59 protein-coding genes, 1 rRNA gene and 1 riboswitch (1 of these 61 only partly in view) are annotated in these 55,800 nt (G+C 46.5%); of the genes, 24 read left to right on the top strand and 36 right to left on the bottom strand.

The features are described from left to right. A protein-coding gene (locus tag R7E47_RS00300) for a GGDEF domain-containing protein (protein WP_053308037.1) crosses the window boundary here: on the bottom strand, positions 1-20 show its 5' end (the start). It extends 1,129 nt beyond the left edge of the window; the window shows 20 of its 1,149 coding nt (coding positions 1-20); the start codon lies at positions 18-20; the stop codon falls past the left edge of the window. A gap of 507 nt (positions 21-527) precedes the next feature. On the opposite strand from R7E47_RS00300, the gene R7E47_RS00295 reads away from it, so the two are divergent. Next, the gene (locus R7E47_RS00295) at positions 528-1,868 is read left to right on the top strand and encodes an MATE family efflux transporter (protein WP_258487762.1); all 1,341 of its coding nucleotides are present in this window, start codon (positions 528-530) and stop codon (positions 1,866-1,868) included. A gap of 97 nt (positions 1,869-1,965) precedes the next feature. On the opposite strand, the gene R7E47_RS00290 is transcribed toward R7E47_RS00295, so the two are convergent. The 3 genes from R7E47_RS00290 to R7E47_RS00280 form a co-directional block, all read right to left on the bottom strand. Then, positions 1,966-3,645, bottom strand: coding sequence for an RluA family pseudouridine synthase (locus R7E47_RS00290; RefSeq protein ID WP_318083499.1), 1,680 nt, complete (start codon positions 3,643-3,645; stop codon positions 1,966-1,968). A gap of 117 nt (positions 3,646-3,762) precedes the next feature. Further along, positions 3,763-4,383 carry a DsbA family protein gene (locus R7E47_RS00285; RefSeq protein WP_318083497.1) on the bottom strand — a complete coding sequence of 207 codons (621 nt, stop codon included), beginning with the start codon at positions 4,381-4,383 and terminating at the stop codon, positions 3,763-3,765. Next, a complete protein-coding gene (locus R7E47_RS00280; RefSeq protein WP_318083496.1) occupies positions 4,377-5,243 on the bottom strand; it encodes an MBL fold metallo-hydrolase in 867 nt (288 codons plus the stop codon). Before R7E47_RS00280 ends, R7E47_RS00285 begins: the two co-directional genes overlap by 7 nt. Positions 5,244-5,369: 126 nt before the next feature. Here R7E47_RS00280 and R7E47_RS00275 point away from each other — a divergent pair, with 126 nt between their 5' ends. Both R7E47_RS00275 and R7E47_RS00270 read left to right on the top strand, forming a co-directional pair. Further along, positions 5,370-6,257: a LysR family transcriptional regulator gene (locus R7E47_RS00275; protein WP_005383264.1), complete on the top strand. Its 888-nt coding sequence runs from the start codon at positions 5,370-5,372 to the stop codon at positions 6,255-6,257. Between the two features lie 95 nt (positions 6,258-6,352). Next, positions 6,353-7,156 carry a Cof-type HAD-IIB family hydrolase gene (locus tag R7E47_RS00270; protein ID WP_017633831.1) on the top strand — a complete coding sequence of 268 codons (804 nt, stop codon included), beginning with the start codon at positions 6,353-6,355 and terminating at the stop codon, positions 7,154-7,156. A gap of 109 nt (positions 7,157-7,265) precedes the next feature. Here R7E47_RS00270 and R7E47_RS00265 read toward each other — a convergent pair whose 3' ends face one another. The 5 genes from R7E47_RS00265 to R7E47_RS00245 form a co-directional block, all read right to left on the bottom strand. Next, positions 7,266-7,655 carry a hypothetical protein gene (locus tag R7E47_RS00265; protein WP_017633832.1) on the bottom strand — a complete coding sequence of 130 codons (390 nt, stop codon included), beginning with the start codon at positions 7,653-7,655 and terminating at the stop codon, positions 7,266-7,268. Between the two features lie 24 nt (positions 7,656-7,679). After that, on the bottom strand, positions 7,680-8,777 hold the full coding sequence (locus R7E47_RS00260) for a GGDEF domain-containing protein (RefSeq protein ID WP_005383270.1): 1,098 nt from the start codon (positions 8,775-8,777) through the stop codon (positions 7,680-7,682). 5 nt (positions 8,778-8,782) lie between these two features. Further along, on the bottom strand, positions 8,783-9,238 hold the full coding sequence (locus R7E47_RS00255) for a hypothetical protein (protein WP_005374384.1): 456 nt from the start codon (positions 9,236-9,238) through the stop codon (positions 8,783-8,785). A gap of 444 nt (positions 9,239-9,682) precedes the next feature. Beyond that, complete coding sequence (gene fghA, locus R7E47_RS00250) at positions 9,683-10,522, bottom strand: S-formylglutathione hydrolase (RefSeq protein ID WP_005374382.1); 840 nt, start codon at positions 10,520-10,522, stop codon at positions 9,683-9,685. Between the two features lie 62 nt (positions 10,523-10,584). Beyond that, positions 10,585-11,733: an S-(hydroxymethyl)glutathione dehydrogenase/class III alcohol dehydrogenase gene (locus tag R7E47_RS00245; protein WP_017821027.1), complete on the bottom strand. Its 1,149-nt coding sequence runs from the start codon at positions 11,731-11,733 to the stop codon at positions 10,585-10,587. 293 nt (positions 11,734-12,026) lie between these two features. Here R7E47_RS00245 and R7E47_RS00240 point away from each other — a divergent pair, with 293 nt between their 5' ends. After that, complete coding sequence (locus R7E47_RS00240) at positions 12,027-12,833, top strand: arylamine N-acetyltransferase family protein (protein WP_256901222.1); 807 nt, start codon at positions 12,027-12,029, stop codon at positions 12,831-12,833. 80 nt (positions 12,834-12,913) lie between these two features. Continuing rightward, on the top strand, positions 12,914-13,786 hold the full coding sequence (locus R7E47_RS00235) for a LysR family transcriptional regulator (RefSeq protein WP_017633836.1): 873 nt from the start codon (positions 12,914-12,916) through the stop codon (positions 13,784-13,786). 99 nt (positions 13,787-13,885) lie between these two features. On the opposite strand, the gene R7E47_RS00230 is transcribed toward R7E47_RS00235, so the two are convergent. Both R7E47_RS00230 and R7E47_RS00225 read right to left on the bottom strand, forming a co-directional pair. Then, positions 13,886-14,659: a siderophore-interacting protein gene (locus R7E47_RS00230; RefSeq protein ID WP_206970539.1), complete on the bottom strand. Its 774-nt coding sequence runs from the start codon at positions 14,657-14,659 to the stop codon at positions 13,886-13,888. A 178-nt stretch (positions 14,660-14,837) separates the two neighbouring features. Beyond that, positions 14,838-15,422, bottom strand: a complete 585-nt coding sequence (locus R7E47_RS00225) for a LysE family translocator (RefSeq protein ID WP_054578560.1) — start codon at positions 15,420-15,422, stop codon at positions 14,838-14,840. 114 nt (positions 15,423-15,536) lie between these two features. On the opposite strand from R7E47_RS00225, the gene R7E47_RS00220 reads away from it, so the two are divergent. Then, positions 15,537-15,977, top strand: coding sequence for an Lrp/AsnC family transcriptional regulator (locus tag R7E47_RS00220; RefSeq protein ID WP_005374369.1), 441 nt, complete (start codon positions 15,537-15,539; stop codon positions 15,975-15,977). A 214-nt stretch (positions 15,978-16,191) separates the two neighbouring features. Further along, the gene (locus R7E47_RS00215; RefSeq protein ID WP_053308042.1) at positions 16,192-17,370 is read left to right on the top strand and encodes a lytic polysaccharide monooxygenase; all 1,179 of its coding nucleotides are present in this window, start codon (positions 16,192-16,194) and stop codon (positions 17,368-17,370) included. A 116-nt stretch (positions 17,371-17,486) separates the two neighbouring features. On the opposite strand, the gene R7E47_RS00210 is transcribed toward R7E47_RS00215, so the two are convergent. Genes R7E47_RS00210 through R7E47_RS00200 form a run of 3 tightly spaced genes read right to left on the bottom strand, consistent with a single transcriptional unit; the run spans position 17,487 to position 19,117 of the window. Beyond that, a complete protein-coding gene (locus R7E47_RS00210) occupies positions 17,487-18,107 on the bottom strand; it encodes an HAD-IB family hydrolase (protein ID WP_033907205.1) in 621 nt (206 codons plus the stop codon). A 38-nt stretch (positions 18,108-18,145) separates the two neighbouring features. Beyond that, complete coding sequence (locus R7E47_RS00205; protein ID WP_005383281.1) at positions 18,146-18,457, bottom strand: cupin domain-containing protein; 312 nt, start codon at positions 18,455-18,457, stop codon at positions 18,146-18,148. A gap of 9 nt (positions 18,458-18,466) precedes the next feature. Next, complete coding sequence (locus tag R7E47_RS00200; RefSeq protein WP_005383283.1) at positions 18,467-19,117, bottom strand: Qnr family pentapeptide repeat protein; 651 nt, start codon at positions 19,115-19,117, stop codon at positions 18,467-18,469. 495 nt (positions 19,118-19,612) lie between these two features. Between R7E47_RS00200 and ompW the strand changes: the two genes are divergently transcribed. The 3 genes from ompW (at position 19,613) to R7E47_RS00185 (ending at position 22,984) form a co-directional block, all read left to right on the top strand. Continuing rightward, on the top strand, positions 19,613-20,257 hold the full coding sequence (gene ompW, locus R7E47_RS00195; protein WP_064354457.1) for an outer membrane protein OmpW: 645 nt from the start codon (positions 19,613-19,615) through the stop codon (positions 20,255-20,257). Between the two features lie 214 nt (positions 20,258-20,471). Beyond that, positions 20,472-21,497 (top strand): HlyD family secretion protein, encoded by a 1,026-nt coding sequence (locus tag R7E47_RS00190; protein WP_054575254.1) that lies wholly within the window; start codon positions 20,472-20,474, stop codon positions 21,495-21,497. Next, the gene (locus tag R7E47_RS00185) at positions 21,494-22,984 is read left to right on the top strand and encodes an MDR family MFS transporter (RefSeq protein ID WP_017634371.1); all 1,491 of its coding nucleotides are present in this window, start codon (positions 21,494-21,496) and stop codon (positions 22,982-22,984) included. Before R7E47_RS00190 ends, R7E47_RS00185 begins: the two co-directional genes overlap by 4 nt. 96 nt (positions 22,985-23,080) lie before the next feature. Here the strand turns inward: R7E47_RS00185 and R7E47_RS00180 are convergent, their stop codons facing one another. After that, positions 23,081-23,326 (bottom strand): Rho-binding antiterminator, encoded by a 246-nt coding sequence (locus tag R7E47_RS00180; RefSeq protein ID WP_005374351.1) that lies wholly within the window; start codon positions 23,324-23,326, stop codon positions 23,081-23,083. A 181-nt stretch (positions 23,327-23,507) separates the two neighbouring features. Between R7E47_RS00180 and R7E47_RS00175 the strand changes: the two genes are divergently transcribed. Further along, complete coding sequence (locus tag R7E47_RS00175) at positions 23,508-24,644, top strand: MBL fold metallo-hydrolase (protein WP_318083491.1); 1,137 nt, start codon at positions 23,508-23,510, stop codon at positions 24,642-24,644. A 76-nt stretch (positions 24,645-24,720) separates the two neighbouring features. Here the strand turns inward: R7E47_RS00175 and R7E47_RS00170 are convergent, their stop codons facing one another. The 5 genes from R7E47_RS00170 to R7E47_RS00150 all read right to left on the bottom strand — a co-directional run bounded on the left by R7E47_RS00170 (position 24,721) and on the right by R7E47_RS00150 (position 28,752). Then, on the bottom strand, positions 24,721-25,146 hold the full coding sequence (locus R7E47_RS00170; RefSeq protein ID WP_017634369.1) for a VOC family protein: 426 nt from the start codon (positions 25,144-25,146) through the stop codon (positions 24,721-24,723). A 173-nt stretch (positions 25,147-25,319) separates the two neighbouring features. Then, positions 25,320-25,805 (bottom strand): VOC family protein, encoded by a 486-nt coding sequence (locus R7E47_RS00165; protein WP_005374344.1) that lies wholly within the window; start codon positions 25,803-25,805, stop codon positions 25,320-25,322. Between the two features lie 139 nt (positions 25,806-25,944). Further along, a complete protein-coding gene (locus R7E47_RS00160) occupies positions 25,945-26,274 on the bottom strand; it encodes a DUF4144 domain-containing protein (RefSeq protein ID WP_033907198.1) in 330 nt (109 codons plus the stop codon). Positions 26,275-26,298: 24 nt separating this feature from the next. Continuing rightward, the gene (locus R7E47_RS00155; protein WP_017821016.1) at positions 26,299-26,835 is read right to left on the bottom strand and encodes a DUF924 family protein; all 537 of its coding nucleotides are present in this window, start codon (positions 26,833-26,835) and stop codon (positions 26,299-26,301) included. Between the two features lie 69 nt (positions 26,836-26,904). Continuing rightward, positions 26,905-28,752: a M3 family metallopeptidase gene (locus R7E47_RS00150; protein ID WP_318083489.1), complete on the bottom strand. Its 1,848-nt coding sequence runs from the start codon at positions 28,750-28,752 to the stop codon at positions 26,905-26,907. Positions 28,753-29,028: 276 nt separating this feature from the next. Here R7E47_RS00150 and R7E47_RS00145 point away from each other — a divergent pair, with 276 nt between their 5' ends. Continuing rightward, on the top strand, positions 29,029-29,391 hold the full coding sequence (locus R7E47_RS00145; protein ID WP_017634365.1) for a hypothetical protein: 363 nt from the start codon (positions 29,029-29,031) through the stop codon (positions 29,389-29,391). Positions 29,392-29,461: 70 nt separating this feature from the next. Here R7E47_RS00145 and R7E47_RS00140 read toward each other — a convergent pair whose 3' ends face one another. Continuing rightward, a complete protein-coding gene (locus R7E47_RS00140) occupies positions 29,462-29,635 on the bottom strand; it encodes a hypothetical protein (RefSeq protein WP_005374332.1) in 174 nt (57 codons plus the stop codon). A gap of 234 nt (positions 29,636-29,869) precedes the next feature. On the opposite strand from R7E47_RS00140, the gene R7E47_RS00135 reads away from it, so the two are divergent. The 3 genes from R7E47_RS00135 (at position 29,870) to R7E47_RS00125 (ending at position 33,676) form a co-directional block, all read left to right on the top strand. Then, positions 29,870-31,012: a sugar diacid recognition domain-containing protein gene (locus R7E47_RS00135; protein ID WP_081107476.1), complete on the top strand. Its 1,143-nt coding sequence runs from the start codon at positions 29,870-29,872 to the stop codon at positions 31,010-31,012. A 158-nt stretch (positions 31,013-31,170) separates the two neighbouring features. Next, positions 31,171-32,523: a GntP family permease gene (locus R7E47_RS00130; protein WP_318083488.1), complete on the top strand. Its 1,353-nt coding sequence runs from the start codon at positions 31,171-31,173 to the stop codon at positions 32,521-32,523. A 16-nt stretch (positions 32,524-32,539) separates the two neighbouring features. Continuing rightward, positions 32,540-33,676, top strand: a complete 1,137-nt coding sequence (locus R7E47_RS00125; RefSeq protein ID WP_318083486.1) for a glycerate kinase — start codon at positions 32,540-32,542, stop codon at positions 33,674-33,676. Between the two features lie 96 nt (positions 33,677-33,772). Here R7E47_RS00125 and R7E47_RS00120 read toward each other — a convergent pair whose 3' ends face one another. Beyond that, on the bottom strand, positions 33,773-35,209 hold the full coding sequence (locus R7E47_RS00120) for a PLP-dependent aminotransferase family protein (protein ID WP_318083484.1): 1,437 nt from the start codon (positions 35,207-35,209) through the stop codon (positions 33,773-33,775). Between the two features lie 92 nt (positions 35,210-35,301). Between R7E47_RS00120 and R7E47_RS00115 the strand changes: the two genes are divergently transcribed. The 3 genes from R7E47_RS00115 (at position 35,302) to R7E47_RS00105 (ending at position 37,299) form a co-directional block, all read left to right on the top strand. Beyond that, positions 35,302-36,201, top strand: a complete 900-nt coding sequence (locus R7E47_RS00115; protein WP_017634359.1) for a DMT family transporter — start codon at positions 35,302-35,304, stop codon at positions 36,199-36,201. A gap of 66 nt (positions 36,202-36,267) precedes the next feature. Then, positions 36,268-36,555, top strand: a complete 288-nt coding sequence (locus R7E47_RS00110; protein ID WP_005374318.1) for a hypothetical protein — start codon at positions 36,268-36,270, stop codon at positions 36,553-36,555. 153 nt (positions 36,556-36,708) lie between these two features. Further along, positions 36,709-37,299 carry a type II secretion system protein gene (locus R7E47_RS00105; RefSeq protein ID WP_318221163.1) on the top strand — a complete coding sequence of 197 codons (591 nt, stop codon included), beginning with the start codon at positions 36,709-36,711 and terminating at the stop codon, positions 37,297-37,299. A 37-nt stretch (positions 37,300-37,336) separates the two neighbouring features. Here the strand turns inward: R7E47_RS00105 and R7E47_RS00100 are convergent, their stop codons facing one another. The 5 genes from R7E47_RS00100 to R7E47_RS00080 form a co-directional block, all read right to left on the bottom strand. Then, positions 37,337-37,864 carry a GNAT family N-acetyltransferase gene (locus R7E47_RS00100; RefSeq protein ID WP_025768768.1) on the bottom strand — a complete coding sequence of 176 codons (528 nt, stop codon included), beginning with the start codon at positions 37,862-37,864 and terminating at the stop codon, positions 37,337-37,339. A gap of 33 nt (positions 37,865-37,897) precedes the next feature. Next, positions 37,898-38,365 (bottom strand): HAD family hydrolase, encoded by a 468-nt coding sequence (locus R7E47_RS00095; protein ID WP_005374312.1) that lies wholly within the window; start codon positions 38,363-38,365, stop codon positions 37,898-37,900. Positions 38,366-38,483: 118 nt separating this feature from the next. Beyond that, complete coding sequence (locus tag R7E47_RS00090; protein ID WP_025768770.1) at positions 38,484-38,954, bottom strand: GNAT family N-acetyltransferase; 471 nt, start codon at positions 38,952-38,954, stop codon at positions 38,484-38,486. A 1-nt stretch (position 38,955) separates the two neighbouring features. Continuing rightward, the gene (locus tag R7E47_RS00085; protein ID WP_104976337.1) at positions 38,956-39,687 is read right to left on the bottom strand and encodes a glucose 1-dehydrogenase; all 732 of its coding nucleotides are present in this window, start codon (positions 39,685-39,687) and stop codon (positions 38,956-38,958) included. 9 nt (positions 39,688-39,696) lie between these two features. Then, on the bottom strand, positions 39,697-40,212 hold the full coding sequence (locus tag R7E47_RS00080; RefSeq protein WP_005374306.1) for a GNAT family N-acetyltransferase: 516 nt from the start codon (positions 40,210-40,212) through the stop codon (positions 39,697-39,699). Between the two features lie 270 nt (positions 40,213-40,482). Here R7E47_RS00080 and R7E47_RS00075 point away from each other — a divergent pair, with 270 nt between their 5' ends. Both R7E47_RS00075 and R7E47_RS00070 read left to right on the top strand, forming a co-directional pair. Further along, on the top strand, positions 40,483-41,577 hold the full coding sequence (locus tag R7E47_RS00075) for a NapC/NirT family cytochrome c (RefSeq protein WP_017634357.1): 1,095 nt from the start codon (positions 40,483-40,485) through the stop codon (positions 41,575-41,577). Positions 41,578-41,599: 22 nt separating this feature from the next. Beyond that, positions 41,600-44,047, top strand: coding sequence for a trimethylamine-N-oxide reductase 2 (locus R7E47_RS00070; protein ID WP_205461197.1), 2,448 nt, complete (start codon positions 41,600-41,602; stop codon positions 44,045-44,047). Positions 44,048-44,116: 69 nt separating this feature from the next. On the opposite strand, the gene R7E47_RS00065 is transcribed toward R7E47_RS00070, so the two are convergent. From R7E47_RS00065 to thiD, 8 genes are all read right to left on the bottom strand, one after another. Next, complete coding sequence (locus R7E47_RS00065; RefSeq protein WP_025768774.1) at positions 44,117-44,842, bottom strand: phosphatase PAP2 family protein; 726 nt, start codon at positions 44,840-44,842, stop codon at positions 44,117-44,119. A gap of 210 nt (positions 44,843-45,052) precedes the next feature. Then, a complete protein-coding gene (gene thiE / locus R7E47_RS00060) occupies positions 45,053-45,667 on the bottom strand; it encodes a thiamine phosphate synthase (protein ID WP_025768775.1) in 615 nt (204 codons plus the stop codon). A gap of 64 nt (positions 45,668-45,731) precedes the next feature. Then, the gene (gene thiM / locus R7E47_RS00055; protein ID WP_104976334.1) at positions 45,732-46,523 is read right to left on the bottom strand and encodes a hydroxyethylthiazole kinase; all 792 of its coding nucleotides are present in this window, start codon (positions 46,521-46,523) and stop codon (positions 45,732-45,734) included. Positions 46,524-46,535: 12 nt separating this feature from the next. Further along, a complete protein-coding gene (tenA, locus tag R7E47_RS00050) occupies positions 46,536-47,204 on the bottom strand; it encodes a thiaminase II (RefSeq protein ID WP_318083477.1) in 669 nt (222 codons plus the stop codon). Positions 47,205-47,258: 54 nt separating this feature from the next. Further along, positions 47,259-48,209, bottom strand: coding sequence for an ABC transporter substrate-binding protein (locus R7E47_RS00045; RefSeq protein ID WP_104976332.1), 951 nt, complete (start codon positions 48,207-48,209; stop codon positions 47,259-47,261). A 47-nt stretch (positions 48,210-48,256) separates the two neighbouring features. After that, positions 48,257-49,057, bottom strand: coding sequence for an ABC transporter permease (locus tag R7E47_RS00040; RefSeq protein WP_318083474.1), 801 nt, complete (start codon positions 49,055-49,057; stop codon positions 48,257-48,259). Then, complete coding sequence (locus R7E47_RS00035) at positions 49,050-49,805, bottom strand: ABC transporter ATP-binding protein (RefSeq protein ID WP_318083473.1); 756 nt, start codon at positions 49,803-49,805, stop codon at positions 49,050-49,052. Before R7E47_RS00035 ends, R7E47_RS00040 begins: the two co-directional genes overlap by 8 nt. Further along, on the bottom strand, positions 49,795-50,652 hold the full coding sequence (gene thiD, locus R7E47_RS00030; protein WP_318083472.1) for a bifunctional hydroxymethylpyrimidine kinase/phosphomethylpyrimidine kinase: 858 nt from the start codon (positions 50,650-50,652) through the stop codon (positions 49,795-49,797). The genes R7E47_RS00035 and thiD overlap by 11 nt, the downstream gene beginning before the upstream one ends. A 97-nt stretch (positions 50,653-50,749) precedes the next feature. Next, positions 50,750-50,857: riboswitch (TPP riboswitch) on the bottom strand. A gap of 311 nt (positions 50,858-51,168) precedes the next feature. Between thiD and R7E47_RS00025 the strand changes: the two genes are divergently transcribed. Together R7E47_RS00025 and R7E47_RS00020 are read left to right on the top strand one after the other, a co-directional pair. After that, the gene (locus R7E47_RS00025; RefSeq protein WP_104976329.1) at positions 51,169-52,554 is read left to right on the top strand and encodes a TldD/PmbA family protein; all 1,386 of its coding nucleotides are present in this window, start codon (positions 51,169-51,171) and stop codon (positions 52,552-52,554) included. After that, the gene (locus R7E47_RS00020; RefSeq protein WP_065275602.1) at positions 52,554-53,897 is read left to right on the top strand and encodes a TldD/PmbA family protein; all 1,344 of its coding nucleotides are present in this window, start codon (positions 52,554-52,556) and stop codon (positions 53,895-53,897) included. Before R7E47_RS00025 ends, R7E47_RS00020 begins: the two co-directional genes overlap by 1 nt. 77 nt (positions 53,898-53,974) lie before the next feature. Here R7E47_RS00020 and trmY read toward each other — a convergent pair whose 3' ends face one another. Next, on the bottom strand, positions 53,975-54,574 hold the full coding sequence (trmY, locus tag R7E47_RS00015; RefSeq protein ID WP_017634347.1) for a tRNA (pseudouridine(54)-N(1))-methyltransferase TrmY: 600 nt from the start codon (positions 54,572-54,574) through the stop codon (positions 53,975-53,977). 158 nt (positions 54,575-54,732) lie between these two features. Between trmY and R7E47_RS00010 the strand changes: the two genes are divergently transcribed. Together R7E47_RS00010 and R7E47_RS00005 are read left to right on the top strand one after the other, a co-directional pair. Then, positions 54,733-55,257: a DUF3087 domain-containing protein gene (locus R7E47_RS00010; RefSeq protein ID WP_065275603.1), complete on the top strand. Its 525-nt coding sequence runs from the start codon at positions 54,733-54,735 to the stop codon at positions 55,255-55,257. A gap of 468 nt (positions 55,258-55,725) precedes the next feature. Next, a 16S ribosomal RNA gene (locus R7E47_RS00005) occupies positions 55,726-55,800 on the top strand; the annotation flags it as partial.

The raw sequence follows: 55,800 nt of genomic DNA, 5'->3' as shown, positions 1-55,800 counted from the left end.
GCCCCAGCCAATGTCGACATTACGTATCCTTGCTTAATTAACGTGTACGCTTATTCTAGGCGGTATTTTCGCGATAAATAGAACAACAAAGTTTCCAAATGTGATATCAGTCATTTTTAGTGCAAAGCCATCAGTGTGATTTGGTGCGAGTGTTCAAAGAGGAATGGTGGCGCATGCAGGTTTTCATGACGGTTCTTCATGGCTCTATATGGTTGGACTGATAATTCAAAGTAATGCATTTAGTTAGACATATTTCTATTGATTATCCTGATTCTGTTCGGTGCTCGTTGATTGAGAGTATTGTTCACCAATCTCTGCTCTACGTATCGTCAAGGCATATGTCGTTTCGAAAATGCATTAGAAATATTTTTCCGAAACAGGGCGAAATATTGTTGTCGTTATGACCAATATGCGACTAGAATCCGCGCTAAATCACAACCTCATATCGAGCTTCGTTCGAGTCACTATTTTTAAACTGCTTCACAAATATTGTGAGGCAGTTTTTAGTTGTAGGAAAGGTTACAAGCATGCCTAAAAGCCAAAACATCAACCAACGAATGTCCATCGTGGCATTAGCTTGGCCAATTCTTGTCGAAATTTTGCTACGGACGGCTTTAGGAACCAGTGACGTGTTCATGCTGAGTGGCTACTCAGACAAAGCCGTATCCGCTGTTGGTGTGATCACGCAGATTACCTTCTTTTTAATCATCGTTTCGACCTTTGTCAGTAGCGGTACGGGGATTTTGATTGCCCAATACAATGGCGCTGGGCGCGAGCAAGAGTCAGTGAGCGTTGGTGTAGCGAGTATTGCGTTGTCTGTGCTCGTCGGTGTGCTATTGAGTGTGATTGCCGTGCTTGGTGCGATATATCTACTCCCGTATTACGGCTTGGAAGCGCAAGTCGAGCAGTACGCTCATGAATATCTGCTGATAAGCGGTGCGATGACGTTTAACGTTACGATTGGCGTTGTTTTTACAACTATTCTGCGTAGTCATGGTTATTCACGTTCCCCAATGGTGGTGAATTTGATCTCGGGTGTGTTCAACATCATTGGTAACTATATTGCGCTTTACCAGCCATTCGGTTTACCTGTGTATGGTGTGCAAGGTGTAGCAATAGCAACCGTCGTCAGCCAAGTCATCGGTACGTTAATGTTATGGTTTATTCTCGCTCGCAGTAGCATTGAACTACCAATGTCGACCATGAAACAAGTGCCCGTAGAGATTTACAAAAAGATCTTAAAAATCGGCGGCATGAACGCGGGTGAAGTGCTGTCTTACAACGTGGCGCAAATCTGCATTGTGTATTTTGTGGTGCAAATGGGGACGGCATCGTTAGCGGCTTTCACTTATGCGCAAAACATTGCCCGTTTCTCGTTTGCTTTCGCGCTGGCAATTGGTCAGGCAGCGCAAATTCAGACCGGTTACTACATCGGTAAAGGTTGGGTGAGTAGCATTTTAAAACGCGTACAAATCTACTTCTTAGTGGGGTTTGTGGCATCAACGGCGGCAACCACACTGATTTACCTGTTTAGAGAAGAGATTCTAAGCGTGTTTACCGATCAACCGGAAATACTCGCATTGGCAAGTTCGTTAGTCATGGGCTCAATTTTGCTCGAAGCTGGACGTGTGTTTAACCTGATTTTTATCGCGGGGCTCAAAGGCGCGGGTGACATCAAGTTCCCAGTGCAAATGGGGATTTTGAGTATGTGGGGATTAGGCGTGCTTTTCTCTTACATCTTTGGCATCCACTTGGGTTATGGCGTTTTAGGGGCTTGGATGGCAATCGCACTCGATGAATGGGTACGTGGTATCATCATGGCAAGACGTTGGCGCTCTCAGGTGTGGACCAAGTTTAAGGTGAGCTAACGGTTTTCGGTATTGCGCATCACGCTTATTCTGTTGTTAGAAAACAAAAAAGGCACTGTTAGTCAGTGCCTTTTTGTTATTTAAAATCGGGAAGACGTTAGAATTCGCACTCAGCTTGGAACACCATACGCTCTTTGCTGTATGGATGATCCAGCTCTAGCATCTCAGCATGCAGGTGTAAGCGATTCGATTTTTCGCCGTATAAACCATCACCAACCATCGGCATGTTTAACCCCATGTGATGAGCACTGTGTACACGTAGTTGGTGAGTTCGGCCGGTTTTCGGATACATATATACCTTGCTGCGTCCATCTTTGACTTCAATCAGTTGCCAGTAGGTTTCTGCATGTTTCCCGTGTTCAAAACACACCAGTTGACGTGGGCGGTCGTCTGGGTCACCACGCATTGGCAGTGAAATTTCCCCTTCAGGCTCGTTTAATACGCCTTCGAGCAGTGCCATATAACGTTTTTGTACGCCGCGAGCCATAAACTGTTTTTGCAGACTTTTGTTCGCGCGCTTAGTTAAGGCAAACACCAAAATGCCAGAGGTCGCCATGTCGAGACGATGAATCACAAACGGCCCTTCCACATCAGGGTACATCGCTTGTAGGCGCGTATAAGCAGAGTCCTTGATAGTTTTACCAGGCACTGAAAGTAAGCCCGAGGGCTTGTTGACGACGACCATAGCGTCGTCTTGGTAGATTATCTCTAGTTCTTTGTCTTCTGCCCAATTCTCCGCCAATGGGTTAGGTTCGACATCCAGCCCTTGCATCATATGGCCCAAAATCGGCTGACATTTGCTGTTGCACGATGGGTAGAATTTTTTGTGTTGGCGAACTTCAGACTTTGGCGACACACCCCACCAAAATTCTGCCAGCGCCAGCGGTTTGAATCCGTGTTTAAACGCGTATTGAAGCAGTTTTGGCGCAGCACATTCCCCCGCACCTGCTGGTGGGATTGGGTTTGTGGTGTCCGCAAAAATGTCCACCAAGTCGCGTGCTTCGCCATGGTTGTTTAGGAAGCGGTATTGTTTATGCAATTTGTGCTGCAAAGCGTTGGAGAGTGTCTTGCGCTGCTCTTTCAGATGAGCAAGTTGCTGCTCTAACTCGGCCAATCGCGCTTCTTTGATTGCAAGCTTTTCATCCCACGCTTGCTTTAAGTATTTGAGAACGTTTTTCTCGGCGACACTTTGCTTACCCAACTCATCCAACAAGATTTTGAGATCATCGGCATTGAGTGTTTGCTCGCCCTGTTGACGCTGTCGTTTGCGAGCGGCGCGGCCGTCAATCATCACTTGGCGCTGTGTTTGCTCTTCTTGTTGATAAGCGGCTCGGTCGGCTTGTATTTGCGCTTTAAGATCTGCCAATTCCGGATTCGCGGCACAGGTTTTGTACTCCGCATTGGCGGCGTTGATGGCATCCGTTTCTGCGCGGAAGAAGCCTTCATCGGTCAGCATGTCGTACACAGGAGGGACAAATCCTGGAATCAAGTTTTGGTCAGCAATTTTGCCAGAAAACGCACTTAAAAAGCCGAGCTCGCCTTGAGGGCTTTTTACCAGCAATACGCCAAACATTTTGCCTCGCCCCGTTTCTTCATTAACCAAACCAAAATCGTGTTCGAAGTCGGTTTGCGCTAATAAATGCTGTTGCAATTGCTTTGCGGCTATAACGCAAAGAGGATGCGGCGTGTAGTAGAACGGAAACGTAAACTGCGTTGGTAATTCATAATCAGAAGTATCAGCAGTAAAACGAGTAAAACAATGTTCAGGCGAGTGCATGGTGGGTATCCGCGCGAGTAAAAATTCGAGCGAGGATTGTACCTGTTTGAGTCAGGATTGCCATGTCGGTGTTGGCACTCGCTCTTGGATTAAGGACAAGAGCGAGTGGGGAAGAGTTTATTGCAGTTTTCGTAATGCAAGCTTCCACTGTGCCGGTTTGTCGTAGTAGGTCGAGTGCGGCAAGGTCAAGTACTCGCCATTTACTTCTGCAATCAGGGTTGGATAACCACCAACGTGTAACTGTCGCATCAATTGTCGGCTAGAGCGAATTCTCTCATCTAGTTCGGCTTCGCTTAACGCCATGTTTTGCTCCCACGCATCACTTGTTAAACCTAGCGATTCTGCAATGGCTTTGAGCGTCGATGCTTCATTCACTTTTAACCCGAGCTGATAATGCGCAGATTGGATGGCCTTTAGCATGTGCCATGGATTCAGCCCCATTTTCTCCGCACTCAAGATCGCTTGTGTGGGTAGATAAGAATCAAGAACAAACGCATCTTCGCTTTTCACGCGTTGCAGATATGCTTCACCAAACGTTGCTCCGGTTTCGGTTGCGATACGAGCGTCACTGTTGATGATGTGCTGACGAAATTCAGATTCAATCGCGCGTTTCTCAATCATACCGCCGGGATGAAGCTCTACCTTAAATTGAGAGGTGTCCATCAAGGCTTCGATGAGTGGTGATGCCCCGTAGCACCAACCACACATGGGATCGAAGAAGTAATGCACGGTTACCATGACATTTCACCAGTATGCACTTTCGCACCGATTTCTAGCGCGATTGGCAATTGAGCTTCTGGGTATTTCGCAGACATGGTGTCAATGAGTTGAACGCTGTTATTGCTGTGTTTTTTCGCTTGCTGAAAATCCTGCAAGTATTGTTGCGAGTAGCGAATGGTGTCTGCGTTCAGCTTTGTGCCTGCTTTCATGTGACCAGGAATGACTACTTGAGGTTTAAGCGCAAGCATCTCGCTAAGTTGCTGCTCCCAAGCATTGATGGCGGTTTGGTCAGCGGCATCTGCCATCCACAAATGTACGTTTGAGTACACGGCTACGTTACCTAGAATCGCTTTGTTATCTGGAATCCATAGGTAAGGGCGGTGTGCTGATGTGCCATGGTTACCACGAATTTCAATCTTATGACCTTCTAGCTCCAATGATGCTTTATCGTACGCGACAGGGATCACTGGTTTTACCGGTGCGTTTGCGCCAAGCTTTGGTCCCCAGTACGCCAGCTTTCCAGCCAACTTCTCTTTAATAATTTTTTGAACCGCAGGCGTTGTGATGATCTGCGCATCAGGGAACTGTTGGTGTAAGGCCTCTGCGCCAAAGTAGTAGTCTGGGTCCGCTTGGCTGATAAAAATGGTTTTAAGCGTTTTGCCTGAGTCCAGCACTTTAGCGGCAATGCGCATCGCGTCAGCTTTGGTGAAGCCAGTGTCGATAACCATGGCGTCAGTCTCACCGTATACCAAGGTTGAGTTTACGTGGAAGCTGTTACCGTCGGCGTTGTAAACCTCAAGAGTAAGGGGAGAGTGGTTTGCCGCTAGAACAGGGCTTGCCATTAAAATGGATGTAGCAATCAAAGTTAATTTTTTCATAATAAGCTCCTAAAGAGTTTGGGGCCAAGCGACCATGGCTTGGGAACGGGAGCTATATTAGGAAATTGATACGCTCGGAAAAATACACAATAATGTGCATCACTATTTCTTATTTCGATCAAATGTATGGATAGAGTAACGGCAGCAAAAGTATTTGTGGATGTGGTGTATTCTGGCAGTTTTACCGCGACCGCAGAACGGTTAGACATGTCTCGGCCAATGGTGACTCGTTACGTAGAGGCGATGGAGAACTGGTTGCAAACTCGTTTGTTGCACCGCACTACGCGCAAGGTGTCGCTCACCACCGCAGGGGAGCGCAGCTTGCCTCAGATTGAGCGCTGGTTAAAACAGGCCGATACATTAACGTCGAACATTGCCGCTGATGGTGAGCTGTCCGGAAAAATCCGTCTTGCGTCTAGTACTTCATTTGGATTCTCACAGTTGATCCCCGTAGTAAACAGTTTTATGCAAAAGCACCCCAAAGTGCATATCGACATAGATCTGCAAGATTCAGTGAGTGATCTAACCGAACAGCGTATCGATCTGGCGATCCGAATTGCGTCAGATCCCGATCCTTCTTTGATTGGTAAGCCGATTGCGGTGTGCGAATCGGTGTTGGTAGCATCACCGCAATATTTACAAACTCACCACGCGATCGCGCATCCGCGAGATTTATCTTCACACGACTGTTTGGGATACAAAAACTTTGAGCGTCACGTGTGGCATTTGTCTCAGGGCGACCAGTTCGAATCGGTGGGAATTGAGTGTCGCCTAACCAGCAATGAGGCCACGGCGTTATTGCATGGCGCTTTACAAGGCATGGGTATTTCGATGTTGCCAACTTACTTGAGCAATATCTATCTCAAATCGGGTCAGCTTGAGTCGGTGTTGCCGGATTGGAAGCCAAATGATCTCAACATTTACGCGCTGTATTCATCACGTAAACACTTGTCTCCTGCGGTGAGAGCTTTCATCGATCACAGTGAAGATTACTTTAAACAGCATCCTTGGTAATAGCGAAAGGCGTCGTCATCCCGACTTGAGATTCATACAAGATCCTGTACCTTACATGGATATATTTTTCGCAGCGTCATTTAGAGTTTTAGTTAATGTCACAAGTTCGCATCAAATTTATTGCTTCCGATATGGATGGCACATTGCTTGACCAATACGGTCGTTTGGATCCGGAGTTTTTCGATCTGTTTTTGCAACTGGAAGAGCAAGGTATTTTGTTCTCCGCTGCGTCTGGTCGTCAGTATTACAGTCTGCGAGACACGTTCGCGCCAATCAAAGACAGACTGTTGTATGTGGCTGAAAACGGCACCTTAGTGATGTACCAAGACAATGAGCTCTACAGTTGTACCATTCCTAAAGCGGAAGTGTTGGAGATTGTGAAAGCGGCTCGTGAGATTGACGGGGCGAACATCGTATTGTGTGGCAAGCGCTCGGCGTACATCGAAACGCATGATCAGCAATCGCTGGAAGAATTTCAAAAGTACTACCACCGCTGTGAATATGTGCCGGATTTGCTTGAGGTCGAAGACGAGTTTATTAAGGTAGCAATTTGTCACTTTGACGGTTCGGAAGAGCTCCTGTTCCCGACCATGAACGCAAAGTTTGGCGCAACGCATAAAGTCGTGGTGAGTGCAAAAATCTGGCTGGATGTGATGAATGCCGAGGCCTCTAAAGGTGCGGCCATTCAGCACCTTCAAGAGACGATGAATTTTACTCCGGCAGAAACAATGACGTTTGGTGATTACCTCAATGACCTCGAAATGCTGCAAGTCAGTGAGCATTCGTACGCGGTTGCCAACGCGCACGAAGAGATTAAGAAAATTGCTCGTTATTCTGCGCCAAGCAACCAAGAGGCTGGGGTACTCAAAGTGATTAAAGAGAAAGTGTTAGCGAAGTAACGCTCATTTTTTCGATGTTATTTTCTTCTTCACGTAAAAAGCCCCGCAGTGTATGCGGGGCTTTGTTTTTTTTGTGTGTGTGGTGGGAGGGGGTAGTAATGTTCCCGTTTTAGCGTACGTACTTGGCGGTTGCGCTGACTAAAAAGTGTTGCAATTTCCCGTCTGATTTTGGCACCCACAAGTCGTTATGATAATGGTAAATACGGCCATTGATGGTCACAGACAAGGTATTATCACCCGTTTGCTCCATGCGAATAAACTGATCCGAAGTGACCAAAAACGGCTCTTGCTCTTCAATGCTCTGGCCCGTTGCCAATACGAAGTAGCCGAATCGGTTGCCAGCATCCGGATCGGTTGAGTAGATTCGATGTCCAACGAGGCTGTAGTCGTCGTTGAGTGCCTGCTCAAGCGTTTTTTGCCCGATGGTTTCGTGCGATGGAATAAATACCCAAGCCAACACACCTGCCGCAATGACTGCCAGTAGAAGCAGTACTTGCATGAACTTTCTCATCATATATACCGTTTAACGTTGAAATTTCATTTTGTACATGCGCTTATCCGCTATGCTGATAAGAAAGTCAACATTGTCACTGTCTTTAGGGTATTGCGCTAAGCCCATGCTTGTTGAAAGTGTTGAGACTTTATCGGAGTTTAATATTTGTGCATCAAAGACGGTATTTATCTGCTCACGTACGTTCTCTTCATTGAGATGTTCACCTTCAAGGATAACCGCGAACTCATCTCCTCCCATGCGATAAACAGTAAAATCATTGAGTGCCATAGAATTAAGCCGCCTAGCGATTTCCCGCAGTACAGTGTCGCCAACTTGGTGTCCGTGTGTGTCGTTGACTTCTTTAAAACCATTTAAATCTAGAATCCAGAGAGAAAAGGGCCTTTTTTCTTGAGTAAATTTGTTTAGGGTAATGAATAGTGCATTGCGGTTCCCTAGGTTCGTCAAAGGGTCGCTGAGCGCCAATTTTCTATGAAAATGGGATTCACGATAAAAGAAATAAGTTAGAGAGATAATCGACAAAACGAACGTCGCAAACAACATATATTGTGCTTGCATTAAGCGCTGGGTTTGACCTTTTTGTGCTTCATAAGCTTTACTGCTTAGACGGAAGTTTTGATTAACGAAGTCTATTAAGCCTAAATATAGTGTTTGAGTTGAACGATAAAATGCAGCAGCAGCTTGGCTATCACCTGTTCTAGCTTCTACTAGTTGTTTTTCTAGCTCTTTGAACTCTTCAAAAAGGTTAATGAAGTAAAGGTGCATGTTGTTCCGAGAAAAGAACTTATTGGCTTTCGTGCTACTGGTCAATAAGTCAAAGCGACTCCACGCTAACTCGTATTGAAGCTCTGCACCATCAATATTCAATACGTTTTCATCTAACCGTCTGGCCTCGCCGACAAGTTCTGATAGTTCTTTGGAGAGTTGGAATAAAAACCAAGTCGCTTGTTTTTGTTCGTTATTAAAATTTTGTGAGAGTGAACGTGTTTGCTGTAAAAGCACGACATTCGCGAGAAGCAAAGAAACGGCAAACACCACCAGCAGCATTTTGCTGGTGGTAGAATATTGCAATATTCTTTGTTTCTTAGAATAGGGTTCTGATAACTTCATTCTTATTATTTTTCTTTTATTTCATTTACTTGCCATACCATTTGCGCATGATATTTATTGTAGTTTAGCTCTGGATAGAGATTGAGTGGATATATCACCCAGAAAGGGCCTTTATTCCTGACTTTTATGTAATTCTGATCTTGTTGATAAGCCAGTATTGGTTGATATCGAAGAATATCTTGTCGGGACAATGTCGAGTGATAGTCGTTTAAGCTGCTGATATCAACCTGCTCTGGTACCTTTCCATAGACGTGTGTAAGAAGCGTGCTGAGTTTAACGCCTAAAAACTCTGACGAGGCAGGAAGCCAAGGCAATGTCATCGTGTAGCTAGTGGTAGGTAAAGCTTGGATCTCTTCCAGTTCCAGTATGACACTAGGCTGCTGGCTACTACTAAATACGATCGTATTTGCAGACAAGAATGGCGCAACAAAAAACAGACCTAGCGCGACTATCTTTTTCATCATATGCCCTTTTGAGTTTTATTCTTTTTTCTTAGCTAGGACAAAGGTGCTAGCGGTAATTTATTTATAATTATAGAGCCAACCGGATGAGATTTTATAATACGTTATGTTTCAAAAATAACTGTCGGTTTACGTCACGTCAAGGTTATTAAGTTGCTTCTTAATTAAAAGCTCAGAGTATTGGGATGATGGTAGAGTTTCGTAATGATTTCGCGGTATTTAATTGGTTTTTAGTGCAACTTTGTTTCATTTTTAATAAAGATACTGTGTCGGAAATGAGAATTTAATAAGGCGAGAAATGGACGTCGAATTTGTTCTTAAGTTACATTATTTTACATATTTAAATCATCGATATTCAGATATGTATTTGTTAGTACGTAAAGAAAATAAAGTCACCTAGTTTTGGTGACTTTATTTTTTATTTCATGAGCTTACTTAAATTAACTATGCAAACAAATATTTTGCATGGAAGTTGAGGTGCTCTTCAATAAAGCTTGAGATGAAGTAATAGCTATGGTCATAGCCTGGTTGCATTCTCAAGGTTAGGTTTGAATCGTGTATTTTTGCCGCAGCAATCAGCGCTTCCGGTCTAAGCTGCTCATTTAAGAAGCCATCAGCATCACCTTGATCAACCAAAATTGGTAATGGTGATTGTTGTTGTTTTAGAAGTTCACTTGCATCGTATTGCTTCCAGCTTTCAAGCTCCTTGCCTAAGTAAGCAGTAAAGGCTTTTTGTCCCCAAGGGCATTGCATTGGGTTACTGATTGGACTGAACGCTGAAATAGAACGGTACTGTTCTGAATTTTTCAGACCAATGGTGAGCGCTCCGTGGCCGCCCATACTGTGACCGGAAATTGACTTCACGTCAGAGACTGGGAAGTTACTTTCGATGATCGCAGGCAACTCCTCAGTCACATAGTCGTACATACAGTAATGCAGTGACCAAGGTGCTTGCGTCGCATTAAGGTAAAAGCCAGCTCCTTTTCCTAGGTCATAGCTTTCGTCGTCAGCGATACCTTCGCCTCTCGGACTTGTGTCTGGTGCAATGATCGCAATGCCAAGCTCGGCCGCCATACGAAATGCGCCCGCTTTCTGCATAAAGTTCTCATCGGTACACGTTAAACCAGAGAGCCAGTATAGCGCGGGTACGGGATTTGATTTCGTTGCGTTAGGTGGCAAGAATATTGCGAAGCGCATGGTGCAGTTTAGGGCATTGGATTCGTGTGTATATTGCTTGTGCCAACCGCCAAACACTTTGGCTTGGCTTACATTTTCAATGGTCATGAATAAACTCTCTAATTAGCAGAAGGAATTCAGGCTCCCCAAAAGGAGAGCCTGAGGCAGCATTATTGATCCATATGGATAACTGTTCGGATGCTCTTACCTTCATGCATCAGATCAAACGCTTTGTTGACGTCTGCTAATCCCATTGTGTGGGTAATGAACTCCTGTAAGCCGAATTCACCAGCCATGTAACGGTTTACGATTTCTGGAAGCTCAGAGCGACCTTTAACGCCACCGAAAGCGCTGCCACGCCATACACGACCAGTTACCAGTTGGAATGGACGAGTTGAGATCTCTTGACCTGCACCAGCAACACCAATGATGACTGACTCACCCCAACCTTTGTGACAGCACTCAAGTGCTTGGCGCATCACGTTTACGTTACCGATACATTCGAATGAGTAGTCAACACCACCGTCTGTCATTTCAACAATCACTTCTTGAATTGGCTTGTCGAATTTTTGTGGGTTGATGCAATCAGTTGCACCAAGTTGTTTCGCTAGGTCGAATTTGCTTTCGTTGATGTCTACACCGATGATGCGGCTGGCACCAGCCATGCGAGCACCGATGATTGCAGAAAGACCGATACCGCCGAGACCAAAGATTGCCACTGTGTCGCCTTTTTCAACTTTAGCTGTGTTTAATACCGCACCCATACCAGTGGTTACGCCACAACCTAGAAGACAAACTTCTTCAAGTGGTGCTTCTTTGTTTACTTTCGCTAGTGAGATTTCTGGAAGAACCGTGTACTCAGAGAAAGTAGAACAACCCATGTAGTGGAAGATAGTTTCGCCGTTGATAGAGAATCGGCTTGTGCCATCTGGCATTAGGCCTTTACCTTGCGTTTCACGAACGGCCTGACATAGGTTCGTTTTGCCAGATTTACAGAACTTACACTCACCACATTCAGCAGTGTAAAGTGGGATAACGTGGTCGCCAACTTCAACGCTTGTTACGCCTTCGCCAACCATTTCAACGATGCCGCCACCTTCGTGACCAAGGATTGAAGGGAAGATACCTTCTGGATCGTCACCTGATAGTGTGAATGCGTCAGTGTGACAAACACCAGTTGCTACGATGCGTACTAGCACTTCGCCGGCTTTTGGAAGTTGTACATCCACTTCTTCCATTTTAAGCGGCTCACCTGCAGCCCAAGCGACCATTGCTTTTGATTTTATGTGAGTTTGACCAGGTTTGATTTCAAGCGACATTGGATGTTTCCTTTATATTTTCAGTATATGGAGTGACGTAATAAGCGTAGTTAAGGTTTGCTTACCGCGCTTCGTCGTTTTGTTGGTGCTCATTTTAGGTGTTTCAGTAAAAATGATAATCCGTCCATTTTGAAAATGATTTTTACATATGCGTAATAATGATAAGGTGAGCGTGTAAAAAGAGTGCGATGCCTCCTTAAAGCGGAAGGGAAATGGAAAAGGTGATTGACCTGAAGTTAGATAGAGGGGCTAAAGTAGAAAACTGTCAAACCATCAGCTAAGTAAGAGTGATTATGAATAAGACGGATCTGAGTGCCTATTTAACCAAGCTAGGCTTGCCTAGTGAATTGCCCGCCGATTTGGAGTCATTGCACAGAGTTCACGTGGCGCAGCATCGTTGCCTGCCGTTTGAGAATTTTGACATCGCATTGCAGCGAGGCGTCTCTGTTGAGATTGAAGATATTATTCAAAAAACCGTGTACCACTCTCGCGGTGGTTACTGCTTTGAATTAAATGGTTTAATGCTTGATGTGCTCAACACTCTTGGGTTTGAAGCGCGAAGTTTGCTAGGGCGTGTACATGTGTCTGGTACACCAACAGGTCGTAGTCATCAAATCACGTTAGTGACGTTAGAGGAACAAACATGGATTGTCGATGTGGGTTTTGGCTCCAATACCCCTCGAGCGCCATTGCCATTTATCCTTGACCAAGTGATTCAGACGGATTTACAAACCTTCCGTTTTGTCAAAGATGCTCAGTTTGGTTATTTCCTCCAAGTGCTTTCAACCGATGGAACAGACGTGTGGAACAATCTATACAGCTTTGACCTAGAGTTTGTGTTTGCTGGTGACATTGCATGTAGCAACTTCTTTACCTCGACTTCGCCTAATTCGCGTTTTACTAGCGCAAGAGTCGCTGCTAGAGCGACAGAAAGTGGGTTGGTGACGCTGCTTAACTACACACTCAGATGCACCAATCATGAAGAGCTAACAGAAATAGAGCTAGAGCCAGGTCAAGCCTACCTGGATGCGTTGAAAGAATATTTTGGTATTGAGCTTGATGCGCAATACGACGATCTTCGTCCGTTACCTGACGCGTAAAGTTTTCCCGTTTTCAAAGCGTAGCTCGACGAGAACAATGTAATCACTATTTGTCTAGAAGAGGTCGACAGGAATACAGCATGGCGAATTGGGAAGGAGTCAGCGAGTTTGTTGCCGTAGCGGAAACTAACAGCTTTACAGCTGCCGCGGCTAAACTGAAAACGTCAGTGGCACAAATCAGTCGCCGTGTATCGGCACTTGAAGAGCGTCTTGCGGTTAAGTTACTGCATCGCACGACGCGAAAAGTTTCTCTGTCTGAAGCTGGACAGCTTTATTATCAGCAGTGCAAACACTTGGTCGAAGGGCTAGAATTAGCTGAGCTTGCTGTAACGCAAATGCAAACCGAACCGCGAGGTTTGCTGCGTGTGACAGCGCCTGTGACCTATGGGGAAATGAACCTCGCACCGCTCTTGCATCAGTTTTTGGAGAAGTACCCGCGTGTGGACCTCGATTTAGTTCTGACCAATCAAAAACTGGATTTGATAGAGCAAGGGGTAGACGTGGCGATTCGTCTTGGCCGCCTGCAAGATTCCAGCATGATCGCAAAGCGTCTTTCGTCGCGTCAAAATTACGTGTGTGCTAGCCCTATGTATTTGGAGCGATTTGGCGAGCCTCACACATTATCCGAACTGGCTCGACATCAGTGCTTGGTTGGTTCGGTCGATTATTGGCATTTTAAGGAAAATAAACGTGATAAGTCTTTGCGTGTGTCGGGGAGGATTAAATGCAATAGTGGTTTTGCGCTAATGGGCGCCGCCAAACGTGGTTTGGGTTTAGTGCAGTTGCCGGACTATTACGTTCAAGAAGCCCTAGATAACGGTGAGCTAGTCGAGGTGCTGACCGATTACCGAGACGACCGTGAAGGCATTTGGGCACTGTATCCACAAAGCCGAAATTTATCGCCCAAAGTGAGGTTGTTGATCGACTTTTTAGCGCAGGAACTAGCGGATTAGAGTTTTCATGAACTTTAATACAACTGAAGTCGCTAAAACGCCCGGTGATGCCGGGCGTTTTTATTGGGATAAGCGCTTGAACTGGAAATAAATGAACCACTATTGGTTGGATTCCGCGTCTTCACGTTTAATCACTTTGTGCCCATCTTCAGACACGCCTTGCTTCCAATAGCTGCTGATGTAGATATTCTCGCGATCGACTTCTTTTTCGTTGCGGAAATATTGGCGCAGCGCACGCATTGAATCGAACTCACACGCACACCATACCGAAGCGTTACCATCTAACCACTCGAGTTCGCGAACGCTATCAGCCAAGGTTTGCTGTTCAGTTAGCCAAATCAACTCCATACCGGCGGGCGCGTTTAGGGGTTGAATGTCGGCTGGAGAAATCACGCTGATCACTGCATAGCCTTTGGCCTCTTCTGGCAACGTACGAATTTTCGCAGAAAGCGCTGGAAGTGCCGTCATATCGGCAGCCATGAAGAACCAATCCGCCTCAGTATTTAAGTTGGAGATGCTACCTGGCCCAACAATGCTGATCGTGTCGCCTTTTTGCGCGGCCATTGCCCAACGCGCTGCAAATCCGCATTGCAGATCTTGCGTTACGTGTCGGACGAAATCCACTTCGATTGAACTGGTTTCTGGATGAAAGCGTCGGATAGTGTAGGTGCGCATGATTGGTCGGTCGTCTTCTGGCAGGATGCTCAGATCCGCGCCGCCCATATCGTTAAACAGTAATTTGATGTAACTGCCTTCGCAGTCACGAGGAAAGTGGCTCAGCGCCTCACCTTGCAAGGTAATGCGCTGCATGTTTGGAGTGATGGTTTCTGTGTCTGTGACAACAAGCGTTTTAGGTTGAGGCTTCTTTTTCATTGTTACTTTACTCGATAATTATTCTCTTTCTCATTTAAAGATTATCAAGTTCCCTAACAAGAGGGTAGCGTCTTTAAACAAATTTACACTGTGAATTAACGCCAAAGCCTCGAGCAAAATGCAGTATCTGTCCTTTCCCAATTACGTAAAGTGAGTCGTTTTTTAACCATAAATGGACTTATATCATTGGAATCGTAGACAAAAGCAACAGCGCAGCCATGCTGTAGTTGAACCCCTTAACGCGTTTATCGGTGGTCAACCAACGCTGCAATTGCATACCTGCCGCCGTCCAAAATGTTACCGATGGCAAGTTAGCTAAGCAGAAGATACCGGCGATAAAAGTCAGTTCGAGCCATGCACCGCCACTGCTGTATACCGTAATGGCCGTCAACGCCATCGACCAACCTTTTGGGTTCACCCATTGGAATGCGACAGCCCCTAAAAAAGACATCGGGCGAAAATCGTGTTTTGCTTCTGTTTTGTCGCTGGTGGCGATTTTGTACGTCAAGTACAGCAAATAACTCAAGCTCAATACTTTCAAAATGGAGTGGGTGAGCGGGTAGGCATGGAACAGGCTCATCAAGCCAATGCCCACCAAAATTAACATGGCACCAAAGCCGAAGGTAATGCCCAACATGTGTGGGATAGTGCGTTTAAAGCCGACATTTGCCCCTGAGGTCATCAACATAATGTTATTGGGACCCGGCGTAAAAGTAGAGACAAAAGCGAACAACGCCAAAGCGCCCAGTTGATGATATTCCATAGATTGTTCCTTGAATCAGTTCTCGATAAGTTGAGAACAACTATAAGTAGAACTGAGGTCAATATTGTGCTTTTATTTGATGATTAGAAACTAAATAAGCAATGAAACATCATGATGGATAGATTTGACGAAAGAATATTGCAAGTGCTCAAACGAGACGGAAGAATCTCCAATGTGGAGCTGTCGGAACGCGTTGGTTTATCTCCATCTGCAACCTTACGCCGAGTGCAAGATTTAGAGCGTAAAGGCGTGATCAAAGGCTACCGAGCAGTACTGGATAATCAGCAACTTGGCGTGGGTTTTGTTGCTTATGTGTCGATTGGTTTGGCCTCGCACTCTAAGCAGGCACAGCTGGGTTTCGAAGAGCATGTGCGTTTTGTAAACGAGGTGGTGGAATGTCACAACATTACGGGATCTAACGAATATCTCATACGCGTAGAGACGCAAGATCTCGCCGCTTATAAAGCGTTCCATGCTGATGTGTTGGGTGAGTGCGAACACGTCAAGTCGATCACAACGATGGTGGTGATGGACACACCAAAAGACGAGCGATAGCCAAACGAGAGTGACAGTTTTTGTGGCACATGAATTTGAAGTGACTCGAAAGAGTCAGTCGAGTATGAGAATGGTTCACAACAAATGCTGGAAAGCAGATGGCACTCTTACAATTTCCATATTTATTCTCACCTTCTAAATAATCCCATCCTGCTAGTTTTGCTTAAACCGCTTGTGTTTCAGAGCGGCGAGTCAGCAAAATTAAGGATGAACGATGAAATCACATGTAACACTTCCTCTTTTGAGCTTAAGCGCTGTTGCCGCATTGAGCTCATTTAACGTCAACGCCCACGGCTGGGTAGAGTTTCCAAGTGCTCGTCAAAATACGTGTTATTTAGACGGTGGCTTTTGGACCAACGAGATCCCTAACCAAGCGTGTAAAGCGGCTTTTGAAGAATCTGGTGCGTACCCGTTTGTGCAACGCAGCGAAATTGCAGCAAACGTACCAAATTACCGAGATATGGAGCATGTGAAAGCCGTGGTTCGCGACGGTGAGCTATGTTCTGCTGGCGATACAGCTAAGAAAGGCTTGAACATTCCTTCTCCAAACTGGCAGCGCACCAATGTTACGCCAGATGCAAATAACCAGATTGAATTGGTGTTTTACGGCAAAGCGCCGCACAACCCATCATACTGGGAATTCTATCTCACCAAGCCAACTTATGATGATTCAAAACCTCTTACTTGGAGTGATTTAGAGCTGATCGACACCGCAGGTGATGTGTATGTTGATGCGGAAAAACGCTACCGTATTCAGGTGACTTTCCCTGCTGATCGTTCGGGCGATGCGGTACTTTACACTCGTTGGCAGCGTATTGATGTCGCTGGGGAAGGTTTCTACAACTGTAGTGACATTACGTTAAACGGAACGGGCACGACGCCACCGACTGACCCTGTTGATCCAACCGAACCGGGCAATAATCTGACATCTCTAGGCTACTTTGTTCAGCAAGGTTTCGGACCAGTAGAAGCGGGTGACACCATCCGTTTCCGTACGTTTAATGCGACAGGCAATGAAATTGTCGATATTTCACTGCCAATCAGCGCAAACAATACGACGACTTGGGCGGCAGAAATTGCGGATCAATTTAACGCGCAGCAAACGGGCGATTGGTACGTGGGCATTTGGCATCAAGAGATGAACCACTACATGTTCGATAGTAACAACGTGAATGCGAACCAAGTATTAGCGCCAAGCGCAGACTTCAGTTATGCGTTGTCACTGATCAAAGCGGATGTACCGCCACCAGTTGAACCAACCAACTTGTGGGACAAGACGGCTGTTTACGACCAAGGTGATGTGGTGACGCACAACGGTAAAGAATGGACCGCTCAGTGGTGGACGTCTGGTGAGGAACCAGGCACAACGGGTCAATGGGGGGTATGGCGTTAAGCCAGTTATTCGGGCCCTGATCAATAAAACCCTTCTCATGTGAGAAGGGTTTGTTTTTTTAGCCTAAAACGATCACTTTGGTCGAGTGGTTGTCTTGAAAATCAGAGCACATATCGTTATTCGCTTGCTCTCCACTCGCTCCAGTTGAGCATCGCGTAGTCTGCCAGTTTGAGCATCGGAATGTCTTCGTGTGTATCACCGTAGGCATAAACAGACGCAAACTCGTCGAGCGAAAACGCCGCCTTCACGCGCGAGACTTTTCTTTCTAAACTGCAATCACCTTGCTGGTAAAAGCCACTCAGTTTTGGCTGCTCTGAGATCAGTTCACTGCACAGCAAGTGGTAACCGTTCGCTTCACACCAAGGCTTGAGATACGCATTGAGTGATGCCGACACCACTACGATGGTATCGCCTCGGTGTTGATGCCAAGCCAGCCTTTCCATCGCTTCTGGCCGTAAGTACAGCGGGATCACTTCATGGGCAAATTGAGTGCCAATCGCTTCAATTTTCTGCGTTTCTTTCCCTGAAAATGCAATAAAACTGCTGAGAGGGCGCATAACACGAGCGGGTAACACTCCGAGTTTGTACAGCGCATAAAATGGCATGATAGCGACCTTTCCTACTCGTTTGCGCAGGCCATAAGCAGAATAGTGGAGGAAAAGGCTAAACATATCCTCTCGGGTGATGGTGCCATCAAAATCAAACAGTGCCAGTGACGGCTTAGTAGTATCGAGCAAACTCAGCGCCTATTTTTGGGTTTAAGATCGTTTTGTGTTTATTGATAAAACACCGCCAACCAGATGGTTTCTTGCGTTGGGTCAGTCCAGCTCACTTTGTGTTTGGTATGAGCTGGAATCGTAACGTGATCGCCTGCCTCAAGTCGTTGCACTACACCTGATTCAAAAGTCAGCTCTCCAGCTCCTTTAAGAACCAAGACCCATTCATGTTCTTCTTGATCGTACCAGCCACTTTCGGGCGAGGTTTGCCCCGTTGAGACAATGCGTTCTATACGCAGGTTTTTGTGGGTCAGCAGGTCTTCGAACACTTCCTCGTCGAGGTTATTCGGTAAGTCTTTAAACAGGTTCATGGCCTTTCCTTAGAGAATGATCAGTCCAAAAGGCGCAAGCAATTGCTCTTGTTGCCAATCACAAATTTTAACACCAAACAGAGAAACGCGGCGAACATCCAGCCCGTCTAGTTCGACATGAGTCAGATCACATTGCTCAACGTTAAAGGTTCCCCATTGTTCTGGCGAGAATTCGCAGCGAGATAAATCCGAGCCTTTGAGAGTTGCCCCTGCGAGGTTCGCACCGTTCCAACGGTTTTCAAAGAGGTCACATTTTTCTAGTAACACTCGTTCGAAGTTACAGTAGGTGAGGTTGCAGCCAGTAATAAAAGCAGAACAGAAAAACATGGTGTTACTGATGCGATTAGCAAAGTTCGCACCTTGGAAGTTTGCCCCTTTGAGATCGCACTTACGCAGCTCCAAGCCCATACAATTTGCGCCGTTAAACAGGCTCATCGCCAACATACAGTTCGTAAAGCTGGCGTCTTTTAAGTTCGCGAAGCGAAAACTACACCCTTCTAGCGCTTTGGATTCGATAAAGCGACAGTCGATGAACTTAGCATCGCGCAGATCGGCATGGTCGAAACAGCACATATAAAAGTGGCAGTTTTTAAAGGTAGCATTCTGAAAATCGTGATGAGAAAAGTTTTCTCGTTCAAAAATGAGATCGGTTTTTAACATGTCTTCTCCTTAGCTGCGAGCAGACTAGCACTCCAAGTGACTGATTTTCCAGAAAAATAACTTCTTGTATTTCAGTGCTTTACAAACCCCTCAAATCGCGATTTTAAGGGGGCAAACGAGCGTTTTAAGTGGGTTGTTTTTTGAAAATAGAAGACGTAGAGGACGAAAAAAGTTTTTGCTGGCTACGAGCCTTAACGAGAGGATTCGCATTTATGGGTATGCATGGCAACTCACACGCACAGTTTGCATTACAGAATTGTATCCTATTTGCATAATTTGTTGATCAATATGGCGTTTCTCCATACAAAAAACCTATATTTTTCACAAATTGATTTCCATCAAAATAGTAGGGTTTCTATGTGCTAGATTGCGCACAGCTCAAAAAGATATAGATACCCGTGTGCTTCAAGGCGCTGAGTTTACTTGAAATCTCAGATCAGTTAGCAGGCACCCCTTTGGGTACGACATAACGAAGCCCTACGAAAGGAAATAAAAATGAAAAAAACAATCTGCAGTCTAGCAGTGGTTGCTGCACTCGTGTCACCAAGTGTTTTCGCTCATAAACAAGGTGACTTCGTTCTTCGTGTTGGTGCGGCGTCTGTCGTTCCAAACGACAGCAGCGATAAGATTCTTGGTTCTCAAGAAGAATTGAAAGTGGATTCAAATACGCAGCTTGGTTTGACGTTTGGCTACATGTTTACAGACAACATCAGTTTAGAGCTTCTAGCAGCAACACCATTCAGCCACGATATTTCAACAGACTTGTTAGGTCTTGGTGATATCGCGGACACCAAACACCTTCCACCAACGCTTATGGTGCAGTACTACTTTGGCGAGCCACAAAGTAAGTTCCGTCCATACGTGGGTGCAGGTCTCAACTACACCATGTTCTTTGATGAGGGCTTCAATAGCACGGGTAAAGGCGCTGGTCTTTCAGATCTTAAGTTGGATGACTCATTCGGTCTAGCAGCGAATATTGGTGTGGACTACATGATCAACGATCAATGGTTCCTCAACGCTGCTGCGTGGTACGCAAACATTGAAACAGAAGCAACTTACAAAGCAGGTGGAGAGAAGCAAAAAACCGACGTCAAAATTAACCCTTGGGTATTTATGATCAGCGGCGGTTACAAGTTCTAAGAAAAACCAGTAGTTACACGCACATTACTATTATTGGCATGACTTTGGGGGCGGTTACGGGGACTGCCCCTCTTTTTTATCCTCGTTTTGATTGCACATCATTTACTCCACTTAGCAACATGCAAAATTGGATCTTTACCTTGCAGATCATTTTATTGTCGGAAGATCGAAAAGTCCTACACTGATCACATAATTGAACAAGTGGACAATATAAATGAGCGACGACATCGCAAAGCATTCCTCCTCCAGATCTAAGCTGGTAAAAACTCTTTTCTTTACTCTCTGTGTTATCGCATTTGGTGCGATGTATTGGTCTTGGCAGTATTCAGACAGTCACCCAAGCACGGAAGATGCCTACGTTAGGGCAAAAATTTTGTCGGTAGCGCCTCAGGTAAAAGGCCAAGTGGTTTCTGTGGATGTCAAAGACTTCCAATCTATTAACAAAGGTGACCTACTGCTGAAGATAGATTCACGCCCATATTTGTTGGCAGTGAAGCAAGCAAAAGCGGCATACCAATTGGCGGTCCAGCAACATGACGTTGCCGATAAGCAGGTAACTGAAGCCGTTGCGGGCTTAGATGCGGCGCGCTCTAACCTGACAGAAGCGCAAGTGGAGTACAAACGTACGGATTCCTTGGTGAAACGCAAACTGGCGTCGGACCAAGATTTAGATACGGCAAAAAACAAACTAGCCAATGCCCAAGCGAGCCTGGAGCAAGCGCGCGCGACGGTAGAAAAAGCCATTGCGAACCGTGGTGAAGAAGGCGCAGAGGCTGCGGTTGTTCAACAAGCGGGAGCACAGTTAGCGCAAGCAGAGCTGAACTTGAGCTACACCGACATTACGTCACCAGTGGATGGCATTGCCGGTGAGATCAATACGCACGTAGGCTCGGTCGTTAGCGTGGGTCAAACGCTGTTCCCTGTGATTTTAAAAGACAGCTATTGGGTACGCGCGAACTTTAAAGAAACCGATCTTACTCACATCAAACCTGGTATGCATGCGGATGTGGTGATTGATATGTACCCAGACGTGGTGTGGAAAGCAACGGTAGAACAACTATCGCCTGCGAGTGGTACATCGTTCTCCTTGATGCCACCAGAAAACGCAACGGGTAACTGGGTTAAAATCAAACAGCGTTTCCCTGTACGTTTGGCATTAGAAGTACCGGCCGATGCGCCGCAACTTCGCGTGGGTGCGAGCTCAGAAGTCACCATTGATTTGCAAAGTAGCGTGCAATGAGCCACCAAATTACGGCAGACAAACGGGGGATTGCCACCGTCGCCGTGATGCTTTCTGCCATCATGGTGTTAATCGATATGACCGTTGCGAACGTGTCGCTATCGCACATGATGGGCGCGTTGGGCGCAACGGCAGACCAAATTACTTGGGTGCTGACGGGTTACAGCATGGCGGAAGCGATCTTCATTCCGATGACCAGTTTCTGGGTGTCGCGCTTTGGTGAACGCAAAGTCATGCTGGTTGCCGTGGTCGGCTTTGTGATTGCCAGTGCGCTTTGTGGGCAAGCACAGTCTCTTGAAGAGATGGTGCTATTTCGCATTATCCAAGGCGCTTTCGGCGCGTCGGTGATTCCATTGGCGCAGTCGACGTTAGTGCAGATTTATCCGTATGAGCAAAAAGGCAAAGCGATGGCGATTTTCTCCATCGGCATTTTGCTTGGTCCTATTTTGGGCCCAGTTGTGGGTGGTGTGATCACCGACAACATTAACTGGCGCTGGATTTTTTACATCAACTTGCCATTCGGTTTGATCTGTACCTCTTTGATTTATCGCTATATCCACATCGACAACAAATCCAAACCTAACTTTGACTGGTGGATCATCGGTTACATGGCGTTAGGTGTGGGCGCGTTGCAGTTTGTGTTGGATAAAGGGAATGAAGAAGACTGGCTCGACTCACGCATGATTCAGACGGCGATATTGCTCGCAGTCATGGGATTGGTGATGTGGATCTATCGCAGTTGGAAAACTAAAAGTCCAATAGCGCCATTGTGGCTGCTGAAAGACCGAAACCTTATGGTCTCGTCATTGATGATTGCCGTGGTGTCGATGGCGATGTTTGGCCTGACGACTCAACAACCAATGCTGTTGGAAAGCTTGCTGGATTATCCGGTCTCAACCACTGGTTTATTAATGGCACCGCGTGGGTTGGCGTCAGCGGCGATGTTGATTTTGGTGATTAAGCTCAATCCGCAATTCGATCCCAGAATCAAAATAGTCTTTGGCTTGAGCTGCATCGGGATTGGTAGCTATTTGATGACGCAGTACTCACTGCAGATCGATACATTTTGGATTGTGATGCCGAGTATGATTCAGGGGATGGGGCTTGGTTTAACCTTCTCGACGCTATCCACCTTGGCGTATTTAACGATTCCGAAAGAGCAATCTGTTGCGGCGGCGAGTATTTACAATCTGTTCCGTACCATTGGTAGCTCGTTTGGTATTTCTATCGCCACCACGTTCCAATATCGTGATAGTCAGCAGCAATGGCATGCGCTGGGAGAGGGTATTAATCCTTATAATCCTAACTTGCATGACTGGGCGGCCAATCAGGGGCTTTCTATTACCGACCCGGTTGCGTTAGACCAATACCAACAGATGTTGCAGCAGCAATCGCAAATGGTCGCGTTTGTGCACACCTTCCAGCTTGTGGGAGTGATGTTCGTGATCATGATGCCGATGCTGGTTTTCATTCGGTCGCGTGAATAACATGAAGTTCCGGTGAATAGTGTAAGAGAACGCCTCTCAAGTTGTGTCAGCTTGAGAGGCGTTTTTTATTGGACAGTGCCAGTGAAAGAAGGACGTTTACTCAAATGTCACTTCGTCAAAATGCGGATTGGTTTTGAGCGCGCGCATTGCGACTAATTGTTCAGTCGGGAAGGCGGTGTGCTCACCATCCATATCTAAAAACAAGCACTCTTGTCGCTGCATGTCGTAGCCTGTGTCGAACGCGTTGCCCTGATGAGTTTCACCATTTTTTAGTGTGATCTCGATAGGGAGCTTAAACATACAGGCGATTTCAATAAAATCGTATTGGCTGCAAGTCACCATAGCTTTCTCCTTTCAAACCGACGCAGTATTCAGAAGGTTTGAGAACCGCTTCCTTAATATAGAAAACGTTTGATTGAAACTGAATCTTCATCTTACACCTCATTTTGGTCACGAAATAGACATACACGCACGTTTTAATAAACCTACTGTTGAGCGTTCGCAAGCGAGACAAAACTACGATATGTCTGAAACGATACTTAAGCGCACATACCTAACGAGTGAACAAAAGACACAAAAGCCAAGTTCACTGATTTCCCCTCAAACCTATCATGCGCAGTTGGCGCACCGTGTTCACCACTCGCCTCAATTTGAAAACGGCCGCGTTAAAAACGAGATGCCAAATATCCCTAGCCCGCAATCATTCTGGCAGGTGTGTTGGAGCTATCTTGGTGGTAGAACGCCATTGAGTCCTAACGAACATCTGCCACATTTCCCAATTCAACCTACGCAGTTTGCGCAGAGAAGTGAATCGATGCGCGTTACTTGGCTGGGCCATTCCACCATGCTGGTGGAGGTCGATGGCATTCGAATTCTGACTGATCCGGTATTTGATTACGCTTCTCCGTTCATCGCAAAAGCGTGGTTTGAACGCAATATTCCCAATACCCATGCCAGAGATTGTTTGCCGATTCCTGAAATTATCGTGATTTCGCACGATCATTACGACCATTTAGAAGCATCGACCATACGTTTCTACGCCGATAAACCCGTGACTTTTTATGTACCCTTAGGGGTTGGCAAGCATCTGATAAAGTGGGGCGTTTGCGCAGACAACATCGTGGAATTCGATTGGTGGGATAGCGTGCACTATGCCGGAATCGAACTGATTTGTACGCCTGCTAACCATAATTCGGGTCGTACTTATTTCGATAAAAACTCGACCCTGTGGGCTTCTTGGGTCATCAAAGGCAAAGAAGAGACGCTCTATTTTAGTGGCGATTCAGCTTACGATTCGCACTTTTCCGAGATCGCACTGCGATGTGGACCAATCGACATTGCCTGTTTGGAAGTGGCTGCTGATGTGAAAGGCCAAGGTTATCCGGTCGAAAACTGGGGACACATGCAGGCTCACCATACCGTGCAAGCGTTTCACGATTTAAATGCGAAAAAACTGTTGCCCGTACATTGGGCTACATACGAGCTATTTACTCACCGTTGGGACGAACCGATTTTAGATTTGCTTGCCCATTGTCAAAAAGAACATATAACGCTGCTGACGCCAATGCCGGGGGAGAGTTTTTACGTTCATCAAGAACATATAAATAAACAGTGGTGGCGAGAAAAAGAAATAGGTGAGCCAGCTAGAATTTTGACTTAATAATATGTTCTTACTTCAATAATTATTTGAGAAGTTAACCTTGTTATTTTAAAAATATAACAAGGTTTTTACTCGCTTACTCATCAATCACTTGAGGTTTTAACTCGACGACATTTCCTTCCGGATCATGTATATAGAGTGATCTACCGAACCCTTGTGCGCCATACCGCTTCGCAAACTCTTCGGTTTCAATGCCGCGCGCACGCAGATATTCCAGTAATTCATCCTCGGAAAAAGGCGCCAATTGCAGGCAAAAATGGTCAATATTACGACCATTTTGAACTGGTGGCTTACCGCCGAGTTGGCCCAATTCGCTGTCTACCGTCACTACATCAATCAATGCGTTACCTGCCCTAAGTTGAGTTAAACCAAGTTCCGTTACTTCGCGTTCGACAGGGCAGCCCAAAATGTCTCGATAGAAATGCAACATAGCATCGAGGTTACAGGTCCTTAATACAACATGATCAAGCGCTTTGATGGCGATTGGATTTTTGGTGGGCATGCTTCACTCCTTTTTGCATTGTGTTGAGGTTAGTATAAAGTGACCTTAAAAGTGGTGAGAGAAATGATCAAATTCCAGATGTTTTTTTCTAGAGCGAGTGCAGAAACACTGCAACTCAAAGCAAACAAAAAAGGCTAGCGTATTGCTAGCCTTTTGGAATATGGATGGGGCTATTACTCGTAATCAGAAGCGTAAGTTTCTTCGTAAGTGTGTGAGTAAAGCTCGAATAGGTTGCCGAATGGGTCTTCTAGGTAAACCATTTTCGCAGGCTTATTATCGTCTTCTGGGTGGTAACGCATGATGTCCATGCGAACTTTGCCACCTAGTGCTTCGGTGCGTTTGATAGCACCTTCAAAATCGTCTGTCTGCAAACAGAAATGGAAGATACCGATGCGAGAAAAATCCACTTCATGGCGCTCTTGACGCTCTTTCATTTCGAATAACTCAAGGCCGATGCCATCACTTGTCACAAGGTGCGCAATGTTGAAGCCTTTAAAGCCTTCCCCAAAGACCGCAATACACATTCTGCCAATTGCCGTTTCGCGTTCTTCAATCACTTTCGTGTTGCCCATAACGACTTTTAGACCTAGCGCTTGCGTGTAAAACTCAACCGCTTTGTCCATATCTCCGACCATAATACCGACATGATTCATTTTCATTTGTTTGCTCCCAACATGTGTGTTTGAACGTTGTCTTGTTTCGATGTGGGAGAGTATATGGCGTGATGTTGATTACATGAAATTATCATAAATTATAAAAATGATAATTTTATTTAATGTTGTACATGTTGGGATTGAGTTAGTGAGCTAAGGCCTCAACAGCTTGCCTCACCGAGGTGAAATGAATCTTGATAATGCACCGTTGCGCGAGGCTGAATTCATGCGATTGGATTAATGACGTAACCTCTTCTACGGACAGCGTTCGTTCTTTTGGGTGTAAAAGAGTGGTGTTCGAACCATTGTTTTTCAATTCGAACGTGTTGCCATTTGAGTCAATAACGTAATCATCTTGCCCAAAAATGAGGGCTTCGCATTCAGAGTCCAAGTCGGACTGGGAATGCGTATAGATCAGCTCATCGTCGCCGTCTAGTTTTAGCAAGCATGGCCAGCATACTGCGTGGTCTCTCATGGTTAACTCATTATTCATTGTTATTTAGAAACTTGACCCAGGTTGTTGCAAAAATGCTAACTCTTCGGGAGTGCTCTTTCTTCCCAATATCGCATTGCGATGAGGATAGCGCCCAAACTGGTCGATGATGGCTTTGTGTTTTAGCTCAAAATCGTAGTTATTTTCAAGCCCTGATGCGCGAAACAATTTTTCAGCTTGGACATGAATGAGGCGAGATTCGCTGTGCATAAACGGCATGTACAAAAAGCTTAGCTGCTCAGGCGCTAATTCTTTGTCGTAACCTAACCGAATTGCCTCTTGAGCCAATGCTAATGCGAGTGGGTCTTGTGCAAACGCTTTTGGGGTGTTGCGATACACATTACGTGAAAACTGGTCGAGGACGATGATTTCGGCCAATCGTCCTTGTGCGCTGTTACGCCAATTAAACAGTTCACAACGAGCGGCTTGTTCTAATACCGAGGCAAATCGCGATGCAATACACTTGTCCAGTTCTGGGTTGTTTTCAAACCAATTTTGGGGCGATAGCTCCTCGAACCAAAATTTGATGACTTCTTGGTACATGGATCTTCCTTCTTATTGCATTAGCTAAAGAATAAAAAGCCAGAAGGCGAGCTCCTGGCTTTCTGCGTGTTATCGACCGTAAGTCTCTACGATGTAACGTTCAAAATCGTCACACATTTGTTCGTCAGAGATGGCGTTGCTTGCCAGCTCTTTACTGCCGTCGACGACTTTAATCGCGGCGTTCAGTGAAGCGACTGATGCTCGCTCTCGCGTCGCAAGTGAGTCGATTTTCTTCTGCTGCACTTCCCATGCCTGTTCTGGCGACAGGTTACACACGTCTGCAAGGTATTTGGCATTGAAGCCTTCGCCAGTCAGGCTGACAATGGTTTCGTTGTGCGACAAGTGATTGCCTGCGTGCCAGTAGTGTTTTGCCAGCAGTGGGCCAATTTCTGGGTTATCCGTCAGGTAACCAAACTTCTCAAGGAAGTATGCACGGGTCTGATACACCGCCATGTGCGCGAGTAGATAACCTTGATACGCACAAGCTGCTTCGTCGGATAGCAAATGTGGAATCGCCATCAGTGGGCGAGGGCTGCATTCCAAACCAAGGATCTGTTTTTCACAATCGCGAGCCAGCTTAGTGATGCGTTCTGGCGTTAACTCGTCATCGCTCAGTTGATATAACGCGCGTTCAAAGTACGGCACAACCAAGATGCTACGTTCTTCATAAGCTTTGAATGGCTGACGACTGTTGATCATCGCTTGAATAATCTCATCAGGAACCGGATTCCCTTCATCATCCAGTGCGTACTGTTTTAGCCAATCGGCATCGGTTAACAGGCTATCACAGAACATCGACTGAGTTTCTGCATAAGCCATTGACGTCGGCGAAAACTCCTGCGAGAAACAAGGCGCGTTCATTTTTACGTTCGCAAAGTGTGCTGCGTGGCCGCCTTCGTGGAACAGCGTGTTAATGCCATCGTAGCCACTGCCCACTTGGTCTGGTTTGGCATTACTGGTGAAGTTCACCTGCGCTGCGACCCATTCGCCTTGATTATAGAAAGAAGGGATAGGGCCGTGGCAGAACCCGTTCGGGTACTTACCTTTGCGATCTAGTAAATCCAGCGTTAGCGTCGCGCCAGAGTAATCAATATTTAGGCGACCAAATGATTCTACCCAGCGTCTCAGAGATTTTGAGAACGGCACGTATGGGTCAAGGTCACGCATAACGTTACCCGCGAATGAGTAAACAAAGTTGTAGCCTGCTAGTGCGCTTGCGCCTTTCTCTTTCGCCAAGTTTTCTAAGCTGTTTAGGTGCGCATCTCGCGTGCGTTGTTCGAAATCTTCCAAAATCTCGAATAGCTGCTCAGTGCTCATCTTTTCCGTTTTTTGCACGGAGTAATCAAAGAAAGTCGCATAATCCAGTGAGCGAGCGAACTGGTTGCGCAGTTTGATCAGTTCAATAAAGCCGTTTTGCAGTAGCCATTGTTCAAGGTTCAGCAACGCTTGATGAGCCGATTGGCGAACTTCTTCATGATTGCTGGTGCGAATGGTTGAGCTTAATACTGGAAGTGAACCTTCTACTTGCTCGCCGTTCTCATCGGTAAATGTTTGTACGTGGTTCTGTTTTTTCTCGAAGAGCTCAGCTTCAAAGGCAATGAGCTGATTTTTCAACGCTTGTGCTTTTTCGCCCTCGATAGCGTGAGATTCAAACATCGCCAGCCAACCAGATAGACCCGTAATGGTTTGTTGTTTCTCTTGTGGGTCGGTAATTGAGTCCGCGGCTTCAAGTTGTTGTTTGATGGCAGTAATTTGCTCGGCGTTGCTTAAAAAGCTTGTCCATGCCGTTTGTGCTTGCGTCGAGCCATCATGGTCATCGCTGATCCCCATGTAAGTTTCCCAAAAGAAATCTTCTTTGGTGCGGTGAATCGCAAGGTAACGTTGATTGAGGTCGTTGAGGTAATCCGTTGCGGTCATTTTGATCCTTCAAATGGTTTCGTTATGTAGACAGTTGATTATTGCACGCTTGGTCGCGAGAAAGGAACGCTAATCTCATTTGTCGATTTTGCATCGCGTAAAGGTGATTTTACTATTTGTTTACATTTGGGTGAGTTAATAGGAGTTATGAGCTTGCAGTGTTAAGACTGGTATAGAGTTTACAGTTTATTAAATAATTAATCTGCGGTGCGCTATCGATGATCCTTATCAGGTGTAATAAGATTTCCATATCGTGGCGATACAGTTGGAAACGATATGATAAATAAGACAAAAGTTACGTTATTGGCGGTAGGTACGATTTTAGTTGGATGTTCCACAGTCGCGCCACCAAGAAATGATGCGGTTGAAAGCATTCAACAAAAGTGCTCTGTGATTTTAAGCAATGATGTTGCGGGCGATCAGCGCTGGCAGACGTACAACGGCTTGCTTGTAGAATATGCCGTGCATGGCGTTAAGAGTCAGGCACAACTGGAACGTTTTGAAGCGTTTGTGCAGAGAGTGCAAGATGATGAGTCTGGACAGTTAGTTACTGAGTTGATTGAGGTCACCGACTGGGGATGCTCAAACGGCAATTATCTTGAAGAGATGAGCTTGTTTATTCAAGAAGTTCAAAAGTAAAAAACCGAGCGTTAAGTCGCTCGGTTTTTCTGTTTGTGGAACGCTTTTGTACGCCGGTTCGTCAGGACGTTTACTCCTCTGGATACTCGCCCATACCTTGCGTTTTACCTTCCGCTTTCCAATGCTCTCCAGGAGCAAATGCTTCATCGCATAAATCTACGGTGTAGCCCATTTCTGTGATTTCCTTCAAAGTGAGGTTATCAGCAATATTTGCAACTTCCCCCGATTTATTCCGTAACTCCATGTTGATCTCTCCTCTGTAGGTAGACGAGTGGCATCAATGCACAGTGAAGAATGCATTGCTAACCTTTGTTCTAAGTATATAACCCTCTGCTAAAAATGAAGGTTTAATCCACTTTTTAAATATGGTTAATTGGATAATGCTTTGAGCTGCTTCCGTTATTTAGAACCGCAGCATCGCGATAGTTTGCCATTTGTGATTTATTGAGTGATTAAACGGTCAATTTGGAAACTCGAAATGGTGATTCTCGACCACGCTTTAGCACAACAAATTGTTGATCGAACCATGTCCATCATTGGTCACAATGTGAATGTGATGAACTCGGCAGGCATCATCATTGGCAGTGGCGACCCTAAACGTGTTGGGCAAGTGCATGATGGCGCGGTACTGGCGCTGAATCATGGCGATTCGCTAGAGCTTAATGAGCAGCAATGTTTGACGTTGCAGGGTGTCAAACCCGGTATCAATATGTTGTTGAAATTACATGGCGACGTGGTCGGTATTGTTGGCGTCACAGGCGAGCCGGAGAAAATCCGAGATTTTGCAAAACTGGTTAAAATGACCGCTGAACTGACAATCGAGCAAGCTGCGCTGGTGGAAAAATTTCAGTGGGACAGACGTCATCGTGAAGAGTTTATTCTGGCTTGGATCAATGGCAAATTGACCGATGAAGAGCTGAAAGATTGGGCGATGCGTCTTTCTATCGATGTTACTCAATCACGGGTGGCAACGGTGATTGAAGTCTCGACGCCGTCCGCCTCGAAAAGCATGAAGAGTGTGCGCAATATTGTTGAGCTGCTTGAATACCCAGAGCGTAACAACCTAGTTGCGATTGTCTCAGTGAATGAAATTGTGGTGCTGAAACCGTGTCATTCCGCCAAGCAGTGGGATAGCCAAATCGAAAGTGAACGCATTGATAAGTTGATGTCGCGTTTAAGCGATCACGATTCGCATACGTTTCACATTGCGCTAGGACAGCTGTTTAATGAGCCTAAAGATGTCGCGTTGTCATACCAAAGCGCGAAGCAGGTATTAGCCATTGGCAAGCAGTTCTACCCAGAGAAACGTAAGTACCTGTTCGATGAACTTCGTTTGCCTGTTTTGTTAGCGCCGTTGGCGGATATTTGGCAAGGTGAACAAATTATTGATGGCGTGAAACGGTTGAAAGAGAAAGACAAATCCGGGCAATTATTGAAAACCCTAGATGCGTTGTTTGAATGCAATGGCAATGTGACGGAATGCTCTAAAATGCTGTTTATTCACCGGAACACTCTGCGTTATCGGTTAGAAAAAATCACCGAGATAACGGGGCTACCAACCACCAATTTTGTGGGGTTAGCGGAGCTTTATATTGCGACTCGGCTCTCAAAAATGGCGTGACATTGTGCATTTGCACAATACGCGTTATTTTTTGACCACATCATTTGTCACTCCGCCTAAAGGAATTCGAAAGCAAACGATTAATAATTCATGCGTCCCTACATGTTGAGTGAGCCAACACGGACTCGCTCAGCAAAATAAGAATAAATGGAGTTATCATGAACCTTATATTAATCCTGCTTGGGGTGATCGCATTTATTGTGCTCACGACCACCAAATTCAAATTACATCCCTTTTTAGCGCTGATCATCGCGGCGTTCCTTGCGGCATTTGCTTACGGCTTACCGGCAGATAGCATTGCCAAAACCATTGCTTCTGGCTTTGGCGGCATCCTTGGTTACATTGGTTTGGTTATCGTTTTAGGTACCATCATTGGTGTTATTTTGGAAAAAAGTGGTGCGGCGATCACCATGGCCGATACGGTCATCAAAGTGTTGGGTGAGCGTTTCCCTACATTGACCATGAGTATCATCGGTTACATCGTTTCTGTTCCAGTATTTTGTGATTCAGGCTTTGTCATTCTGAACTCGCTCAAAGAATCACTCGCGAAGCGTTTAAAAACCTCAAGCGTTGCGATGAGTGTGGCGTTGGCAACTGGCCTATACGCAACGCACACGTTTGTGCCGCCAACTCCTGGTCCGATTGCCGCTGCGGGTAACTTAGGCCTGGAATCTAACCTTGGTTTAGTGATTGGTGTGGGTGTGTTTGTTGCAGCGGTTGCGGCGTTAGCGGGGATGTTGTGGGCGAACCGATTCCAACATGTTGAACCAGATGGCATTGAAGCCGCAGAAGAAATTCAGCAAGACTGGCAAGCACTCAAAGCGTCTTACGGCAAATTGCCAACGGCGAGCCAAGCATTCGCTCCTATTTTTGTTCCTATCTTATTGATCTGTTTTGGCTCTATCGCGAAATTCCCAAGCCTACCGCTGGGCGAAGGTTTTGTGTTTGATGTTCTGACTTTCTTAGGACAGCCACTAACGGCATTGGTGATTGGCCTATTCCTTTCTGTTCGCCTACTCAAGTCAGACAACAAGATTGAAGAATTTGGCGAGCGAATCAGCCAAGGTATTACGGCTGCTGCGCCTATTCTTTTGATTACCGGTGCGGGTGGTGCTTTTGGCGCGGTGTTAAAAGCAACGCCGCTAGGTGAATACTTAGGTACGACGCTATCGGCGCTGGGCGTGGGTATTTTCATGCCATTTATCGTTGCGGCTGCGCTAAAGTCGGCGCAAGGTTCATCAACGGTTGCATTGGTGACCACATCGGCTTTGGTTGCGCCTATGCTTACGCAATTGGGGCTCGATTCAGAAATGGGCCGCGTATTAACGGTGATGGCGATCGGTGCTGGTGCGATGACGGTTTCTCATGCAAACGACAGTTTCTTCTGGGTAGTTTCGCAGTTTAGCCGCATGTCGGTGGGCTTAGCGTACCGCGCGCAAACCATTGCTACGCTCGTTCAAGGTGTCACGGCAATGGCATTGGTGTACATTTTGAGCCTCGTTCTCTTATAAGTCTCTGGAAATACGTATGAAAGTGGTAATTGCACCTGATTCATTTAAAGAAAGCTTAACCGCCAAACAAGTGAGCGAGGCGATCAAAACGGGTCTTGTTCGCGTATGGCATGATGCTGAGTTTGTTACGGTTCCGGTCGCAGACGGTGGCGAAGGCACGGTTCAATCTTTGATAGATGCAACTCAAGGCGAACAAGTCTTCACAACGGTGACCGCGCCATTAGGGAATGATGTTGAAGCGTTTTATGGCATCCTCGGCGACGGCGAAACCGCGGTTATTGAAATGGCGGAGGCCAGTGGGTTGCACCTTGTGCCGAGTGACGCTCGCGACCCAAAACTGACCAGTAGCATTGGTACTGGACAGCTGATCAAACACGCGCTAGACAGAGGCATTCAACGTTTAATCATTGGTTTGGGCGGCAGCGCTACCAATGATGGTGGCGTGGGCATGTTGACCGCGTTGGGGGTGGCGTTTCTTGATGAATCTGGTCATGCAATTACCCCAAATGGAGGCGGGTTAGCGGCGCTTGCGTCCATCGATATTTCTGGTCTTGACCCTCGTTTAGCAACTTGCGAAGTGTTGGTAGCGTGCGATGTTGATAACCCACTCTGTGGTGACAAAGGCGCGTCGGCTATCTTTGGCCCGCAAAAGGGAGCGACCGTATCAGACGTTACTCTGCTCGATAACGCATTGCGCAAGTTTGGCGAGTTGACGGAACAAGCGACGGGTAAGCATGTACTGACTCGTGAAGGGGCGGGTGCTGCTGGTGGTATGGGCGCGGCCTTGCTCGGGTACACGCCAGCACGTTTGCAACCGGGAATTGAGATTGTGCTTGAAACGGCCAAACTTGCTCAGCATGTTGCGGATGCGGATATCGTATTTACAGGCGAGGGTCGAATCGATCATCAAACCGCACATGGCAAAACGCCGATGGGCGTTGCTCAGGTCGCCAAGCAGTGTAATTTACCAGTCATTGCATTAGCAGGCTGTGTGGGCGACAACTATCAGGCGGTTTATGAGTGCGGCATTGATGCGGTGTTTGCTTGTGTACCAAGGGCGATGAGCTTACCTGAGGCCATGAAAGAGGCCGACGTCAACGTTGCTAATTTAGCCGAAAACGTCGCGAGAATGTGGCAAATTAAGTCGCACTGAGGGCGATAACGATACGAGAAAACTCCACCTTTGCGTGGAGTTTTTTGTTGTTACCTGTTTGCGTGTGTGGGCATAAGTTCATTTATTAAGAGCGAGTTAACAGACATGCTTTGCTATCAATTTTGCCAGTGTTTGCATCGCGTGACTCCAATCGGTTTCATGACCAAAGTTTGCCACGCTGAGGCGTACGCAATGCCGATATTGCCCTTGAGTGCCAAATACGGTGCCGGGAAGTAGGCTGATTCTGTGCTTATTGCATGCTTGATACAACGCATAGCTGTCCGTGTCTTCGGGCAGTCGCAACCAAAGCAAGAACGAACCTTGCACGGCGTTGATCTGGTATCGATTTTTTAGAGATTCGTGCTCATCTAAGTATTGATGAAGCATCTGGATAAATCGGCGCATGTTGTTTTGATACACCCGACCCATTCGCGCAGTATGCGTTCGATACTTGCCTGACGTTAGAAACGTTGCCACGGCGGATTGCATCAGGTTCAAACTGCCCATGTTCTCACACAGTAGATATTGCTCAATCTGATCTCGATATCGCCCCGCCAACATCCAACCAATTCTCAAACGCGAATCGAGCGTTTTGGATAACGAATTCACGTAAATTACGCGTTGCTTGTCATCGAGCAATCTCAAGCTTGGTAACGGCTTGTCATAGCTTAACCCGCCAAACACATCGTCTTCGATAATAGGAATATTGCCAGATGCCAAGAGCAATCGCTGGCGCTTTTCTAGCGGCATCATGGCACCAGTTGGATTGGTGAAGTTTGGCGTTACGATGATCGCTTTTATGTCCCATGTCGCCATTGCTTTTGCTAAGGCTTCGGGGCACATACCGTCGCGTGGGCAACTCGGAATTTCCACCACTTTGAGGCCGAGTGATTCTAGCATCAATAAGTTGCCAAAATAGCAAGGGGACTCCACCGCGACGATATCGCCTTTTTGTGTCGTTGCGCGCAGCGCTAGGCTAATGGCTTGTTGCGCGCCGTGCGTCACCATGATCTCATCCAACTTGGCTGGCGTGCCCAAATCTTGTGTGATTTTCGCCAGTTGTTTGATTAAGAGGTGATCACCGGGTGGTAATTGGTAATGGCTCGGTACATGCGTTTGCTGGCGGCTGTGGCGGCCGATCTCGGCGTACAAGCTTTTGATCGCGGGGGAGTCAATGTTTGGGTGGGCAGAACCGGTAGGCAAACGCTCTTGGTATTCAGGATAAGTAAGGATTTCTTTGCAGATCGAGAGCAAATCCACACGAGTCGGATCCGGAATTGAGCGAGAGGTCGGCAAGGCGATTTTAACTCGATAACCCGATTTGGGAACCGAGTACACCAAGTTTTGCGCTTCCAACTCTTGATACGCACGAATCACGGTGTTTTTGCTGACGCTTAATTCTTGGCTCAACGAGCGAATGGAGGGCAGTCGATCATCCGCCTGATAAACGCCATCATTAATGGCTTGTTTGAGGTGTTTTTCCACCACGAGGTACTTATTCCCTTCACCGCTTCCCAATAAATCTGTACCCATAAAAACACTTCCATCTGTCACTTTTTGAAAACACTGTACCTAATTACATTAGCAGTATCTCAAAACATAAAACAAGCGTGAGTGAGGCGATCATGTTAATCCGAGCCATCCCTTTTGTATTTGTCATCCTTTGGGCTTCTGGATTCGTTGGTGCGCGTTTTGGTTTGCAATATGCCGAGCCAGCGACACTACTTTCTATCCGTATGGCATTCAATGTCTTATTGTTTTTGGTTCTTGTGGCGGTATTGCGTAGAAGGTTGCCGACAGGAAAAGATTTTTGGCACAGCTGTGTGGTTGGTGCATTGATCCACGGTTTCTATCTGGGCGGTACTTATTTCGCTATCGCCTTGGGTATGCCTGCTGGGTTGAGTTCGTTGCTGGTGGGTATTCAACCGATTTTAACCGCGGCTTTGCTGGTGGCGTTTGTTCGTGAGGAATTTAAACCCTCGCAATGGTTGGGTTTGGCTCTTGGTTTTGTCGGTATCGCTATGGTGTTGATGGGCAAAATGGAGTGGCAATCCGAGCAGCATAAAGTGTTGGCCATTGGTTTGTGTTTGTTGGCTTTGGTTGGTATCACGCTAGGGACGCTTTATCAGAAAAAACATTGCCAACAAGTGGATATGGTGGGTGGTGCGACGGTGCAATATTTGGCCGCGCTCGTCATGTTTCTGCCCGTTGCGATGCAGTTTGAAACCATGCAAGTGCAGTGGGAACTGGAGTTTATTTTGACTGTGTTGTGGTTGGTCGTCGTGCTCTCTTGTGTAGCTATTCTACTGCTGCTGTACATGGTTAAGAACGGTGCTGCATCGAGCGTAGCTTCTGTATTCTACCTGGTGCCGCCAACGACGGCGATTCAGGCTTGGCTCGCGTTTGGAGAGTCATTTGATTGGATGGGGATTTCTGGTTTCGTACTGGCAGCTACGGCGGTGTATTTGGTGGTTAAAAAGCCGGATCTGACGATAAAGAAATCGATTCAAACAGAATATACCTAAATTGGGTAGGGACATTTGCGTATCAGTGGGTACAATCTGCTTCATCTTAATCCGTGGAGCAGAATGATGAAGGTAAAGCCAGATCGAATGACCGCCATGCGTAGCATCATCGAGCAAGTAAAAGCGGAACTACCAATTTATGAACCAGAAACGTTTGTATGTGGACCAGAAGGGCAGTGCATTGGCTGTCCGAAGAAATTGTTGGAAATGGTCGATTCAGAAGTCACTTATTGGGAGTCAGCCATGGAGCGCGGCATTGTTCCGCAGTTCGATGAGATTCGTCGTTTTGGCAAAATGTGCACGAATGTTCGTCGTGGTCTGGTGCGAAATAATGTGCCTTTACTCAGTAACTAGAGAGTAAAAACCGTCTAATATCTGATACATAGCGTCGTTTTGTTACACTGCTCTTTGGCTGCTGTTCTCAAGTTTGAGTGGTGTTTGTCTCTTCTTACCCCTTAAGCCTTTAATCGTAAGAAATTGGCGATATATTGGCTCGGTCTCACATGGATGTGGGGCTATTGTCTTGGGCTAGTTGAGATAAGAAACGTGAAATCAAAGGGATTTACGCTGATGGAAATCACCATAGTGCTTACCACTTTGGCTTTCATCGCATTAGCTGCTTTACCAGTACTACTCGAGATTCATCGCCAAGCATACGCTGCGATGCTGCACAGTTCTCAGTCTTCTTTGGGTACAGCTCTCAAATTCTTTCATGCTCAATCAGTGATTGATAACGCTTACGGCCAAGAGCACGTTCACTACATTGACCGACATGTCAAAACACGCAAAGGCATGCCAGAAGCGAGTGCCGATAGTATTCGAGCTTTGTTAGAAATCGATCTACCAGCCAGAGGTTATTCGAAAATTGACGTGCCGTGCAAAGGCAGTGATTTTTGCATCATCGGTCAGCAGCACCCAAACAGTGCTCATTTTGTCGCTCTTCCTGATTATCAGTTCTTAGATAAATCGGGTGTTGATCGCGTGGTGTACATTTGGCCGCAAGGTTACACACTGGCAGAAGAAGCATGCTATTTCTACTACGTGAATCAAGCCTCTAACGATTCAATTGTTCGAGGGTATGTGACGCAAGGGTGTTAATCCCGAATAAGTGTTGCGAACAACGGTTATCGTGAGTCTACAAATCGGGGTTTTTCGAACGGCTTTGCGCTTTATACAATACCATTTTTTGACTCATCAAGACTTTACCATTTGGCAAGGTCACTTCCCCAAGTTCCCCCTGATGTTCAAATCCAAACCGTTCATACAAAGCAATCGCTGGTGTGTTGGTTGTGTATACGTAGAGTGCGATTTGGTCGTAACCAAATTCCCAACCACGTGCGATCGCGACTGCCAACAGTTTCCGCCCCAATCCTTTGCCTCGGTAGTTTTTGTCGATGTGAATACCAAGAATACCGACGCGAAGGCGTTGCCCTCTTTCGTAACCGCACATCTCAGCTGGGTAGATTTCAACACTACCGATAAGTTTTTGGCGGTCAAACGCGACAAACTGAGGGATGGACTCGTTTTCCACACGTTGCAGGATTCTGCGAAGCGTTGCGTTATCGGGTGCAGGAGAAATCAAAAATTCCCCTTCGGAGTACACTCGATTCCACAGCGCGGTGAAGCGCGCGATATCGCTCACCTTGATGGATCTGATTTGCATTCATCTTCCTTGATTAGTGCAGGTTAGTAACGGTTAGGGGATAAGCTCAGATAAACAACGAATTTGGTTAGGAATGGCTTCGGCTGGTGCATCAGCGCCCGTTGGGTTAAACCAAATTGTGTTTACGCCCGCTTTCATCGCAGGGTAAATATCTTTGTGAGGTAAATCGCCAACCATGGTTATTCCACTCACGTTAACCCCTAACTGTTTTGCGATGGCGAGATAAAACTCAGGTTGGTTTTTAGCGATGCCGAGGTTGGCAAAACAAAAATAGCCATTTAAGTATTGGTCTAAGTCGACGCGAACAAATGCACGCTGAACCTCTTCCATGTTGGAATCAGATGCACTGGTCGCAATGTAGATGGGATGATTTTGGGAAAGTATTGCCAGTGTTTCTCTGGCTTGAGGAACTGCTTCTACGTGTTCCCAATCGCACATTTTTCCTTGTGCGTGAGGGAAATCTACCATCAAGGTGTTCCCCCAATCGAAAAGATAAATCATGTTCGAATCTCCTTATCCGCACATCATATCGTCTTTTTCTAAAATTAGGGGGTAAATTGCATCGATAAATACGATTTAGGTGGGTTTAGTCGTGAAAAGCGCTTAATTGTCGTTATCGTTACAAATGTTTCAGCATAATGCGTGAGTTAGTTTTAAAACCTTGATTATCGTAAAAGCGCTGTGCTGGCTGATTGAATTCCATCACTTCCAATCGAATTTGTGTGGCATTGGCGTCGCGCGCCCATTGCTCACAGGCTAGGAGCAGTTGGCGGCCGATTCCTTGCTGCTTTTGCGCTTCATCGACAACAATTGTTCCCACGCGACAAATTGGGTCTTTGATCAGAAAACTGACGGTGTCGTTTTGGGTGATCATCGCGGTTAAGAAGCCGAGAATTTGCTGTTCGCGTTCGGCAATCAAAAAGAGTCGCTCTTTGTTCTCTAGTGCTTGTGCAAGAAATTCGCGGTCAGCTTCTGAAGGCGCAACAAAGGCTTCTGGCGCATTCGCAAAATGCAGTGAATTAATTTGAAAATTAAGCTGAAAAATTTCGTCTAAATCATCGGGAATCGCTTGTCGAATATGGACTTGCATTCTATCTGCCCCCTGCAATATCGATAAATGATCCCGTGACATAAGAGGCTTCGTCACTTAATAGCCAAGCGATCGCATTTGCTACTTCTTCTACCGTGCCACCGCGTTTAAGAGGAATTTGAGGGCTGAGTCTATCTACTCGGTTTGGTTCTCCGCCGTCGGCATGCATATCAGTGTAAATGAAACCAGGTCGAACGCCATTGACGCGAATATTGCGCTCTGCCAACTCTAGCGAGAGCCCTTTAGTTAAGGTATCCATCGCGCCTTTTGATGTGGCGTAATCGACATACTCAAATGGCGCTCCTGAGCGCGACGCTCCAGAGGAGACATTCACAATTGCACCGCCTGCACTGAATCGCCTCGCCGCTTCTCGACAGCAGAGAAAACAGCTATTCACATTGGTGTTCATTACTTTCTGAAAGCGTTCCAAGCTAATTTCTGACAAAGGCGATTGAGTAAATAGGATGCCAACGTTGTTGACCAAGTGCGTCACTGCACCAAATTCACGTTCTGTTTCATCAAACAAGGAGAGCACTTGCTTCTCATCGGCTACGTTTGCGGCTATGGCAATCGCTTTGCCACCGTTTGCTTGTATTTCTGCCACAACTTGGTCGGCGGCCTCTTGCTGAGTGCGGTAATTAACGCAAACGCGATAGCCTTGCTCGGCCAGCTTTTTCGCCGCTGCGGCTCCAATACCTCGGCTTGCGCCGGTAATGATGACTACTTTATTCAAAATACGTCCTTATTTATGTAGTGAGTAGATTTTATCGGCGTAGGGTTTGCCACCAATTTGGTATGCGTCTGGAATGACCTCAATGAGTTCGAAACCACATTTTATCAGGACACGCTCTGACGCAATATTGCCTTCAGTGACCGTCGCGGAAAAGTGGTTGATGTTATGTGTCGAGGTTGCCCAGTATAGAAGCGCTTGAAGAGTTTCTGTTCCAAACTGTTGGCCATGAAATTCCGGCAAAAGTAAGTAACCTACCTCTGCCTTACCGTTTTCAATAGCAAAGCCAGTGATGCCGATGGGTTGTTCAGATTGCTTATCGAGTATTACAAGGCAAAGCCAATGCTGGCAATTTGGGGTCCATGGTAATAATCGCGAAGCAAATTTTTCTCTTATTTCTGTTTCGCTGGGACGATCGAAACAGAGCGCAATAACCTCTTGTTCGGAGAGTAATCGTTGAAAGAGTTCCCAGTCACTGGCTTTGATGGGTCTTAATTGGCTTCTGTGCGTCTCGATGTAAACTGACATGCGTGTCCTTACTGCATCAATGTGGAGATTCAGTCTCTCATCCTCTTATCTGTTTAATCAAATAGTTGCATTCATAAAAGTGATTTATGTGGTGAATAGTTGGCTGGGTAATGGATTATTGCCATATATTCATCTTTGAGATGCAAATAACAAAATTTCATACTTGAGGCATACAGAGCAACACGGAAATGATGTGGATCAAGAGAGGACTACCCATAAAGTAGTAATTTGCGACCTATAATTACATTTTATTTGGAAGTGTTGCTAATTATGTCAATAAAAAAACGATATGTTGCACTGCTGGTTGCTGCCGGCATTGGTGTGGGCTGGTTAACTTTGGGGGGGAGTGCGGCAGTAATGCATTACACCTCAGATACTGAATTTTGTCTCTCGTGCCACTCTATGGAAACCCCTTACAAAGAGTACCAAGGCTCAGTGCACTTCAGTAATGCGAAAGGCATTCGCGCGGAATGTTCTGACTGTCATATTCCTCAAGAACCAATGGATTACCTGATCACCAAAATTCGCGCGTCGAAAGACATCTACCATGAATTTGTGACAGGTAAGATCGACACGCCAGAGAAATATGAAGCACATCGTAAAGATATGGCTGAAACGGTATGGGCTCAGTTCCGTGAAAATGATTCAGCGACGTGTCGTTCGTGTCATGATTTCGATGCAATGGAAGAGTTTGAGCAATCACGTGATGCGGCGAAGATGCACGCTTACGCGAAAGCAAACGATCAAACGTGTATCGATTGTCATAAAGGTGTGGCGCACTTTGCACCAGAAGCAGAGCTAGACAGCAAGGCATTTGAAACGTTGATGAGCTTCACCACAAAAACATCACCTGGTGCCAAAGTCGTTTACCCTGTGACTGAAATCGCAATGGGTGAGATGGGTAAAATTAACCCAACGACGAAGTTGGAAGTAATCAGCTCTGAAGGCGACAACCGCACTGTTAAGTTGAACGCATTCCAAATGAAAGGCGCAGAGCAAGTGCTTTACATGGGAGAAGGTCAACGTGCCATCGTTGCAACGCTAACAGAGCAAGGCCAACAAGCGCTTGAAACTGGTGAATTTGAGGCAGATGTTTACGGCAACGAATGGCGCGCGGTTTCTCTAACTGGCGCTATTGATTCTCCAGTTGTTGACACGCTTGAACCCGTATGGTCATACGCAGAAGAGTTGGACAACGTTTACTGTGCAACTTGTCACGCGAAAATTCCTTCAAATCACTTCACAGTGAATGCATGGGGACCGGTAGCGAAAAGTATGGGTGATCGAACTGATATTTCAGCCGAGAACCTAGAAATTCTAACCAAGTTCTTCCAGCACCACGCGAAAGATGTGGTTGGTCACTAACGATAAATAGAAGGATAAGATTATGACTAATATGACCCGTCGCGGATTTCTAAAAGGCACTGGTATGGCGGCTGGTGCAATGGCATTCACTTCATTTGCACCTATGTCTGTTGCGTCTTCTAATGCTCGCGGCAAAGGCATTCTAACGGCGGGCCGCATGGGCCCAATGTTATGTGAAGTGAAAGATGGTAAGTTGGTTTCGACTACTAATGCTCTTCCACAAACTGTACCAAATAGTCTACAAACTACTGGGCCTGACCAAGTGCATACCAAGGCGCGTGTGAAGTACCCAATGGTACGTAAAGGCTACTTGGCAAACCCATCGTCGCCAGAAGGTGTGCGCGGTAGTGATGAGTTTGTGCGTGTGTCTTGGGATGAGGCTTACAAGCTGATCCACGAGCAGCACATGCGAATTCGCAAAGAATATGGCCCGGCTTCTGTGTTTGCAGGCTCTTACGGCTGGCGTTCAAGTGGCGTGCTGCACAAAGCACAAACCTTGCTGCAACGTTACATGAGCATGGCGGGTGGCTATTCAGGCCACTTGGGTGACTACTCAACGGGTGCTGCGCAGGTCATCATGCCGCACGTTGTGGGCTCTATCGAAGTGTACGAGCAGCAAACCACGTACCCAGTGGTACTAGAGCACAGCGATGTGGTTGTGCTTTGGGGCTTAAACCCGATCAACACTCTAAAAATCGCGTGGAGCTCAACAGACTGTGCTGGTCTTGAGTTCTTCCATCAGTTGAAAAAATCAGGCAAGACGGTTATCGCTATTGACCCTATTCGTTCTGAAACCATCGAGTTCTTTGGTGAGAATGCGGAGTGGATTGCTCCTCACCCAATGACCGACGTGGCAATGATGATGGGTATCGCACACACCTTAGTGAAACAAGGTAAGCACGATAAAGCCTTCCTCGATAAATACACCGCAGGTTACGACAAGTTTGAAGCGTACCTGATGGGCGAAGAAGACGGCGTAGAAAAATCAGCAGAATGGGCATCACAAATCTGTGGCGTACCTGCAAAGCAACTTGAGCTACTGGCTGACATCTTCAGTAAAAACCGCACCATGCTGATGGCGGGTTGGGGCATGCAGCGCCAACAATACGGTGAGCAGCGTCACTGGATGCTGGTTACACTGGCAACGATGTTGGGCCAGATCGGTTTACCGGGCGGTGGTTTTGGTTTCTCTTACCACTACTCAAACGGTGGTAACCCTGCTCGTGATGCTGGCGTACTTCCTGCGATTTCGGCATCGCTGGGTGGCGGCTCTTCTGCGGGGAACGACTGGGCGGTGTCTGGCGCGGTGCAAAGCTTCCCTGTGGCGCGTATTGTCGAGGCGTTGGAAAACCCAGGTCAATCCTACCATCATAACGGTCATGAACTGACGTTCCCGGACATCAAGATGATTTGGTGGGCAGGTGGTGCGAACTTTACTCACCACCAAGACACCAACCGTCTGATCAAAGCGTGGCAAAAGCCTGAGCTGATCGTGATTTCAGAGCCTTACTGGACGGCGGCTGCGAAGCACGCGGACATTGTTCTGCCAATCACCACATCGTTCGAGCGTAACGACTTAACGATGACGGGTGACTACAGTAACCAACACTTGGTGCCAATGAAGCAAGTGGTTGAGCCGCAAGGTGAAGCGCGTAATGACTTCGATGTATTCGCGGACATGGCAGAGATGCTAGCTCCGGGTGGCCGTGACGTATACACCGAAGGCAAAACCGAAATGGAATGGCTGTACGGCTTCTACAAGGCGGCGCAACAAGGTGGCCGTGGCTCTCGCGTAGCAATGCCGAACTTCAGCAAGTTCTGGGAAGATAACCAACTGATCGAGATGAAGTGGAACGAGAAGAACGCACAGTTTGTTCGTTACGCAGATTTCCGTGAAGACCCGATCATGAACCCGCTAGGTACGCCAAGTGGTAAGATTGAAATCTTCTCGAAAACCATTGAAGGTTACCAGTTGGAAGACTGTCCTCCACACCCTACGTGGATGGCACCAACCGAGTACACCGGCAATGCAAAAGATGGCGAGTTGCAGTTAATGACCGCGCACGCAGCGCATCGTCTACACAGTCAGTTTAACTACGCGAAGATTCGCGAAGAGTACGCAATTGCAAACCGTGAACCTATTTGGATCCACCCTGAAGATGCGAAAGCGCGTGGTATTAAAACGGGCGATCTAGTTCGTGCGTTTAACAACCGTGGCCAAGTATTGGTTGGTGCAGAAGTGACTGACCGAATCAAGCAAGGTTCAGTGTGTATTCATGAAGGCGGCTGGCCGGATCTGGATCCGAAAACCGGCATTTGTAAGAACGGCGGTTGTAACGTGTTAACGTTGGATATTCCGACCTCTCGACTTGCAAACGGCTGTGCGGCGAACTCGGCACTGGTTCGTATTGAAAAATACACTGGCCCAGAATTAGAACTAACAGCGTTTGAACCACCAAGAAATGGTTAGAAAAAAGTAGCGTTTTAAAGCAAGAAGCCAGCGAATCGCTGGCTTCTTTTTATCTAGTCATCGTTCACATTAGCGCGAAGCGAGAGAAACAAACGGCATCTGTTTCTTAATCTGAAATGTCGGGAGTAAAGTAAATACAATCGCGACAAACAAGACCGAGCCTATTAAATCTTCAGGGCGATGCATGCCCAGCCATAAGCGGCTATATGCGACGCTCATTCCCCACATCCACAATGACAGTGCAGAGATATAGCACTTGTTCTGTAAGAACAAACCACCAAAGAAAGCCAAACAAATCGAAACGAAAATCGTATGGCCGGATGGGAAAGAATAGTCTTTCTCGCCTTGCCAATGGCGCGTTCGCCAATCACTGACGTGTTCAGAAATCTGGTTAATTACGTTGGCTTGCTGCTTTGTATCCAACTGATAAAACGCTTCTGGGTGCTCAATCAATTGCTCTGCAGCAAGCAGTTCGGCGTAGGGACGCGGGCTTTCTGTCATCAGTTTTAGCCCCGTTTTGCTGGCAAAGCCAATCACCAGTAACAACCCTAACATTGAGAGTTTTTGTATCCACTCAATGCGACTTGGTTTAAAGCGAAATAAAGAAAGCAGTAGCAGTGTTAACGTAATTAAAAAACCTTTGCTACCAGCAGAATCTGTGAGCAAAGTAAAAGTAATACCCAGACTTTCAGGCACCTGTGAAGTGAGATTGTGATAAGAGCCAAACAGCGACATTGGGATGATGCCAAGAACAAACAAGGCGAGCATCATCAATCCATATTTTTTGGTTTTCATTGAGAGCGTTTTGTTTTTATTGAGGGTTATTCAACCACGTTAAAATAAGGGGCTTATCTTACGTTATCTGGCGTGAAAAACTTATCAACGCTCTGTCAATTCGAGCGTGAAAGTGATATTGCAGCTCTTCGTTGTGAAAGGAGAGGTTGTTGAAAGTACTGAAAGGCAAACGCGCTCATCCATAAGCGCTTTGTTCAGGCGTGAGCAAGGTTAGCTCACCAACCCTAATAAATATTCCGATGCGGCTTTTGGATCTTCTGCGTGGCAAATCGCTGAAACCAAAGCTAAGCCGTGAACACCAGTGGCGCTAAGCTGTGGAATGTTACTTTCGTTAATGCCGCCAATGGCAACAATCGGCAGTGAAGTCGTCTCTAACGCCATTTTCAAACCATCAATACCCCAATGTTTTTTTGTGTTGGTTTTGGTCGGCGTCGCGAAGATAGCGCTCAAACCGATGTAATCAATCGGCAGAGAGTTTACTTCTGCCAGCTGCTCTTCAGTCTCAATCGATAAGCCGAGAATCTTGTTTGGGCCAATCAATTGACGAGCGATCTCTGCTGGCATGTCTGACTGCCCGAGGTGAACACCATCGGCATCGACGGCAAGGGCAACATCAACACGATCATTGATGACTAACGGGACGCCAGTGCCTTCAAGAATCGTCTTGACGGCTTGAGCACGTTCGATAAACGCACGCACATCACCGTGTTTTTCGCGGACTTGTACCATAGTCACGCCACCTTCCACGGCTTTTCTCACAACACGCTTTAGTGTGGCTAAATCTTGTTGGTCATCGGTGACCAAATATAAACGATAGGCGTTCATTGGGTTTCCTTTAAGCCTCTCATTGAAAGAGGATTGAGAGGCTAGTGTTAAAAGAGAGAAAAGCTTAGCTCACTTGCAGTTTTAGGCGCTTTGCCAGTGTCTCTTCATCTAGCTGGTAAAGCTCATCCAACAGGTTCATTTGCAGGCTACCTGGGCCGCGAGCTTGTTCCGCTGCAATCTCGCCAACAACGCCTAGTACCGCTGCTGCAGCAAGTCCGGTGTTATCACCAACAGCAGCAAAAGCACCCGTCAGTGCCGTTAGCGTACAACCCATTCCGGTTACGTATGGCATCATCTCGTGACCATTGTTCAGTTGCACGGTTTGTTCCTTCGTGACGATGTAATCAGTCTCGCCAGAAATTACCACGCTCGCACCATACTCTGAGACTAAGAAGTTGGCTGCGCCAAGTGCTGCGTCGCTGCTGTCTAACGCATCGACGCCTTTGCTTTGTGCTTGCTCGCCGGCAAGAGCAATGATTTCTGAAGCGTTACCACGAATGATCAACTTGTCTACAAGGCGTGCGATCTCACGTGATGTCTCTGTACGTAGTGAGCTTGCTCCGCAACCGACAGGGTCGAGTACAACGATTTTACCATTGGCATTGGCTTGCTCTACGGCATAGCTCATGCGCGGTGTCCAAACGCTATCTAGGGTACCGATGTTGATAACCAGTGCGCCAGCGAACGACATCATCTCTGCCATTTCTTGCTTGGAGTGTGCCATGATTGGAGAAGCACCAATAGCCAATAGGGCGTTTGCCGTGTTGTTCATCACCACGTAGTTAGTTATGTTGACGACTAATGGTTTTTGCTGGCGCACTGCGGTTAATGCTTGGGTGATTTGTTCAATTAACATGAGACTCTCCGATTAATCTTGCTGAGCATTCAGACCTTGTTGCCAGAATGCTACTTCCATACGCGTTGCAGTTTTGAATACCTGAATCAGGTTTTGACCGCGTTGGCTGTTGATGTCGATTTCTGCTAGCAGCTGGTTAAAGTGTTCTGTACCTTTTGCGACACCAGATTGGAACTCTTCACCACCGTAGAGGTTGATCCAACTTGCGTATGGGTTGCCTTCGATTACCGTGTTCTCATCTTCAATCAGCATCTTACCGATAACTGCATAACCGATAGAGCATGGCGCCAGTGCCGCGTATAGATCAACAAGATCGCCGGTCATGCCAGCATCTAATACGTAACGGGTATAAGCTACCGTGCCGAAGTCTTCTGGCTCATTTTCTAAGTCGGATTCTGTCAGTCCCCATTGCTCACAGTAAGTCACGTGGTGGGCGATTTCAGAATCGAGCAATGCATGTACGCTTGGGAGAGCGCGGCGCATGTCATCCAAAGTACGCGCTTTGTAGATCGCTAATGCGTAAGCTCGTGCGTACTGCTTTAGGAAAAGAAAATCCTGCTTTAGGTAATGCAGAAAACAAGGCTGAGTCAGAATGCCTTTTGCCAATTGCTGTACGAAAGCATGCTCAGTGTATTCTTGCCAATCTTGGCGGCAAGCGTCGATCAAATCTTGGTATTTCATTATGGGTATCTCGTTATCAAAAGACCCTAGGCTTAGATCCTAAGGTCAGTAGCATTAGTCAAAGTTCGGTACGTAATCTTTCGCTTTTGGCAGTGTTTCGATGATTTTTTGTGAATACATGAATTCGGCATAATCATCGTAGCGTTTCAGATCTACTGCAGATGGACGAAGAGCGAAACGAGTTAGAGTGTCATTCCAAGCGCGTTGGTTAAGCTCGTTGTTGAGTGTGTCTGGTGAATAAGCCACAAACTCTTTCCACGACTCTTTTGGATGGTTAACGATGTAAGTGGTCGCTTGCTCTAGTGCTTTGTTGAATGCCTTGATGGCTTGTTTGTCGTAGGTTTTTGCATTGGCTACGAAGACTAACTCGTCATACGCTGGTACTCCGTGTTCTTCAGGGAAGAAGGCTTTAGCTTTATAACCTTCTAGTGCCAGTTGGTTGGTTTCGAAGTTACGTAGACCGCCCCAAATCGCATCCACTTTGCCAGATGCAAGAGACGAAGACAGCGCCCAACCTACGTTGATGATTTGTACGTCAGAAAACTTCACGTTCTCTTGCGCTAGCATGGTGCCGATTGTCGCTTCTTCGTTGCCTGCGATCGCAATACCGATCTTCTTGCCTTTTAAGTCGCCAAGGTTTTCATTCTTACCGTTGTCCAACACCATCAGCGTGTTGAGTGGCGTAGCAATCAGAGTCGCAGAGCGGATTAGTGGCAAACCAGCCGCGACATCGATGGTCAGGCTTGGTTGGTAAGAAATCGCCATGTCGACTTTACCCGCCGCGACCAACTTAGGTGGTGTACTTGGATCTGCCGGCTCTTGAATGTTGACCTTCAAACCTTGCTCTTTGAAGTAACCACGCTCTTTGGCAATCACGATAGGACCATGGTTTGGATTGACGAACCAATCCAACATCAGTGTCATCTCTTTTTCAGCGGCAAGCACGTTGGTTGATACCACTGAAGCGAGTAGAGCAGCAGCGCTCATAAGTTTGTTTTTATTCACGGGGTTCTTCCTTTTCTTTCCCAATTTCCTTTGGTTATTTTTTGCAATTATTTGCTTTCCCAAGGGATGGCTTTTTTCAATAATTTATCGGTGATGAAGTAGAGTGAGATAGACAGCATGGCGAGGATAAACAGCGCCGCAAACATCTCATCAATGATCATGCGAGCGTTGGCTTGGAGCATCAGATAACCCAAGCCTTCACTTGAACCTACCCACTCACCGACCACTGCTCCAATTGGCGCAATAACGACGGCAACACGAATACCTGAAGCTAACGTTGGTAGCGCGGCTGGCAATTGAATATGACGAAGTAACTGCCATTTAGAGGCGCCCATGGTCTTGGCAAGGTCGAGGTAACCTGTTGGTGTATTGCGCAAACCGTCGTAGCAACATGTCGTGACGGGGAAAAAGATGATGATCGCCGCCATGACTACTTTCGATGCAATGCCGTAACCCAGCCAAAGCATCAGTACTGGCGCGATAGCGAACACAGGGATCGCTTGGCTAGCAATCAGAATTGGCAGTAACCAACGCTTCAGCGGTTCGAACATCAGCATTTGCAATGCGAACAGCAAACCCATCGATAATCCAAGTGCCAAGCCAAGTAAAATCTCTTGCGCGGTAACCCAAGTATGTTTGAGCAGGACATCGTAACGAGTGACCAATCTATCCAGCACTTCAATTGGTGAAGGTAAGATGAAGCTTGGCATGTCGAATACCACCACAACCAACTGCCACAATCCCAAGATCACCGCTGTGCTAATGACCAAGCGCAGAGCCGGATGGGTCACGCGTTCTTTTTTACTAATGCTTGCCGAAACGGAGTTGTACTGAGTCATATCACTCATAGTCTTTCTCCAATTGATCCAAAATCGCTTGTTGAAGCGCGGCGCACTCTCCATCGAGAACTCGTGGCGGCTTGGAGTCTGGAACGACCAAGTGCTGAGCTTGTGCAGGCGTACCTTGCAGTACATAGAGTTGGTGAGCTAATCGCACTGCTTCTTGTGGGTCGTGGGTAATAAGAACAACGGTCTTATCTTTCAGTAATTCGGCAGACAAGGTCTGCAACTTATGGCGAGTAACCGCGTCCAACGCAGAGAAAGGCTCATCCATCAAAACCAGAGGCTTGTCTTGCATCAGAGTGCGAGCAAGGGCAACACGTTGTCTCATGCCGCCAGAGAGCTGAGCTGGCTTAGCATCCGCGTAATCGGCGAGTTTTACTTGGTTTAGTAAAGCCAGTGCACGTTGTCTATTTTGCTCTGGTGCTTGCTCTTGAGAAAATCGAGAACTGAGGCAGACGTTGTCTAACACATTCAACCACGGTAGCAATAAATCCTGTTGAGCCATGTAAGCGATACGGTCATGCAGTGCAGCGCCATCGGTTGTGATGAGTTCGCCATGCCATTCGACTTTGTCGTCTAACAAACCCGCTAGATAACGAAGGATCGTCGTTTTTCCACAGCCACTGCGACCAAGTAACACTGTCCATTGATTAGCAGGAATAGTCATACTCAACCCTGCTAGCGTTGGTGTTTGGCTGTCTTTGTATCGCAGACTAGCATCGGAAAGCTGAATGCCAATCGCGTTAGCGAACATAAGTATGACCCGCAAAAAAGTGGTTCACAGGGCCATGGCCTTTACCTACATCCAATTCATCAGCGTGTGCGATAGCTTGGCTGATGTACTGCTTACCCAGGTGCACCGCTTTGTGTAGGTTGTTGCCTTGGCCAAGATAAGACGCAATGGCGGAAGAAAGTGTACAGCCTGTGCCATGAGTGTTTTTGGTTGGAAATCGCTTGGCGCTAATTAACTCGGCACTGTCTTGCATGATAAGCAGATCGTTGCTGTTTTCATTTTCTTCAAGGTGACCGCCTTTGAGCAGAATAGCTTTGGCGCCAAGCGCACGAAGGTCGGTAATCATATCGTTCATTTCAGATTCTGATTGAGGCATTGGCTTACCCGTCAATGCTGCGCCTTCGGGTAGGTTAGGGGTAATGATGTCTGCGAGCGGAATCAATTCTTCTTTTAAAGTGCTGATTGCCGACTGTTCCAGTAATAGATCGCCGCTGGTGGCCACCATCACAGGGTCAATCACGAAGTGTTTTGGCTGGTATTGTTTAATTTTGTCTGCAACGACTTTGAGGATGTTGGAATCGGCCAGCATGCCCACTTTGACTGCAACGATGTTGAGGTCGGTAAATACTGCATCAAGTTGGCTCTCTACATGGTCGAGAGGAATGGGGAAAATCGCAGAAACGCCTTGGGTATTCTGCGAAGTAATCGCCGTGATTACCGAGCAAGCAAAACTGCCGGTTGCGGACATCGCTTTGATGTCGGCTTGAATACCTGCACCGCCACCACTGTCTGAACCCGCGATGGTCAATACGATAGGGGTAGGCAAGGCTGGCGTTTGATGTGAATGAGGTTGTGATTGCTGCGTCATGGTCGCTCCTACTACAAGACGTATAGGAACTGACTTTGACCGTTGCAGATAGATCGATTTTTCGATCGCTATCGCTTACCTAAGAGGGGCGACGAAAGGCAAAGTGTGCATAGTTCCCTACGTCAGTGCTAACTGAATCAGGTTCAACGGGTCTCGAATTTCGATCTCAGCCAACACTTGTCGTGTGGCCCCCCGACTATTTCGTTCGGATGATAGCAGGACCATTGCGGAAGGGATACGTTTTTTGAGCGTAATTATAATGAGTATTCAATTATGCGAGGTGAGTGATAAAGTAAGCACCTAAATGGTTTGCTGTGTGGAATTTACTAGTGCAACGCTCTGGTGAATGAGCAGAACCTGGAATATTTAATAAATAATCGTGGTCTCGTTAAGCAAGGATTAGCACAAAACAAGGTTAAAAAACTGTTAAAATTTAACGTGTTGCCAATTTAACTTTGTTGAACTTTTTCACAGTTAATTAGGAAGGCTAAGACGATCATCGAGCAAGGAGACTTCATGCTTAATTCTGTAACAGCGAAGTCAGTGATCGATCATGCACTCTTTTTGGGGGCTGATTTCGCTGAACTATTCGTTGAACATCACCAAACCAACACTGTCCAGATCGCATCTGGTGAGGTGGACAAGGTTAACTCGGGTATCGATTTTGGTATCGGTATTCGTCTCTTCTTCGGTCATAAAGTGCTTTACGGTTACACCAACAGCACCGATGAAGCCGAACTTAAACGCGTAACCTCACTGCTTGCAGCAAAAGACAAGCGTGAGCAAATCGCGTCAGCAGGTTCTCTCAATCTGAACCGCTACCCAATTCAACATGGTTGTCGTATGCCACTTGGCAAAGACGCTAACCTAGATTCTAAAATTGCTTTCCTGTTGCAAGTTGACCAAGCCGCACGCGCAGAGAGTGAACATATCAGCCAGTTCATTGGCAGTGTGCTTCAGCGTGAACAGCAAGTGTCTATCTTCAACTCAGAAGGTCTACACGTTGACGATACCCGTCACTACATACGAGTTGCTGGTAATACTGTCGCTCAAAAAGGTAATGAGCAGTCTTCTGGTATGGAAGGTCCTGGCGCTCTTGCTGGTTGGGAATTCAGTGAACAGCTTGATGCCAAAGAGCTAGGTCAAACTATCGCGCAGCAAGCGTTAGTAAAACTTGGCGCGGATGCTTGTCCATCGGGTGAAATGCCGGTGGTGATTGGTAACGGCTTTGGCGGCGTTATCTTCCATGAAGCATGTGGTCACTTGCTAGAAACCACTTCCGTTGCGAAGAAAGCATCAGTCTTCCACGACAAGATGGGCGAAATGGTTGCTCACACCGCAGTGAATGCAGTCGATGATGGCACCATGACCAACGAATGGGGCTCGATTCACATTGATGATGAAGGTATGAAGACTCAGCGCACTCAACTGATCAAAGACGGTAAGCTAACCAGCTTCATGGTCGATAAAATGGGTGGCATGAAGACAGGTTATGAGCCTACGGGTTCTGGTCGTCGTCAAAACTACAAGTTCGCACCAACCTCGCGCATGCGTAACACCTTTATCGAAGAGGGCGAGCATTCACTTAATGACATGCTTGCAGGCATTGAACGTGGTATCTATGCGAAGAAGATGGGCGGCGGCTCGGTTCAACCGGGTACGGGTGAGTTTAACTTTGCTGTTCGTGAAGCTTATCTCATTGAAAATGGCAAAATCACCAAGCCTCTGAAAACAGCAACGCTGATCAGCACGGGTCCAAAAGTGTTAAAAGAAATCAGCATGGTCGGCAAAGACATGGCGCTTGCGCCGGGCATGTGTGGTTCCGTAAGTGGTTCAGTGCCAACAACAGTCGGTCAGCCAACGCTGAAAGTCGATAACATTCTGGTAGGAGGCGGTAACTAATGAGCCAAGAACAACAACTTCTCAATGCGGTTGATTACGTCCTATCAGAAGCAAAACGCCAAGGTGCAGAAGCGGACGTCATTGTAAACCGCAACAGCAGCTTTTCTCTGAAAGCGAACCAAGGAAAGCTGGATGAGTACAAAGTAAGTTCAAGCCAAGTGCTGGGTGTTCGTGTTGTGAAAGATGCGCGTGTTGCAACGAGCTATTCTGAGTCGTTAGAACAACCAAGCTTAGATTTGATGCTGACTAATGCACTGCAAAGCGCTCGTTTTTCCAAGCAAGATGAACATCAGACCATTAGTTGTGTGAACAGCCAAATCACGACTGACGTGGCTGAGATTGCTCAAGAAGACACAACTTCGGTTGATGAAAAAATTGAACTGTCTCTCGCACTTGAGCAAGGCGTAGTGGCTCTGCCTCACGCTTCTAGCGCACCTTACAATGGTTACAGCGATGGCGAAACACAACTGATCATTGCCAATACTCAAGGCACATTGTGTCAACACTTCGAGCGCTCGTTCACTTGTTACGCGTATACCTTGTTTGAAAAAGACGGCAAACAGTCAATGGCGGGTAGAATGTCACTGGGTCGCCGTTTTGATGAGTTGAATCCAGCTTACTGTATAGAAGGTGGCTACAACCTTGCTCGTGATCTTCTGGAAGGCGCTCCGGTTGCGACAGGTAACTACCCTGCTATTTTCCACATCAATGCGCTAGCAAGTTTATTCGGTGCTTTCGGCAGTGCTTTCTCTGGCGTAAGCGCGATGAAAGGCATTACGCCACTGGGTGACAAGCTTGGTCAACGTGTTGCGAGTGATTTAATTACCTTTACTGATACGGCTTACATGCCAAATGGTATGGCAATCGCGAGTTTTGATAGTGAAGGCTTCGCTACTCAAGATAATGTCATGATTGCTAATGGTGAGTTGAAAACCTTGCTACATAACAGCCAGACCGCAAGTTACTTGGGCGCAGTCTCGACAGCAAGTGCCGCTCGCGGTGCAAAATCGAGCCTAGACGTATCAGCGAATCACAAAGTGATTGCGACGGGTAACAGCAGTGCGTCAGAAGTAAAAGCGGGTGAGTACCTAGAGTTAGTCGAACTTCAAGGTGTCCATTCTGGTGCGGATGCAGTGAGTGGTGATTTCTCATTTGGCGCGAGTGGTTTCTTGTGCCGTGATGGTAAGCGCATTCAACCAGTTCGTGGGATCACGGTAGCGGGTAACTTCTACAATATGCTGCAAGAAGTTGAGGCAGTAGGTGATACTCAGCTAATTAACGATAGCCGAACTTTCTTCTCGCCAGACGTTCGTTTTGCTCGTTTGAGCATTGGTGGTAAGTAAACTTAGCATTACTATAGAAACAAAAAGAGGACTCAATAGAGTCCTCTTTCATTATCTAGCAACGTGTGCGCGAATAACTAGAATTCGCGTATGTCCAACTCATTGTGGATCAATACTACACACTGAGAAGCGAAAAGCATCTTAGGACCTAAGCTGATCTTCTCTGTGCCAAGGCGCTTTAAGCTGTTGAACGACTTCTTCGGCATCGGAATGTGATCGGTTAGTAAGAAACATGGATTTTCACCAATTTCTGCGTCACGAACAAATTCGCCTTTCTTGTCCAACATATAAAGTTGGTGGTCTTCCGCCAGTTCTTGCACCAAGCGTTCAAAGCTCACTGTACGAACCGTAATACCGGGTTCAACTTCACGAAGCTGCTCTTTACCCATACCAACCGAAGCATCCAAAGCGCGAGCCACTGCTGCAATCAAGGTTGACTCATGGAAGCCGCCAATGTTGGTGATGTCGTTGGAGCGAATAGTAATGGTGCGTGAGAAGTCTTTTGTGCTTTCCAAAACCAAGTGAACAACCACATCTTCACGGTGTGATTGAGCAACGAACATAGTGTTCATCATGGTATGAGCAAGAATCTCTGTATGCGCTTCATTACCAACACCTTCTAACAGTGCTTTGCTGGTGGTTGGCGCCGCGCGAGCTCGTAAAACAAAAGAGCGCATGAATTTAGCCTCTATATAGGAAGAGTGAATGCGCGGAAGTATATACCCAAGCAGGGAAGGGATGCGAGTTTAATAGCAAATGTGAACTTACTTACAAAGCTTCGATTGTCGTGCGGAGTGCGCTGGTTAAAATAGAGGTAACCTGTTAGGAGCGGTATATGGAAATCAAACAGATAAATAAAGACATTTATAAAAAGAAAGTAAACCTTGTGATTGGCGGTTTTGTTGCGTTGCTCGCCATCTCCTCTCTTGCCTTTAGTACCTTGTTGATTGTTTTGTTTGGCAACACTGAAGTCGTACCAGAACAATCAACGGGCAATTTCCATTGGAATTTGATTGGTGTCGTTCTCGCAGTTGCAACTTCCCTCTCTTTATTGAATCACATTAAAACTCGACCATACATGGAAGAAGTGCTGTACGTTTGGAAACTCAAGCAACTGCACAACAAAATCTTTCGTAAACTAAAAAGCATTAAAGCAGCCGCGAGCAATGACAATGTAAAAGCGCTCAATACGCTTAAGTTCTATTACACCACGCAACGCCAAGTGTTTGAGTTAGACAACAACACACTGACGATGAGCAGTGTAAATAAAGAATTGGAGGCTATCGAGCAAATCGAAGCGGCGCAATCACTGGATCTTGATATCACCAGCTTTGAAGAGTCTTGGATAGACACATATTGATTGCCTATTTGCTACTTGAAGTTAACAACTGAGTGCTAAAAATAAGCGTTTGAGTGAGATTTAATCATTCGACGCTTTTTTTTGAATTTTTTTCTGAAAAGGGGTTGCTAAGAAAAATCATCTCCCTATAATGCGCCTCCGTTGTCAGGGCAAAGCGGAAACGCAAAAGCGGTTGGCAAAAAGGCGAAAGAAAACTTCTAAAAATTAATTTAAAAAAGTGTTTGACACTGAAAGTTAATTCCTTAGAATACGCCTCCGCTTCGATAGCAAAGCTTACGAAGCAAGCTCTTTAACAATATAGACCTATCAATCTGTGTGGGCACTCGTTGATGATAATCCAAATAGTTTCTTCGGAAACAATTTAGGTTTCAATGATACGAAGTGACCATTGAATCGAAAGATTCAGCACAGTCAATTCAAACATTACTTTATGTAATGTTCAGTATTCATTGAGCCGAACAAAATCTTAAATTGAAGAGTTTGATCATGGCTCAGATTGAACGCTGGCGGCAGGCCTAACACATGCAAGTCGAGCGGAAACGA

Origin of the sequence: Vibrio sp. Vb1026 (genome assembly GCF_033338745.1) — a bacterium.
Lineage (GTDB): Bacteria > Pseudomonadota > Gammaproteobacteria > Enterobacterales > Vibrionaceae > Vibrio > Vibrio alginolyticus.
Note: the sequence above shows the minus strand (reverse complement) of the source record. Positions and strands in the feature narration are given on the sequence as shown.

Excerpts from the sequence above, each read along its gene's own strand:
- R7E47_RS00295 (WP_258487762.1), top strand. The coding sequence starts at position 528 with ATGCCTAAAAGCCAAAACATCAACCAACGAATGTCCATCGTGGCATTA.
- R7E47_RS00290 (WP_318083499.1), bottom strand. The coding sequence starts at position 3,645 with ATGCACTCGCCTGAACATTGTTTTACTCGTTTTACTGCTGATACTTCT.
- R7E47_RS00285 (WP_318083497.1), bottom strand. The coding sequence starts at position 4,383 with ATGGTAACCGTGCATTACTTCTTCGATCCCATGTGTGGTTGGTGCTAC.
- R7E47_RS00280 (WP_318083496.1), bottom strand. The coding sequence starts at position 5,243 with ATGAAAAAATTAACTTTGATTGCTACATCCATTTTAATGGCAAGCCCT.
- R7E47_RS00275 (WP_005383264.1), top strand. The coding sequence starts at position 5,370 with ATGGATAGAGTAACGGCAGCAAAAGTATTTGTGGATGTGGTGTATTCT.
- R7E47_RS00270 (WP_017633831.1), top strand. The coding sequence starts at position 6,353 with ATGTCACAAGTTCGCATCAAATTTATTGCTTCCGATATGGATGGCACA.
- R7E47_RS00265 (WP_017633832.1), bottom strand. The coding sequence starts at position 7,655 with ATGCAAGTACTGCTTCTACTGGCAGTCATTGCGGCAGGTGTGTTGGCT.
- R7E47_RS00260 (WP_005383270.1), bottom strand. The coding sequence starts at position 8,777 with ATGAAGTTATCAGAACCCTATTCTAAGAAACAAAGAATATTGCAATAT.
- R7E47_RS00255 (WP_005374384.1), bottom strand. The coding sequence starts at position 9,238 with ATGAAAAAGATAGTCGCGCTAGGTCTGTTTTTTGTTGCGCCATTCTTG.
- fghA (WP_005374382.1), bottom strand. The coding sequence starts at position 10,522 with ATGACCATTGAAAATGTAAGCCAAGCCAAAGTGTTTGGCGGTTGGCAC.
- R7E47_RS00245 (WP_017821027.1), bottom strand. The coding sequence starts at position 11,733 with ATGTCGCTTGAAATCAAACCTGGTCAAACTCACATAAAATCAAAAGCA.
- R7E47_RS00240 (WP_256901222.1), top strand. The coding sequence starts at position 12,027 with ATGAATAAGACGGATCTGAGTGCCTATTTAACCAAGCTAGGCTTGCCT.
- R7E47_RS00235 (WP_017633836.1), top strand. The coding sequence starts at position 12,914 with ATGGCGAATTGGGAAGGAGTCAGCGAGTTTGTTGCCGTAGCGGAAACT.
- R7E47_RS00230 (WP_206970539.1), bottom strand. The coding sequence starts at position 14,659 with ATGAAAAAGAAGCCTCAACCTAAAACGCTTGTTGTCACAGACACAGAA.
- R7E47_RS00225 (WP_054578560.1), bottom strand. The coding sequence starts at position 15,422 with ATGGAATATCATCAACTGGGCGCTTTGGCGTTGTTCGCTTTTGTCTCT.
- R7E47_RS00220 (WP_005374369.1), top strand. The coding sequence starts at position 15,537 with ATGGATAGATTTGACGAAAGAATATTGCAAGTGCTCAAACGAGACGGA.
- R7E47_RS00215 (WP_053308042.1), top strand. The coding sequence starts at position 16,192 with ATGAAATCACATGTAACACTTCCTCTTTTGAGCTTAAGCGCTGTTGCC.
- R7E47_RS00205 (WP_005383281.1), bottom strand. The coding sequence starts at position 18,457 with ATGAACCTGTTTAAAGACTTACCGAATAACCTCGACGAGGAAGTGTTC.
- R7E47_RS00200 (WP_005383283.1), bottom strand. The coding sequence starts at position 19,117 with ATGTTAAAAACCGATCTCATTTTTGAACGAGAAAACTTTTCTCATCAC.
- ompW (WP_064354457.1), top strand. The coding sequence starts at position 19,613 with ATGAAAAAAACAATCTGCAGTCTAGCAGTGGTTGCTGCACTCGTGTCA.
- R7E47_RS00190 (WP_054575254.1), top strand. The coding sequence starts at position 20,472 with ATGAGCGACGACATCGCAAAGCATTCCTCCTCCAGATCTAAGCTGGTA.
- R7E47_RS00185 (WP_017634371.1), top strand. The coding sequence starts at position 21,494 with ATGAGCCACCAAATTACGGCAGACAAACGGGGGATTGCCACCGTCGCC.
- R7E47_RS00180 (WP_005374351.1), bottom strand. The coding sequence starts at position 23,326 with ATGGTGACTTGCAGCCAATACGATTTTATTGAAATCGCCTGTATGTTT.
- R7E47_RS00175 (WP_318083491.1), top strand. The coding sequence starts at position 23,508 with ATGTCTGAAACGATACTTAAGCGCACATACCTAACGAGTGAACAAAAG.
- R7E47_RS00170 (WP_017634369.1), bottom strand. The coding sequence starts at position 25,146 with ATGCCCACCAAAAATCCAATCGCCATCAAAGCGCTTGATCATGTTGTA.
- R7E47_RS00165 (WP_005374344.1), bottom strand. The coding sequence starts at position 25,805 with ATGAAAATGAATCATGTCGGTATTATGGTCGGAGATATGGACAAAGCG.
- R7E47_RS00160 (WP_033907198.1), bottom strand. The coding sequence starts at position 26,274 with ATGAGAGACCACGCAGTATGCTGGCCATGCTTGCTAAAACTAGACGGC.
- R7E47_RS00155 (WP_017821016.1), bottom strand. The coding sequence starts at position 26,835 with ATGTACCAAGAAGTCATCAAATTTTGGTTCGAGGAGCTATCGCCCCAA.
- R7E47_RS00150 (WP_318083489.1), bottom strand. The coding sequence starts at position 28,752 with ATGACCGCAACGGATTACCTCAACGACCTCAATCAACGTTACCTTGCG.
- R7E47_RS00145 (WP_017634365.1), top strand. The coding sequence starts at position 29,029 with ATGATAAATAAGACAAAAGTTACGTTATTGGCGGTAGGTACGATTTTA.
- R7E47_RS00140 (WP_005374332.1), bottom strand. The coding sequence starts at position 29,635 with ATGGAGTTACGGAATAAATCGGGGGAAGTTGCAAATATTGCTGATAAC.
- R7E47_RS00135 (WP_081107476.1), top strand. The coding sequence starts at position 29,870 with ATGGTGATTCTCGACCACGCTTTAGCACAACAAATTGTTGATCGAACC.
- R7E47_RS00130 (WP_318083488.1), top strand. The coding sequence starts at position 31,171 with ATGAACCTTATATTAATCCTGCTTGGGGTGATCGCATTTATTGTGCTC.
- R7E47_RS00125 (WP_318083486.1), top strand. The coding sequence starts at position 32,540 with ATGAAAGTGGTAATTGCACCTGATTCATTTAAAGAAAGCTTAACCGCC.
- R7E47_RS00120 (WP_318083484.1), bottom strand. The coding sequence starts at position 35,209 with ATGGGTACAGATTTATTGGGAAGCGGTGAAGGGAATAAGTACCTCGTG.
- R7E47_RS00115 (WP_017634359.1), top strand. The coding sequence starts at position 35,302 with ATGTTAATCCGAGCCATCCCTTTTGTATTTGTCATCCTTTGGGCTTCT.
- R7E47_RS00110 (WP_005374318.1), top strand. The coding sequence starts at position 36,268 with ATGAAGGTAAAGCCAGATCGAATGACCGCCATGCGTAGCATCATCGAG.
- R7E47_RS00105 (WP_318221163.1), top strand. The coding sequence starts at position 36,709 with ATGTGGGGCTATTGTCTTGGGCTAGTTGAGATAAGAAACGTGAAATCA.
- R7E47_RS00100 (WP_025768768.1), bottom strand. The coding sequence starts at position 37,864 with ATGCAAATCAGATCCATCAAGGTGAGCGATATCGCGCGCTTCACCGCG.
- R7E47_RS00095 (WP_005374312.1), bottom strand. The coding sequence starts at position 38,365 with ATGATTTATCTTTTCGATTGGGGGAACACCTTGATGGTAGATTTCCCT.
- R7E47_RS00090 (WP_025768770.1), bottom strand. The coding sequence starts at position 38,954 with ATGCAAGTCCATATTCGACAAGCGATTCCCGATGATTTAGACGAAATT.
- R7E47_RS00080 (WP_005374306.1), bottom strand. The coding sequence starts at position 40,212 with ATGTCAGTTTACATCGAGACGCACAGAAGCCAATTAAGACCCATCAAA.
- R7E47_RS00075 (WP_017634357.1), top strand. The coding sequence starts at position 40,483 with ATGTCAATAAAAAAACGATATGTTGCACTGCTGGTTGCTGCCGGCATT.
- R7E47_RS00070 (WP_205461197.1), top strand. The coding sequence starts at position 41,600 with ATGACTAATATGACCCGTCGCGGATTTCTAAAAGGCACTGGTATGGCG.
- R7E47_RS00065 (WP_025768774.1), bottom strand. The coding sequence starts at position 44,842 with ATGAAAACCAAAAAATATGGATTGATGATGCTCGCCTTGTTTGTTCTT.
- thiE (WP_025768775.1), bottom strand. The coding sequence starts at position 45,667 with ATGAACGCCTATCGTTTATATTTGGTCACCGATGACCAACAAGATTTA.
- thiM (WP_104976334.1), bottom strand. The coding sequence starts at position 46,523 with ATGTTAATTGAACAAATCACCCAAGCATTAACCGCAGTGCGCCAGCAA.
- tenA (WP_318083477.1), bottom strand. The coding sequence starts at position 47,204 with ATGAAATACCAAGATTTGATCGACGCTTGCCGCCAAGATTGGCAAGAA.
- R7E47_RS00040 (WP_318083474.1), bottom strand. The coding sequence starts at position 49,057 with ATGAGTGATATGACTCAGTACAACTCCGTTTCGGCAAGCATTAGTAAA.
- R7E47_RS00035 (WP_318083473.1), bottom strand. The coding sequence starts at position 49,805 with ATGTTCGCTAACGCGATTGGCATTCAGCTTTCCGATGCTAGTCTGCGA.
- thiD (WP_318083472.1), bottom strand. The coding sequence starts at position 50,652 with ATGACGCAGCAATCACAACCTCATTCACATCAAACGCCAGCCTTGCCT.
- R7E47_RS00025 (WP_104976329.1), top strand. The coding sequence starts at position 51,169 with ATGCTTAATTCTGTAACAGCGAAGTCAGTGATCGATCATGCACTCTTT.
- R7E47_RS00020 (WP_065275602.1), top strand. The coding sequence starts at position 52,554 with ATGAGCCAAGAACAACAACTTCTCAATGCGGTTGATTACGTCCTATCA.
- trmY (WP_017634347.1), bottom strand. The coding sequence starts at position 54,574 with ATGCGCTCTTTTGTTTTACGAGCTCGCGCGGCGCCAACCACCAGCAAA.
- R7E47_RS00010 (WP_065275603.1), top strand. The coding sequence starts at position 54,733 with ATGGAAATCAAACAGATAAATAAAGACATTTATAAAAAGAAAGTAAAC.